The 57,671-nt window shown below is 32.2% G+C and carries 55 protein-coding genes, 1 tRNA gene and 2 pseudogenes; 29 read left to right on the forward strand and 29 right to left on the reverse strand.

Features of this window, described 5'->3' with window-relative positions; translation table 11 throughout:
• The 3 genes and pseudogenes from AD60_RS00670 to AD60_RS00680 form a co-directional block, all read left to right on the forward strand.
• Positions 1–295: pseudogene (locus AD60_RS00670) on the forward strand (methyl-accepting chemotaxis protein); the annotation flags it as partial.
• Between the two features lie 132 nt (positions 296–427).
• Complete coding sequence (locus tag AD60_RS00675; protein ID WP_103875954.1) at positions 428–1,663, forward strand: ABC transporter substrate-binding protein; 1,236 nt, start codon at positions 428–430, stop codon at positions 1,661–1,663.
• 45 nt (positions 1,664–1,708) lie between these two features.
• The gene (locus AD60_RS00680) at positions 1,709–2,920 is read left to right on the forward strand and encodes a 2,3-bisphosphoglycerate-independent phosphoglycerate mutase (protein WP_103875955.1); all 1,212 of its coding nucleotides are present in this window, start codon (positions 1,709–1,711) and stop codon (positions 2,918–2,920) included.
• A 26-nt stretch (positions 2,921–2,946) separates the two neighbouring features.
• Here AD60_RS00680 and AD60_RS00685 read toward each other — a convergent pair whose 3' ends face one another.
• The 6 genes from AD60_RS00685 to AD60_RS00710 all read right to left on the reverse strand — a co-directional run bounded on the left by AD60_RS00685 (position 2,947) and on the right by AD60_RS00710 (position 10,370).
• Positions 2,947–5,238: a glycoside hydrolase family 65 protein gene (locus AD60_RS00685; RefSeq protein WP_103875956.1), complete on the reverse strand. Its 2,292-nt coding sequence runs from the start codon at positions 5,236–5,238 to the stop codon at positions 2,947–2,949.
• 29 nt (positions 5,239–5,267) lie between these two features.
• Positions 5,268–5,912, reverse strand: coding sequence for a beta-phosphoglucomutase (pgmB, locus tag AD60_RS00690; protein WP_103875957.1), 645 nt, complete (start codon positions 5,910–5,912; stop codon positions 5,268–5,270).
• Positions 5,913–5,971: 59 nt separating this feature from the next.
• Positions 5,972–6,865: a carbohydrate ABC transporter permease gene (locus AD60_RS00695; RefSeq protein ID WP_103875958.1), complete on the reverse strand. Its 894-nt coding sequence runs from the start codon at positions 6,863–6,865 to the stop codon at positions 5,972–5,974.
• 10 nt (positions 6,866–6,875) lie between these two features.
• On the reverse strand, positions 6,876–8,039 hold the full coding sequence (locus tag AD60_RS00700) for a carbohydrate ABC transporter permease (RefSeq protein ID WP_233186764.1): 1,164 nt from the start codon (positions 8,037–8,039) through the stop codon (positions 6,876–6,878).
• 90 nt (positions 8,040–8,129) lie between these two features.
• The gene (locus AD60_RS00705) at positions 8,130–9,341 is read right to left on the reverse strand and encodes an ABC transporter substrate-binding protein (RefSeq protein WP_103875960.1); all 1,212 of its coding nucleotides are present in this window, start codon (positions 9,339–9,341) and stop codon (positions 8,130–8,132) included.
• A 36-nt stretch (positions 9,342–9,377) separates the two neighbouring features.
• Complete coding sequence (locus AD60_RS00710) at positions 9,378–10,370, reverse strand: LacI family DNA-binding transcriptional regulator (RefSeq protein WP_103875961.1); 993 nt, start codon at positions 10,368–10,370, stop codon at positions 9,378–9,380.
• A 327-nt stretch (positions 10,371–10,697) separates the two neighbouring features.
• Between AD60_RS00710 and AD60_RS00715 the strand changes: the two genes are divergently transcribed.
• Positions 10,698–11,216, forward strand: a complete 519-nt coding sequence (locus AD60_RS00715) for a biotin transporter BioY (RefSeq protein ID WP_103875962.1) — start codon at positions 10,698–10,700, stop codon at positions 11,214–11,216.
• 12 nt (positions 11,217–11,228) lie between these two features.
• Here the strand turns inward: AD60_RS00715 and AD60_RS00720 are convergent, their stop codons facing one another.
• From AD60_RS00720 to AD60_RS00735, 4 genes are all read right to left on the reverse strand, one after another.
• A complete protein-coding gene (locus tag AD60_RS00720; protein ID WP_103875963.1) occupies positions 11,229–12,293 on the reverse strand; it encodes a YqeG family HAD IIIA-type phosphatase in 1,065 nt (354 codons plus the stop codon).
• The gene (locus tag AD60_RS00725) at positions 12,268–12,522 is read right to left on the reverse strand and encodes a DUF4911 domain-containing protein (RefSeq protein ID WP_103875964.1); all 255 of its coding nucleotides are present in this window, start codon (positions 12,520–12,522) and stop codon (positions 12,268–12,270) included. The genes AD60_RS00720 and AD60_RS00725 overlap by 26 nt, the downstream gene beginning before the upstream one ends.
• A gap of 79 nt (positions 12,523–12,601) precedes the next feature.
• Entirely contained in the window at positions 12,602–13,888 is a 1,287-nt protein-coding gene (locus AD60_RS00730; RefSeq protein ID WP_103875965.1) for a PhoH family protein, read from the reverse strand.
• Between the two features lie 2 nt (positions 13,889–13,890).
• Positions 13,891–14,457: a PolC-type DNA polymerase III gene (locus AD60_RS00735; protein WP_233186765.1), complete on the reverse strand. Its 567-nt coding sequence runs from the start codon at positions 14,455–14,457 to the stop codon at positions 13,891–13,893.
• A 96-nt stretch (positions 14,458–14,553) separates the two neighbouring features.
• On the opposite strand from AD60_RS00735, the gene AD60_RS00740 reads away from it, so the two are divergent.
• From AD60_RS00740 to ispE, 12 genes are all read left to right on the forward strand, one after another.
• Positions 14,554–14,630, forward strand: a tRNA-Arg gene (locus tag AD60_RS00740).
• Positions 14,631–14,693: 63 nt separating this feature from the next.
• Positions 14,694–14,957, forward strand: a complete 264-nt coding sequence (locus tag AD60_RS00745) for a stage V sporulation protein S (protein WP_103875998.1) — start codon at positions 14,694–14,696, stop codon at positions 14,955–14,957.
• 137 nt (positions 14,958–15,094) lie between these two features.
• Complete coding sequence (locus AD60_RS00750; protein WP_103875966.1) at positions 15,095–15,415, forward strand: hypothetical protein; 321 nt, start codon at positions 15,095–15,097, stop codon at positions 15,413–15,415.
• A gap of 34 nt (positions 15,416–15,449) precedes the next feature.
• The gene (zapA, locus tag AD60_RS00755) at positions 15,450–15,764 is read left to right on the forward strand and encodes a cell division protein ZapA (protein WP_103875967.1); all 315 of its coding nucleotides are present in this window, start codon (positions 15,450–15,452) and stop codon (positions 15,762–15,764) included.
• 14 nt (positions 15,765–15,778) lie between these two features.
• Positions 15,779–16,546 carry a glutamate racemase gene (murI, locus tag AD60_RS00760; protein ID WP_233186766.1) on the forward strand — a complete coding sequence of 256 codons (768 nt, stop codon included), beginning with the start codon at positions 15,779–15,781 and terminating at the stop codon, positions 16,544–16,546.
• A 24-nt stretch (positions 16,547–16,570) separates the two neighbouring features.
• The gene (gene rapZ, locus AD60_RS00765) at positions 16,571–17,425 is read left to right on the forward strand and encodes an RNase adapter RapZ (RefSeq protein ID WP_158248341.1); all 855 of its coding nucleotides are present in this window, start codon (positions 16,571–16,573) and stop codon (positions 17,423–17,425) included.
• Positions 17,426–17,492: 67 nt separating this feature from the next.
• Positions 17,493–18,428, forward strand: a complete 936-nt coding sequence (gene yvcK / locus AD60_RS00770) for a gluconeogenesis factor YvcK family protein (protein ID WP_103875970.1) — start codon at positions 17,493–17,495, stop codon at positions 18,426–18,428.
• Complete coding sequence (whiA, locus tag AD60_RS00775) at positions 18,416–19,336, forward strand: DNA-binding protein WhiA (protein WP_103875971.1); 921 nt, start codon at positions 18,416–18,418, stop codon at positions 19,334–19,336. Before yvcK ends, whiA begins: the two co-directional genes overlap by 13 nt.
• A 26-nt stretch (positions 19,337–19,362) precedes the next feature.
• A complete protein-coding gene (nrdR, locus tag AD60_RS00780; RefSeq protein ID WP_103875972.1) occupies positions 19,363–19,815 on the forward strand; it encodes a transcriptional regulator NrdR in 453 nt (150 codons plus the stop codon).
• A 35-nt stretch (positions 19,816–19,850) separates the two neighbouring features.
• Positions 19,851–20,330, forward strand: a complete 480-nt coding sequence (greA, locus tag AD60_RS00785) for a transcription elongation factor GreA (RefSeq protein ID WP_103875973.1) — start codon at positions 19,851–19,853, stop codon at positions 20,328–20,330.
• Between the two features lie 45 nt (positions 20,331–20,375).
• Entirely contained in the window at positions 20,376–21,884 is a 1,509-nt protein-coding gene (gene lysS / locus AD60_RS00790) for a lysine--tRNA ligase (RefSeq protein ID WP_103875974.1), read from the forward strand.
• A gap of 12 nt (positions 21,885–21,896) precedes the next feature.
• A complete protein-coding gene (gene ispE, locus AD60_RS00795; RefSeq protein ID WP_103875975.1) occupies positions 21,897–22,670 on the forward strand; it encodes a 4-(cytidine 5'-diphospho)-2-C-methyl-D-erythritol kinase in 774 nt (257 codons plus the stop codon).
• Here the strand turns inward: ispE and AD60_RS00800 are convergent.
• Genes AD60_RS00800 through AD60_RS00810 form a run of 3 tightly spaced genes read right to left on the reverse strand, consistent with a single transcriptional unit; the run spans position 22,663 to position 24,835 of the window.
• Positions 22,663–22,926, reverse strand: coding sequence for an EscU/YscU/HrcU family type III secretion system export apparatus switch protein (locus AD60_RS00800; protein ID WP_103875976.1), 264 nt, complete (start codon positions 22,924–22,926; stop codon positions 22,663–22,665). The genes ispE and AD60_RS00800 overlap by 8 nt on opposite strands.
• Positions 22,927–22,933: 7 nt before the next feature.
• Positions 22,934–23,965, reverse strand: a complete 1,032-nt coding sequence (gene ltaE, locus AD60_RS00805) for a low-specificity L-threonine aldolase (protein WP_103875977.1) — start codon at positions 23,963–23,965, stop codon at positions 22,934–22,936.
• An 18-nt stretch (positions 23,966–23,983) separates the two neighbouring features.
• Entirely contained in the window at positions 23,984–24,835 is an 852-nt protein-coding gene (locus AD60_RS00810; protein ID WP_233186767.1) for a DMT family transporter, read from the reverse strand.
• Between the two features lie 205 nt (positions 24,836–25,040).
• Between AD60_RS00810 and AD60_RS00815 the strand changes: the two genes are divergently transcribed.
• A complete protein-coding gene (locus AD60_RS00815) occupies positions 25,041–25,445 on the forward strand; it encodes a ribonuclease H-like YkuK family protein (RefSeq protein ID WP_233186768.1) in 405 nt (134 codons plus the stop codon).
• On the opposite strand, the gene AD60_RS00820 is transcribed toward AD60_RS00815, so the two are convergent.
• The gene (locus tag AD60_RS00820; RefSeq protein WP_103875980.1) at positions 25,431–26,549 is read right to left on the reverse strand and encodes an anaerobic sulfatase maturase; all 1,119 of its coding nucleotides are present in this window, start codon (positions 26,547–26,549) and stop codon (positions 25,431–25,433) included. The genes AD60_RS00815 and AD60_RS00820 overlap by 15 nt on opposite strands.
• 290 nt (positions 26,550–26,839) lie before the next feature.
• Between AD60_RS00820 and AD60_RS00825 the strand changes: the two genes are divergently transcribed.
• The 8 genes from AD60_RS00825 to AD60_RS00860 all read left to right on the forward strand — a co-directional run bounded on the left by AD60_RS00825 (position 26,840) and on the right by AD60_RS00860 (position 38,558).
• Positions 26,840–28,747, forward strand: a complete 1,908-nt coding sequence (locus AD60_RS00825) for a DUF3604 domain-containing protein (protein ID WP_103875981.1) — start codon at positions 26,840–26,842, stop codon at positions 28,745–28,747.
• Between the two features lie 202 nt (positions 28,748–28,949).
• Positions 28,950–30,299: an ABC transporter substrate-binding protein gene (locus AD60_RS00830; protein WP_103875982.1), complete on the forward strand. Its 1,350-nt coding sequence runs from the start codon at positions 28,950–28,952 to the stop codon at positions 30,297–30,299.
• A 200-nt stretch (positions 30,300–30,499) separates the two neighbouring features.
• On the forward strand, positions 30,500–31,336 hold the full coding sequence (locus tag AD60_RS00835) for a carbohydrate ABC transporter permease (RefSeq protein WP_103875983.1): 837 nt from the start codon (positions 30,500–30,502) through the stop codon (positions 31,334–31,336).
• Between the two features lie 17 nt (positions 31,337–31,353).
• A complete protein-coding gene (locus AD60_RS00840) occupies positions 31,354–32,181 on the forward strand; it encodes a carbohydrate ABC transporter permease (protein ID WP_103875984.1) in 828 nt (275 codons plus the stop codon).
• Positions 32,182–32,590: 409 nt separating this feature from the next.
• Positions 32,591–34,366 carry a CehA/McbA family metallohydrolase gene (locus tag AD60_RS00845; protein ID WP_103875985.1) on the forward strand — a complete coding sequence of 592 codons (1,776 nt, stop codon included), beginning with the start codon at positions 32,591–32,593 and terminating at the stop codon, positions 34,364–34,366.
• A gap of 271 nt (positions 34,367–34,637) precedes the next feature.
• A complete protein-coding gene (locus AD60_RS00850; protein WP_158248342.1) occupies positions 34,638–36,080 on the forward strand; it encodes a sulfatase in 1,443 nt (480 codons plus the stop codon).
• Positions 36,081–36,114: 34 nt separating this feature from the next.
• On the forward strand, positions 36,115–37,227 hold the full coding sequence (locus AD60_RS00855; RefSeq protein WP_103875987.1) for an ROK family transcriptional regulator: 1,113 nt from the start codon (positions 36,115–36,117) through the stop codon (positions 37,225–37,227).
• A gap of 32 nt (positions 37,228–37,259) precedes the next feature.
• The gene (locus AD60_RS00860) at positions 37,260–38,558 is read left to right on the forward strand and encodes a sulfatase (protein ID WP_103875988.1); all 1,299 of its coding nucleotides are present in this window, start codon (positions 37,260–37,262) and stop codon (positions 38,556–38,558) included.
• 109 nt (positions 38,559–38,667) lie between these two features.
• Here the strand turns inward: AD60_RS00860 and AD60_RS00865 are convergent.
• Positions 38,668–40,167: pseudogene (locus tag AD60_RS00865) on the reverse strand (sulfatase).
• A gap of 267 nt (positions 40,168–40,434) precedes the next feature.
• Here AD60_RS00865 and AD60_RS00870 point away from each other — a divergent pair.
• Genes AD60_RS00870 through AD60_RS00880 form a run of 3 tightly spaced genes read left to right on the forward strand, consistent with a single transcriptional unit; the run spans position 40,435 to position 42,229 of the window.
• Positions 40,435–41,139, forward strand: coding sequence for a GntR family transcriptional regulator (locus tag AD60_RS00870; RefSeq protein ID WP_103875989.1), 705 nt, complete (start codon positions 40,435–40,437; stop codon positions 41,137–41,139).
• 14 nt (positions 41,140–41,153) lie between these two features.
• A complete protein-coding gene (locus AD60_RS00875; protein ID WP_103875990.1) occupies positions 41,154–41,717 on the forward strand; it encodes a chromate transporter in 564 nt (187 codons plus the stop codon).
• Complete coding sequence (locus AD60_RS00880; protein WP_103875991.1) at positions 41,714–42,229, forward strand: chromate transporter; 516 nt, start codon at positions 41,714–41,716, stop codon at positions 42,227–42,229. The genes AD60_RS00875 and AD60_RS00880 overlap by 4 nt, the downstream gene beginning before the upstream one ends.
• On the opposite strand, the gene AD60_RS00885 is transcribed toward AD60_RS00880, so the two are convergent.
• Positions 42,216–43,175 carry a P1 family peptidase gene (locus AD60_RS00885; RefSeq protein WP_103875992.1) on the reverse strand — a complete coding sequence of 320 codons (960 nt, stop codon included), beginning with the start codon at positions 43,173–43,175 and terminating at the stop codon, positions 42,216–42,218. The genes AD60_RS00880 and AD60_RS00885 overlap by 14 nt on opposite strands.
• A 74-nt stretch (positions 43,176–43,249) precedes the next feature.
• Positions 43,250–44,362, reverse strand: a complete 1,113-nt coding sequence (locus tag AD60_RS00890; protein ID WP_103875993.1) for a KamA family radical SAM protein — start codon at positions 44,360–44,362, stop codon at positions 43,250–43,252.
• A 247-nt stretch (positions 44,363–44,609) separates the two neighbouring features.
• Between AD60_RS00890 and AD60_RS10075 the strand changes: the two genes are divergently transcribed.
• The gene (locus tag AD60_RS10075; protein WP_134080027.1) at positions 44,610–44,843 is read left to right on the forward strand and encodes a hypothetical protein; all 234 of its coding nucleotides are present in this window, start codon (positions 44,610–44,612) and stop codon (positions 44,841–44,843) included.
• Positions 44,844–45,065: 222 nt separating this feature from the next.
• Here AD60_RS10075 and AD60_RS00905 read toward each other — a convergent pair whose 3' ends face one another.
• From AD60_RS00905 to AD60_RS00960, 12 genes are all read right to left on the reverse strand, one after another.
• Positions 45,066–45,956, reverse strand: coding sequence for a DUF5685 family protein (locus AD60_RS00905; RefSeq protein ID WP_103875996.1), 891 nt, complete (start codon positions 45,954–45,956; stop codon positions 45,066–45,068).
• Between the two features lie 104 nt (positions 45,957–46,060).
• Complete coding sequence (locus AD60_RS00910; protein WP_103875999.1) at positions 46,061–47,272, reverse strand: hypothetical protein; 1,212 nt, start codon at positions 47,270–47,272, stop codon at positions 46,061–46,063.
• 329 nt (positions 47,273–47,601) lie between these two features.
• On the reverse strand, positions 47,602–48,708 hold the full coding sequence (locus tag AD60_RS00915; RefSeq protein WP_103876000.1) for an ATPase, T2SS/T4P/T4SS family: 1,107 nt from the start codon (positions 48,706–48,708) through the stop codon (positions 47,602–47,604).
• A 2-nt stretch (positions 48,709–48,710) separates the two neighbouring features.
• A complete protein-coding gene (ftsZ, locus tag AD60_RS00920; protein ID WP_103876001.1) occupies positions 48,711–49,835 on the reverse strand; it encodes a cell division protein FtsZ in 1,125 nt (374 codons plus the stop codon).
• Positions 49,825–51,135 carry a cell division protein FtsA gene (locus tag AD60_RS00925; RefSeq protein ID WP_158248343.1) on the reverse strand — a complete coding sequence of 437 codons (1,311 nt, stop codon included), beginning with the start codon at positions 51,133–51,135 and terminating at the stop codon, positions 49,825–49,827. Before AD60_RS00925 ends, ftsZ begins: the two co-directional genes overlap by 11 nt.
• 1 nt (position 51,136) lies before the next feature.
• Positions 51,137–51,625 (reverse strand): hypothetical protein, encoded by a 489-nt coding sequence (locus AD60_RS00930; protein ID WP_103876003.1) that lies wholly within the window; start codon positions 51,623–51,625, stop codon positions 51,137–51,139.
• On the reverse strand, positions 51,625–53,550 hold the full coding sequence (locus AD60_RS00935) for a type IIA DNA topoisomerase subunit B (protein ID WP_103876004.1): 1,926 nt from the start codon (positions 53,548–53,550) through the stop codon (positions 51,625–51,627). Before AD60_RS00935 ends, AD60_RS00930 begins: the two co-directional genes overlap by 1 nt.
• A gap of 23 nt (positions 53,551–53,573) precedes the next feature.
• On the reverse strand, positions 53,574–53,864 hold the full coding sequence (locus AD60_RS00940; RefSeq protein ID WP_103876005.1) for a DciA family protein: 291 nt from the start codon (positions 53,862–53,864) through the stop codon (positions 53,574–53,576).
• Positions 53,865–53,894: 30 nt separating this feature from the next.
• Positions 53,895–54,710, reverse strand: a complete 816-nt coding sequence (locus AD60_RS00945; RefSeq protein ID WP_103876006.1) for an aminotransferase class IV — start codon at positions 54,708–54,710, stop codon at positions 53,895–53,897.
• The gene (gene mtaB / locus AD60_RS00950) at positions 54,700–56,004 is read right to left on the reverse strand and encodes a tRNA (N(6)-L-threonylcarbamoyladenosine(37)-C(2))-methylthiotransferase MtaB (protein ID WP_103876007.1); all 1,305 of its coding nucleotides are present in this window, start codon (positions 56,002–56,004) and stop codon (positions 54,700–54,702) included. Before mtaB ends, AD60_RS00945 begins: the two co-directional genes overlap by 11 nt.
• Positions 55,994–56,443, reverse strand: a complete 450-nt coding sequence (locus AD60_RS00955; RefSeq protein WP_233186776.1) for an HPP family protein — start codon at positions 56,441–56,443, stop codon at positions 55,994–55,996. Before AD60_RS00955 ends, mtaB begins: the two co-directional genes overlap by 11 nt.
• Positions 56,444–56,468: 25 nt before the next feature.
• Positions 56,469–57,431, reverse strand: a complete 963-nt coding sequence (locus tag AD60_RS00960; protein WP_103876009.1) for a 1-phosphofructokinase family hexose kinase — start codon at positions 57,429–57,431, stop codon at positions 56,469–56,471.
• Between the last annotated feature and the right edge of the window lie 240 nt (positions 57,432–57,671).

The raw sequence follows: 57,671 nt of genomic DNA on the forward strand, positions 1-57,671 counted from the left end.
GATGGAGGATGTACAGAAAAGTTTCAACCGGATAAAAGAAAGGATAGAAAGGATGGACCAAGGGATAGAAAACATGACTGCAAGTGCGCAAGAACAAAGTGCAAGTGCGCAAGAGATGAGCACAGCAATGGACAGGGTAGCGAAAGCGGCAACACAGATAAGTGAACAACTAGAAAGGTCAAGAAGTTTAATAGACGAACAAGTAAAACAAGGGGTAGGGATAAACGAAGAAGCGAAAGAGTTGAGTGAATTAGCCACAGAATTAAAAGGATTAGTTGAAAGTTTTAAGATATAAAAAAGTTTTTAAAACATGGCAGACCAAGTAGTCTGCCTTTTTATAATTGACAAATGAACTTTACCTTAAAAAACATTTGATATTTTTATGATATAATTTAATTAATACAGAAATACGAGGGGGGTGTGTATAATGAAGAAATTATTTGTTTTCATTGTCACATCTTTATTTATTAACTTGTTTGCTGTTCAAATAACTATAGCAGTTGAATCAATTGAAGATCAAATCCAATTGCTAAACTCCCAAATAGAGAATTTTGAAAAACAAAATCCTGATATTGACGTAGAAATTTATTTGATTCCTAGCTACCCAGGTTCAACTTACAAATTTTACGGGACATTTGTAGTCACCAACGCAAAAGAACCCACGATCTTATCTCTCGATATGGAATGGATAAATGAATTTTCTCCATTTCTTGTAAACTTAAATCAAGATGCCGAATATTTTGACGTAAACAATCTTGTTCCACAAACCGTAGAAATGGTAACAATTAACGGCGAAATAAAAGCAATTCCTTATTATGTTGAAAACGGTTTTTTATATTATAGAAAAGATTTATTAGAAAAATATGGATACGAAGTACCGAAAACTTGGGATGAATTGATTACAATCGCAAAGGATATTTCTCAAAAAGAGGGAATAGAAGGTTTTGTTTGGCCAGGTGCTAGATACGAAGAACTCACAACTTTTTTCCTTGAAATTTTATATTCTAATGGAGGCAAGATATTCGAAGGTGATAACTTTGTTCTAGAACAGCCAGAAAATAAAGAAAAGGCTTTAGAAAGCTTAAAAATCTTAAATAACATTATATCTGAAGAAATTAGTCCAAAAGGTATAACAACGTATAGAGAAGAAGAATGTAGAAATATATTCCAAAATGGCGATGCCGTTTTCATGAGGAATCTGAGCTATGCTTGGCGTTTATTAAATAGCGAAGGTTCTGGTGCTAATGGAAAGGTGGGAATTGCCCCTATCCCAAAAACTGATTTTTCAAATCAACATGTATTTGTGCTTAAAGGAAAAGCTTTGGCAATTAACCCTAATGCTTCTGATGAAGAAAGAGAAGCCGCAAAAAAATTTATAAAATATTTGACCTCCAAAGAAAATCAAATCCAAAGATTGACACAATTAAACTTTTTACCAATTAATTTAGAAGTATTTAACGAACCAACTATCTCTGAAGTTGATCCTAATTTATTGAATTTTAAATATTCCTTAGAAAATTTAGTGTTGAAACCAAAATCGCCCATATACACAGAAATTTCGTTCCCTATACAAAATAATGTTTACGATGTCTTAACAGGAAGAATTACCGTTGAAAGAGCTTTAAACAACATTATATCTGAAATAAAATTTTTACTACGTTAAAGGATTAAATAAGTTAAAAAAATTAATATCGGAGGTGTAATATTAGTGAATAGTCTTGATAGACAACAAATTATAAAAGATTTAGTAGTTAAGACAGATTCTAAAATTGTGTTACTTGTTATGGATGGATTAGGAGATCTTCCAAAAGACGGTAAAACACCACTTCAAGCTGCATACAAACCCAACATGGATGCATTAGCCAAAGAAAGTGATTTAGGTCAGAGTGTACCTGTTCTACAAGGAGTCACTCCTGGCAGCGGTCCAGGGCATCTTTCACTTTTCGGCTATGATTCCCTAAAGTATGATATAGGAAGAGGCATATTAGAAGCCCTTGGATTAGGAATAAGAGTAGATAAAAAGGACGTTGTTGCAAGAGGTAATTTTGCAACAATAAAAGATGGAATAATAGTTGATAGAAGGGCGGGGAGACCCTCTAGTGAAGAATCAAAGAAAATCGTAGAAATTCTCTCTCAAAATATTAAAAAAATTGAAGATGTTGATATAACTTTCTATCCAGGGAAAGAACATAGATTTGTCGTCAAATTTACAGGGGAAAGCTTATTTGATGAGGTAACCGATGCTGATCCACAAAGAGAAGGTCAGCCAATGGAATGGGCCAAGGCAACGAATCCTGATTCTGAAAAAATGGCTAATATAGTCAACAAATTGATAAAAGAGATAGGGGAAGTGTTGAAAGATCAACCAAAAATGAATTTTGCACTATTACGAGGATTTTCCAAGCATCCTCTATTGCCATCTTTTGAAGAGAATTATAAATTAAAAGCCGCTGCCATTGCTACCTATCCTATGTACAAAGGACTTGCAAAATTAGTTGGAATGGACGTGTTAGAAGCAGGACAAACAACAGAAGATGAGGTTAAAACATTGAAAAAAGTATGGAATGAATATGATTTCTTCTACTTTCATGTGAAAAAAACTGACTCTTATGGTGAAGATGGAAATTTCGAGGAAAAAGTGAAGGTAATAGAGAACACCGATAAAGCTGTAAAAGAAATTTTAAGCCTCAATCCAGATGTTTTAATTATAACTGGAGATCATTCCACCCCTGCTTTACTAAAAGCACACAGTTGGCATCCTGTTCCTGTTTTAATTCATTCAAAATATGTTAGAAAAGGACTGTCTGTTTCTTTTGATGAATATGAATGTGCAAAGGGTACCCTTGGAACGATATCAGCACTGGATATTATGCCGTTAGCTTTGGCAAATGCTTTAAAACTAGAAAAGTACGGAGCTTAATCAAGGCGGGCCCTATGGCCCGCTTCTTAAATTGTATTTGAAGTATCAAAAACAAAGGGAGTGAACCCTTTCAAAGAGCACTCTTGAGAAAAAACCTTTATTGTTAGATCATGTGTTGATTCTAAAATGATTTTATCTTGAAAGATACTAATTGCTATCCTTGCCCCTTTCCAATAAATTTTGAAAGATAATTTTTCCCATTTTTCCGGTATCCAAGGATTAAGATTCAATGCTCCATTCTCATCTATACTTAATCCCCCAAAACCATAGACAACACTTTGCCATGACCCTCCTGCAGATGCAGCGTGTAAACCATACTCCGTGTTTCCTTGATTATCTTCCAAATCAGTCATTACCGTTTTCATAAAATATTCATAGGCATTGTGAGTATCTCCTACTTTCAAACCCATTATTGAATACATAGATGGACTCAGCGAAGATTTATGCATAGTTCTTTTCTCATAATAATCATAATTTAACTTCTTTGTATTACTATCAAATTCATCTTCTAACAACAATAAAAGCATTATCACATCAGCTTGTTTCACAAGCTGTGTTTTATTTAATTTGTTGATCTCGACACCTTTAGGCCACAGCGGCATTTTGTTTTTGTCCCACTCGTCGATTAAATAGTCATTCAGTTTAAAGTAACCCTCAAATTGTTCTATAAGTTCTGTATCATCAAACTTTGGAATAAATATTTTTTCTGAAATTTCTTTCCAATTAGTGAAATCTTGTTCTGATAAGCCCAAATTATTACAGAGCCTGTCGTATTTTATGAAATCTTTTTGTTTAAGTAAATTAGAAATCTCATGAGCTTTTTGCAAATTCCACCTAGCTAAATAATTAGTATAGGCATTGTTGTTTACATGCTCATGAAACTCATCGGGACCTATAACATTATTAATTTCATATCTATCTTTTTGTTCATTATATTCTAATCTAGATTCCCAAAATTTTGCAGTTTCAACAAATATTTCAGCTCCATAATCAAACATAAAGTCCTCATCGTTAGTAGCTCGAAAATATTCCCAATAAGCAAAAGGAACGTCTGCAATAATATGGATTTCTTCATCGCCCGTCCATATTCTTACAGGATTACCCTCATAGTCTTTTCCCCACTTAGGGGTAGTTTCTAAACCAGTATCTGTCGACTCCCATGGGAATTGAGCACCTTTGTATCCATTCAAAAGGGCATTTTCCCTAGCCCCATTTAACGTATTATATCTATATATTAGAAGAGATTTTGCCGTTTCTGGTTGAGTATATACAAAAAAAGGTACCATGAATACTTCTGTGTCCCAAAATATATGTCCTAAATATCCTTCTCCGTGTAATCCTTTAGCAGCGATACTAATATTAGTATCATTTTTATTGGCACATGAGGTTAACTGAAAGACACTGAATCTAATGCCTAACTGAGCCTTTTTATCACCTTTTATTTCTATATCAATATCTTCCCAAATCTTCTCCCATTCTTCACAGTGTTTTTTTAATTCTTTTTCATAACCTTCAAAGGCAAATTCTACTAAAGCTTCTTCTGAAACTTTTTCAATATCAATTATGTTATCTCTCGTTGTATAAGTTACTCCATATTTATATATACTATAAGTTTTATCTTTCTCAAGAAAAATTTCATAAAGTTCTTTTGCTTTATCACCTAAAATTTTAAAAGAACGATTTCGTAAAAGGTTATTGTTATTTCTGTAGCAACGCAACGTTGTTGCTTCTATTACATCAATTGCTTTATCCTTTGTAGAAGATTTTAAAAATATACCGGGCTTCAAATCTTTCATTTCTAGAACATTATAATGTTTTACTTCTTTATAAGGGTCAAATATAGAATTTGTAATTGAACCATCTATTGTGTTTTCGATGATAAGTTTTCCTGAAAAATTCTTCGGTATTATTTCATATTTAGCTGCCCATCTGTGGACATCATTCTTACTAACAAATCTTTCGGCATTGATCATTAATATTTTCCCTGAACCTAATTCAATTTCCAAATTTGTTTTTAAAAGTGCTTTCCTCATATCCAGAAATCTTTTGAAACTTCTAATTTTGTGTTTATCTAAATTAATTGCCTCTCCATCGATATAAAATTTTATTGTTAGAGGGTCCGGATTATTCACAATCTCCTGGACTTCTGCGTCTGATTTGTCATATATGCCAGCAATAAAGTTACCCTTCCAACCTTCACTGGAAAATTCATTGAACCCTCTAAACCCACGATAACCATTCGCTAATGTGAAAATAGTCTCGTATTTTTTGTTTTTTTCTGTATTGTATTCATCTTGTACAATTTCCCAAAGGTTCAAAATTTCCTCACTCCCATAAAATCAATTTTTTAAATACCTTCAATTAAAGTTAAATCAACGTTTTCAAAATTCTTAATTACTTTATCCGCACCTTTCAATACTTCTTCTTCTCCCACACCAACAACTTTCATTCCAGCTTTTTTTGCAGCTTGAACACCTGCAACAGCGTCTTCAAAAACGACACATTCTTCAGGTTTTAAATTTAAATAATCAGAAGCTCTTAAAAAGATTTCAGGATTAGGTTTTGCGTTACTTATCATTGTTCCATCTATAACCGCATCGAAGGTATCTTCTAAATTTAATCTTTTTAAAATTAATTTTGTGTTTTTGCTAGCTGATGCGATTGCAACCTTAATCCCCTTTCTTTTCAAATTTTTTATAAATTCTTCTACACCAGGAAGTAATTCACTTTTGTCCATTTTACTTATGTACTGAATGTACCAATTATTTTTCTTTTTTGCCAGTTCTTCTTTTTCTTCTTGATTAAGATTTAAACTTCCCAAATCTAATATAATCTCCAAACTTTTCATCCTGCTAACACCTTTTAACCTTTCGTTATCTTTTTCATTAAAAGGTATATTCAACTGGTCTGCAAGTCTCTTCCATGCCATATAATGATATTTCGCAGTGTCGACTATCACTCCATCTAAATCGAAAATACAAGCTTTTATCAAAGATTAATCCTCCTTTGTAGTTCTAAACTCCATCTCCTCATCATCAAATTTTTGATCCTTTAACCTTTAACTGCAGCAGTTCTGCCTGTTTCAACAAACTGTTTTTGAAATGAAAGAAAAATAATTATCATTGGAATTGTCATTATAATAGTTGCCGCCATCATATACTGCCAGAAAGTATAATAAGATGTTTTAAAGAAGTTTAATCCCAACGTTAAGGTGTACATCTCTTTACGGGAAGTAATTATTAAAGGCCATTGAAAATCGTTCCAAGCCCCTAAAAAAGTGTATATTGCTAACGCTCCAACAGCAGGTCTAGCATTGGGTAATACTATTCGGAAAAAAGTTCCTCCTATCCCCGCACCATCTATTCGTGCAGCTTCTTCGATCTCTTTTGGAAAATTCATAAAGAACTGCCTCATCAAAAAGAGTCCAAAAATATTTGCCAATTTTGGGAACACCATTCCATAATAAGTATTAACTAAATCCCAATTTACCATAAGTGTGTATTGGGGGATCATGGTAACTTGAGCTGGAACCATCATGGTTCCTAAAAAAAGGGCGAACCACACTTCTTTTAAGGGAAATCTTATCCTCGCAAAAGCATAACCACCCAGGGTACCTATTAAAATGTTCCCTAAGGTGATAAACCCTGCATATAAAACTGTGTTTAAAAACCATCTCGAATACAGTGGAACTACTTCAAAAACTTTTGCATAGTTTTCAAATGTCAAAGGAGCACCGAAGGCCTTAGGTGGCCATTCAAAAATTCGTATCTTGGGTGGCCAACTCATTACATCTGTACCTCTAGTAATACCGCTTTCGTCAACATAATTCATAGGTACGAATGAAACGACTGCTGCCCACAAAAAAGGAAAAAGAGAAATTAAAGTGTAGGCGATTAAAACAATATATGATATTATCCTTGCAACTTTCCATTTTTTCTCTGTCATCTATTTCACCTCAATATTCTTCAGGGATATATCTTCGCTGCAAAAAAGTAATAAACATAATGATTCCGAAAAGTATTAACGCAAGCGATGAGGCATACCCCATATTTCCATATTCAAAGGCATTTTTATATATGTAAAATGAAATCGTGATATTTCTCATATTTTCGATTAAAAAATAAATCTGATCAAATACTTGCATACAGCCGATAGTTCCCATGACTATAACAAACAATATCTGCGGTCTTAAAAGAGGTAGAGTAATTCTCCAAAATTTCTGCCGTCCAGTAGCCCCGTCTATATCTGCCGCTTCATATAATGAATTGGGGATATCTTGCAGTCCTGCTAAAAAAGTGATCATGAAATATCCAGCGGTAGCCCATACGTTCATGAGCATTATTGAGAATAACGCTGTGTTTGGATTATTAAGCCAATCTATCGGTTGATATCCAAAATTACCGAAAAGTGTTACAAGAATTCGATTTAAAATTCCGGGCTTAGAATAAATCAACCAAAAGATCATAGAAATTGCTGCGGACGATGTTATTGCTGGAAGGAAAAATACAACCTTGTAAAATTTAACACCTTTAACTTTTGAATTTGCTGCAACTCCTAACAAAACAGCTAAAAAAGTTTGTATAGGGACAACGATCAATGTATACAGTAAGGTGTTGAAAAGAGAAATTCTAACGTAATCATCATTAAACAATCTTCGAAAATTTTCTAATCCAACGATTTGGGGGCTATATTTTTTGAATAGACCTTTTTCTTCTTTCATATAAGTTGTCATAAATTCAGAATTTGTCATAATTGTATTTAATTTACCTTCGATAAAATTCTCCAAAAGTTTCTCCGTATCAAAATATTCAAATACCGCATCTTTTTGTTCATCAGTCAAATTTATACCAACATCGTATTGAATGAAAGTTAGCAAATCAAACCATTCTTCTATTTCCTCAACTGATTTCACATCTGTCTGAAACATCCCGATGTGAAGCTCAATAGTTTCCTGTGGGTTAAGAGGTACTTTAAATTTCTGTGTTTCTAAAGGATTAAAGTTGGTAAAGCTATAATAAAATATCATAATAATTGGGTATATAACAAATAATAAAACTATAATTATAACAGGGGAAGCAAACATATACCCAGATAGTGCTTCTCTTGTTTTAGGTTTCATAAAATCACCTCTTTTCTTAAAAAATGATGAGGGATAAACCCTCATCATTTAATTCACTTGAATAAAAGCATTCAGAACGCCTAATATGATCTACTGAGTCACCCAAGATTTGTAATTTTTTTCGATAGAATTTACAGCTTCTTCTATTGTAATTCTTCCTGCAAAAAGATCATTTAGTATCGAGTTCAAGTAATCATTTGCCTTGGCAAATATACCGGTAGGAGTAGGAACTCTCCATGGGTAACCAAATTCAACTGAATCATAGAATACCTTCTTCATAGGATCTGTATCTTCAGCGGCCACACTTTGCCTTGAACCAAGAACTCCTGCCTTTTCCACAAAAATTTCTTGTCCTTCGGTTACTAAAAATTTTAAAACTTCCCATGCTTCATCCTTATGTGCAGATTGTCTATTCATACTCCAAGCAACCGTATATATCATAGAGGATTTCTCAACAATACTTGGTAATTCAACTATACCTGTCTTTTTTTCAACATTTGGAAAAGATTCTCTTATAAATCCCAAAGTCCAGGGGCCTGACATAACCATAGCCGTCATCTCTTTAGCAAATGCATCTCCAAGCCATCCTGCACCCAACGTGGAGGGTAGATAAGCCAATTCGTGTTTTGTAACTAGTTCAGTATAAAGCTTTAAGGCAGCTACCGCTTCTTTCTCGGTTAATGCGGTTGATAAATCTTCTTTTACCAATCTCCCACCAAAGCTGTGAATTAAAGGAATTAACCTGTTGAAATCTGCTGCCAAAGATAATGGTGCTTCATATCCTCTTTCTTTAAGTAAGGTCGCTTTGTACAACAAATCAAACCATGTATCATCAGTAGTAGGATAAGGAACTCCGTATTGATCAAAAATCTCCTTGTTGTAAAAAAGAGCAAGAGTTGAAAAATCTTTAGCTATTCCATATATTCTATTGTTAAATATGAACGCATCCACCAAGTTGGGATAGAAGTCATCAATATCAAACCCATCTCTTTGAATGTAAAGATTTAAAGGTTGCAAAACATTTGCCCTTGCTAGCTCTTCGAAAACATACACATCTACATAGAACAGATCCGGTCCTTGACCACCAGATAACCTAGTCATCAGTGTTTGTTTGTAATCTCCGGCTATAGGATCCCATCTGACTTGGATATCTTGGTGAGAAGAGTTGAATTTCTGAACGATCTCTTTTATACCTGATTCTTCAGCAGGATTCCCAGGCCATCCGGTGATGGTAATAGTAACAGCAGAAAAAGATGAACCTACCAACAAAACCATTAAAACAAATAAAGCTAACTTTCTCATACAACACTACCTCCTTTAAAGTGATTTTTTATGATACTAAATGTGTTTCTGAATAAAACTCAATGTGCTTTGTCTCTTAATTAATTTTGAAGGAACAACCATAGAAATTGTTTCTTTCCCATTTGCTATGTTATCCACTGCCTGTGCTGCGCTGTAACCAATTCTTATAATGTTCTGGTCAATAGTACTCAAGCCCACAAATTCGGAAAGGGGGATATTATCGTATCCAACAATCGGTACTTCTATATTCAAACCCTTCAAAAATTTCATCGCAGCATAAGCCATGTTATCTGAGGCACAAAATATTCCGTCATATTCGAATCCTTTTTTTAGAAGAGATTTTAATATTTCAACTGTTTTTTCTTCATCAAAATCCCCAAATTCTACGTCTACTTCAACTCCCAAGTCTTTCTGAGCACTTTTGACCCCTGTTAATCTCTGTTCTGAGACGGGAATCCCCATATCACCACTAATATAAAGAATCTTTTTACTTTTTATCTGTTTTAAATGTTTGATGGCCATATAGGCCCCAGCTACGTTATCACTATCAATGTATACAAAATTGTTTTCATCATTTCTACCTATAACAACATACGGAAAATTTTCTTTATTTAAAAGATTCACCCTTTCATCATTTTTTCTGATGTCTAATAGAATAAAACCATCAACAATCTTACTTTTTATCATATTACTGTAATATTCAGCTACGTTGCCATTTTCATGGATATCTACGATAAGTTTAAGCCCTTTTGAAGAAAAGTAATTTAAAACACCTTTTAAAAATTTTGTGGAGTAAGTATCTTCTAAAACTTTCCCTCCTTTCACAGAGAAAATAACAGCGTAAATCCCCGTCTTTTTTCTTCTTAAAGAAGTTGCTATTCTGTCCGGTTTATAATCGTATTTCTGAATTATTTTCATAATCTTATTTTTTGTTTCAAGGCTTACTTTATCGGAATCATTCAATACGCGGGAAACTGTCGCTACGGATACATTTGCCATTTTAGCAATATCTTTTATTTTTAAAGCCATGATAATTACCCCTTAAAACAATTTTTGTAATCGTTTACACCGACCTAGATTGAATTTAATTTTTTTAATATCTTTAAATAGTGAACTTGAAGTTTATTTTTTATGATATTTTTGCAGAAATCAGGTTTATCAATGTAATCGGTTACATTAATTATACACCAAAAGTTAAGGATCAGCAAGTTCAATTACAGACGTTTAAAGATGATTAAAGGCATTTAAAGCCAATTATCTTGAAAATATTTTATTTTTCTCAATATTTGTATTTTTATCTGATATAATTTATGAAAATTAGAGAAAAAATTTAATGAGAGGAGAGCTGAAATAACAGTGAGAACTAGGGAACTTTCTTTAATAGCCATATTTGTTTCTTTAATGTGTATAGGCTCACAAATTACTATTCCACTAGGCCCTATACCTTTTACCCTTCAACTACTTTTTGTATTTTTGACGGGATTCCTTTTCCCTCCAAGAACGGCTTTTGCTATTCAAGTGATCTACTTGTTATTAGGTGTAATAGGCTTACCAGTATTTGCAGGCTTCTCAGGAGGGATTGTTCACATTTTAGGACCGTCCGGGGGGTTCTTGGTTTCTTTTCCATTAGCTGCTGTTTGTATTAGTTTTCTTGAATTCAAAAAAGGTTTTTCAGACTTATTATCTGGTTTTTTGGGACTATGTATAGTATACTCTACAGGTTGGATATGGTTAGGAATATATATGGAAAGTCTTCTTCTATCTTTCAAAGTTGGAATATTACCTTTTATATTATTTGATCTCATCAAATTAATTATTTCAATTTATCTGAAAAAATTGATAGAGTCAAGATTAAAGCTGATTCCACCTTTTTGATACTTTCAAAAATTATTCGTTCTTTATCAAGGTCGGCTTTTTTCTTATCCATTTCAAAGCTATTTTTTCAAAAAATCTCATAAATCGAGTCCATAACCCTTCTTTTTTAGATAGAGGTTTAACTTTTATCGTGTAAAAACCTAAAGCATTCCCTAAAGCAACATCCGTGAAAAGTTGATCCCCAATCACTACACCTTCCCCAGGTTTGTAACCATGAAACTTTATTTTTTTTCTGATTTTAAACCTTAATGGTTTCATTGCAGAAGCCAATAAATCTACCCCCAACTCACTTAATTTTATATCTAAATTCTTAAAGCGTTTTTTTGAACTATTACTTGCTATTAATATATAGAATCCGAAGTCTTTTAATTTTAAAAAGAGGTCGGTGACTTCTGGTTGTAAATAATCACTATGCCACTCGTTGAGGGTATTGTCGAAATCAAAAACTAAAATTTTATACCCCTTCTCTTTTAGATGCTGGTAATCAATATCAAATACACTTTTTTCAAATTCATTTGGACCCGCTAAATCAATAGCTCTAAAAAACCAACCTATAGTATAAAAAAATACATTGTAAGCAAATTTTGTGAATCCAGCCATAAATTGTTTAAACTTATTTTCGAGCCCATAGGTATAAGGATTTATCAAAATTGTATACAATCCCAGACGATTTCCTACGCTAATATCCGTGATAAAAAGATCACCTATAATAACAGTTTCTGACTCTTTGGAACCGAGTTCTTCTAAAACAGATTTTAATTTTTTAGTATTAGGTTTTTTCATACTTGTATATACTTTTACTTTACCCATAGTCAGTTTTTCAATAATTTTTACTTTTTCTCTTTTGGAATTTGTAACTATTGCCACTTTAAAACCAGCGTTTATTAATTTGTTTAAAAGGTTCACTGTTTTGTCGGAAATATTGTCATCTCTCCAGACAGTAATAGTAAAATCATAATCCATAAGAATAGTGTTAAAACCAAGCTTTCTTAATTTTTCATAATCAATAGAGTATATATCAGGACTATATTCTCTAGGTATTGGAATGTATTTAAACAATCCCGTTATGTGGTTCAATACTTACAACCTCCACTTTTATGTCAGAATTTTTTAAAGAGTTGAGTAAAGTTAATGCTTCATCAACTAAACCTGCTGGTACTATTATTTTAAAATGCCCATTCTCTTGTTTTTTCCTAACATTCATTATGTGAGCTTCAGCTTCAACAAGATAAATTAAAAGGTGAATGTCTTCCTTTGCAATGTCTATGTAGATATCGTATTCAGGATGCAATTTTTCTTTCTTCATTAATTTATTTTTCCTCCTAGTAACTAGTTTTAGCGCTCCTTCAACCCTTACCCAACCTAAGTATCTTTTTGAACATATTCTACAAAATTTCAGAAGATACAGTCGCTAATTCTGACCTTTCACCTTTTTTCATTGTAATATTCGCAGATAAAGGATTATCTTTAAATTTTGACGCAGTGTAGACTAAACCGTTAGATGAACTGTCCAAATAGGGGTTATCTATTTGATATGGGTCTCCTGTTAATACAATTTTTGTGCCTTCTCCAACTCGTGTCAATATAGTTTTTACTTCTGCAGGTGTTAAATTTTGTGCTTCGTCAACTATCATGTATTGGTTTGGAATCGTTCTTCCTCTTATGTAGGAAAGTACTTCTATCTCCAATAAATCTTTCTTAGTTAAATATTCTTCTGGTTTCTTACCGCTACCTTTAAATAACAAATCTAAATTATCATATATAGGTTGTAACCATGGCCGCATCTTCTCTTCTATATCTCCAGGTATATACCCGATATCCTTCCCCATCGGTATAACAGGCTTTGAAATCAAGAGTTTATTGTACAACTTTTCAACTTGCACACAATATAACCCTGCTGCTAACGCTAGTAACGTTTTACCCGTGCCAGCCTTGCCAACCAGCGTCACAAAAGGTATGTCAGGGTTTATAAGTGCATCCAAAGAAAAGACTTGTTCTGCGTTTCTAGGTTTTATTCCAAAAATCTCACTTTCAAAATCCATCAAAATTGTTTGGAACTTTTTTGACTTAGAATCATATCTTAAAAATAAATTTCCATAATTAAGATATGTGTTTGGGAAAGGTTCTTCTTTGAACCCTAATTCTGAAAAATCGTATTCATCCTTTTCTTCAACCTCTTTACTTGGATTTTCTGTTATATAATAACCATCAGGCAGAAGTTTTATGTCTATTTTATCGGTCAAATAATCTTGACTTTCTAATCCTAATGCATCAGCTTTGATCCTTAGATTTAAATCTTTACTAACTATTATTGTTGGTAAGATGTCTGTTCTTTTTAAGAACATGGCGTAATATAATATGAAATCATCTTTTGATTCCCCAAGATAAGTAGGTATTTTATGTTTATCATCATTTTTTTCCAGTGCTAAGATTTTCAATGTGCCTCCTTCAGGCAATTTTATTCCCTTATGTAACGGTGTTCCGTTTCTAAAGCTATCTAAAATTCTGTTTACCTCTCTGGCGGATTTAGCCACTTTATCGCTTCTCGTTTTTAACTTGTCTATTTCTTCTAATACTGGAAATGGTATCAAAACATTGTTATCTTGAAAACTGAGAATACTGTTAGGATCATGAATCAAAACATTTGTATCGATAATAAAATTCTTAACCAAAATCAATCACCCCATTTTTTAATAAAATTGGTTATTGCTTCGAAAGAAAAAAGTTTTATGTATTTTTGGAAAAGTTTAGCTGTAGATAAAGCATCATCCCAAGCTCTATGAAATTGTTTAATCCCTAAATTGAATTTTTTTGAAAGAAATTCAAGATTGTAGGGACCTTTATCAAAATAGTACCTAGAAATCTCAAGAGTATCAATATAGTAATTGTCAATTGAAAACATTCCACTTTCTTTTGCGGCAATATCTAAAAACCTTAGATCCATTTTTACGTTATGTGATACAATTATAGAATCACCGACATACTCTTTAAATCTTGGAAAAACTTCCAATAAGGATGGAGCGTTAGAAATATCTTGATTATTTAATTTATGAAATTTTGAGACCTCTGCAGGTATAAATATCCTTGGATTTACCAAGGTATGAAAAGCATATTTGAAATTAATTTTTGTATTGTATATAGGGATTGCGGCAATTTCTATAATTCTATCTCCAAACTCAGGATTCAAACCAGTTGTTTCAAAATCTAAGGCTAAAAAAACTTTATCTTTAACTTTCATCATAATCTTACCCCCATGAATAAATTATATCATATGATTTAAAAAATTTTGGTCTTGATTTAAAGAGTCAATTTAAGGTATAATTATTAATAATGAAGAGCGTCTGTAGCTCAACTGGAAAGAGCGTCGGACTTCGGATCCGAAGGTTGTGGGTTCAAATCCCACCAGATGCGCCATTTCTTCTATATAAGTCGAAGATATAAACAAAACATTACAGGGAGGTATCATTCATGGCAGAAATGGAAGTACTAAAAGTAGCTGCTAACTCAAATCCTGTTGCTGTTGCTGGTGCTTTGGCTGCTATCATTAGAGATAAAGGAAACGTTGAGTTACAGGCTATAGGAGCCGGTGCAGTTAATCAAGCTGTTAAAGCTATAGCAATAGCCAGAGGATACGTAGCACCTAGCGGAATCGATTTGGTTTGTGTTCCAGCCTTTTCGGATGTTGAAATTGAAGGAGAAGAGAGAACTGCAATTAAATTTTTTGTTAAAGCAAGAGACTAAAAGAGGCATAGCCTCTTTTAGTTTTTTTAGCTTTAAAATTAAAAAATATTAGTATTTTTAGTTTTTTTTTCATCTAGCTGTGTTATAATTATTCTAGTTTCAACTTTAACAAATTATTAAAAAGGGGGAAAGTACAAATGGACGTTCTAAAAGAACTGGAAAATATGTTAGAAACTTTGGCCGACAAATACAACGAATTAAAAAAAGAAAAAAACGATCTTCAAACTCAGTACGATGAATTGTTCGGTGAGTATGAAGAAGTAAACAACGAAAAAGAAGAGATGAAACGAGAATTAGAAGAATTAAAAAGAAAAAATGATGAAATTGAAAACCATCTAAATCAGTTAAAAAGTTCCCTTATATCAAGATTAGGAGATGAGTTCAGAACTGGAGAATTTGATAATCCAGCATCTTCAAATGCCCCATTCCAAGATGAACCGGATCAAAATCAGTATTAATGGATTCATAAAAAACATTTAAGGATGAAAAATCATGAAGAATTATCGTTCAATTGAAGTAAAAATCTTAGGAAAAGATTATAAATATAAAGTAGACGAACCTGAGGATGTTATAAACGAAATTTTAGAAAACATAAAATCCGAAGTTGAAACCTATGCAAAAAAAACCGGTGGAGAAGAAGTGGATTATATCTTTCTCCTATTGCTTCTAAACGAAAGATTAAACAGTATAAAAACGAAACAAGAAATTAGACATATGGTTGATAAATTCAGTGATATGTTAAATACCGCACTTAGAAGTAACGAAGAAGACAGCGATGAACAAAGTAAAAGTATTCAATGGGGGTAAGATATTTTCCGATTATGAAAATAGGTCTTTTTGATTCAGGAATAGGTGGCTTAACGGTTTTAAAAAAAGTGATAGAAAATTTTGGTAATCATGAGTATTTTTATATAGCTGATAATTTAAATGTACCTTATGGTTCAAAGCCTATTTCTTTTTTAAGAGAAAATTTAAAAAACATACTATCTTTTTTTCACACAATGAAAGTAGAGCTTTTAATTTCTGCTTGTAATACAACAGATTCCATTGTAAAAAAAACAATTTTCGACACGAAAAATTATAGGTTTACATATGTGAGTATAATAGAAAACGCCGTAAAAACAATAGAAAAGAACGATTCTGTTCTTTTATTAGCCACCGAAAATACTATTAATTTGGGTGCTTATAAGGAAGCTCTTACAAATAAAAAAATATCCATACTAGAAGAAAAAGCTTGCCCTTTGTTCGTTCCACTCATAGAAGAAGGTTATTGGGATGGACAAATGGCTGAGTCTGTTCTAAGATTTTATTTACAAGATTCCAAATCCAAGTACCAAAAGGTAATATTAGGGTGCACTCATTATCCAATTCTAGAAAACCAAATTAGAAAATACACGAATTCATCCATCGTTGACCCCGCAGATGGAATTGTTGATTTTTTAAAAAATGAGGTAAATTTAGACAGCCTAGATGGAAAAATTAAAGTGAATTATTTAGTTACAGGAAACATAAAAAAATTCAAATTTCTTTCCAAAATTTTTATGAAAGACGTAAAGTATCATCCTATTTTTAAAAAAATTGAATTATAAAGTATTTAAGGGCGATTGATAACGTTGCAAATAAAACCAACTGTTTTTTTAATAACTGGTTTATCCGGTGCAGGTAAAACTTTATTGTTACAATCTCTAGAAGACGAAGGGTATTATACAGTTGACAACATACCACCCCATTTAATAGAGCCTTTTTTAAACATTTTATGTACCAGTAACGTTAAAAAACTAGCTATAGTGAGCGATATTAGATGGAAAAATCCCGATAAATTGGCCGAACTATTTCAGAATGTTGAAAGTTTGGCCAAATGTAATATGGAAATTCGTAAAGTTTTTTTAAAGGCGGATAAAACCGAGCTAATTAACAGATACAAAAAAAGCAGAAGAACTCATCCGTTAGGGCTTTCCTTAGAAAACGCCATAGATGAAGAAATGAAAGTTATGTCAGAAATAGAAAGTTATTGTGACATAGTTATCGATACTTCATCAACCGAGCCAACCGAATTTAAAAAAAGATTCTTCCAGATGATAAAAGAAGATATGAAAAAATTAAAACTGAATTTTATCAGTTTTGGATTTAAAAACGGTATTCCACAAATTTCTGATTATGTTTTTGATGTGAGATATCTTCCAAATCCCTTTTATTTTCCCCAGATGTACGAACTAACTGGTTTAGATATGAAAGTAATGGAATTCCTTGAAAAATTTAAAGAAACTCATGAAACTGTTGAGAGGATTGCTAATTTAGCAAAGTTTATCCAAGATAAATATACTGAAAGTGGTCGTTTAGAAGCTTATTTTTGCATAGGTTGCACAGGGGGGCAACATAGATCAGTTTACGTTGCCCAAAAGGTTTATGAAATTTTAAAAAATGAAGGTAGAGATGTAAGCATAAATCATAGAGATATAGAAAGATAGGTTAGTTAATGATTTCATTTGGAAATATTTTTAACTTACGAAAGTATTCTCTGGGTAGGTTGACGCTATGAAAAATATTGTAACTATTGGTGGTGGAACGGGAACAAGTCAAATATTAAGAGGATTGAAATGGTATCAAGATCTAGATATTGTTTCCATCGTTACCGTTACTGATGATGGAGGAAGTTCTGGAATATTGCGTGAAGATTTTAATATACTGCCACCAGGAGATATCAGAAACAATATATTAGCCTTGGCTGAACAAGAAACCTTTCTGACTAAATTACTTAAATATCGTTTTAATGAAGGCTTCTTAAAAAATCATAATCTTGGTAACATAATTTTGCTAGCATTAACTCGAATTAACGGTAACAATTTTCCTTTAGCAATAAAAACTTTGTCCGAAGCGCTGAAAATAAAAGGAAGGGTCTTTCCGGCTTCTTTGGATTCCCTAAAACTTGTAGCAGAACTTGATGATGGTGAGATCATTTTTGGTGAAACATCAATTGTGTCAAAAAATAAAAATATAAAAAGAATCTGGTTGGATGGAAATACCGAAGCATTTGGTGAAAGTGTTATGGCTATTCAAAAAGCCGATATAATAATTTTTGGACCTGGCAGTTTATATACGAGTATTATTACAAATATATTGGTTGATGGAATAAGAAACGCAATTAATCTGTGCAAAGCTAAGAAAGTATATATTGCAAATATTATGACACAACCTGGGGAAACGACCAATTATTCTTTAAATGATCATGTTAAAGAATTAGAAAATTATTTAGGTGAAAAATTAGATTATATTATAGCCAATGAATCAAAGTTACCATATGAAATAATTCAGAGATACCAAAAAATGGGGGCTATTCCTGTAAAATTAGATATGGAAGAAGATAGAAGAGTAGTGAAATCAGATTTGGTTTATATTATAAACGACGAAGATCCAAAAATTAGACACGACCCAAAAAAAACCTCAGAGTTGATTTTAAAATGCGTTCAATGAATTCCTTTTCAGAAACTTTAAAATTAAGTCTCGTGAATACAGATTACATTTTTCCTGAAGCAGAGTTTTATGGTTTTTTCATAGGGAAAGGAGAAATTATAGAAAAAGAATCAGAAAAGTTAATAAAAATATCCATTACATCTTTGAATAGTTTTAAAAGACTGTACAAAATTTGCAAAAATTGTCTCACTGATACATTCAATGTACAATTCAACAACGAAAAAAGACTAAATCTTGGCGGAACAGGTTCCATATTTATAAATTATCAAACAATAGATGAAATATTAAAGAAAAATAAACTTTATTTAAATGAAAATAAATTATCTCCGTTCTTAAAAAAAGATCCCATAATTTTTGGATCTTTTATTAAAGGTTTATTTTTATCTTGCGGATCTATATCAGTAAAAGAATCTTATCATTTAGAATTCAATTTGAAAACAAAGAATCTATTTAAAGAAGATTTAGTTAAAACATTTAAGAGTCTTTTGGGTGTGAATGCCAGATTTATTAATAGAAGCAAAGGTTCTAAAGTATACATTAAGTCTCGTGATGACATATTGAATATACTCGAACTTCTCAACGCTAAGGAAAAAGTCCAAGAACTAAGCGAATTGATGGATATAAGGGATTTACGCAGCAACGTAACAAGGACTATTAATTTAATATCTGCTAATTCATCAAAAACAGCTCATAGCTCAATAAAGCAAATTAACGATATACAAATTATTCAAGAAAGTATAGGTTTAGATAGTTTACCAAACGACCTAAAACTAATAGCCGCTTTCAGATTAGAAAATGAAGACGCAAGCTTGAGCGTCATGGCAGAATCATTATCAATGAAAAAATCTACATTGTACAATAAACTGAAAAAAATCTCAAAAATTGCTGAATCTCTAAAAAATACCTGATTTAACAAAACGGTGGTGTCATAATTATGAAATGTCCTTTCTGTGGTTATGATGAAACGAAAGTTCTAGACTCAAGACCAGCTAGTAATGGCACTTCTATAAGAAGGCGAAGAGAATGTTTGCAATGCCAAGCCCGTTTTACAACTTATGAAAGATATGATCAAACAAGGATAAGAATAATAAAAAAAGACGGCAGAAGAGAACTTTACGATAGAAAAAAACTCATGAATGGAATCATAAAAGCATGTGAAAAAAGGCCTGTTAGCACTGATCAAATCGAAGAAATCGTTGATAACATAGAAGAGCAATTAAGAAGAAGCGGCTATTCAGAAATTTACTCTTCGCAAATTGGTGATAAGGTTATGGAACAATTGAAGTTAATTGATCAGGTGGCTTATGTAAGATTTGCTTCGGTGTATAAAGAATTTAGGGATTTAGAAAGTTTTTTACAAGCCATAAAAGAATTAAAAAATAGTTAATCACCATTATTAGAAATGGGAGGAGAGATGCAAAAGTGGCTGAACAAGTATACAAACTAACCAGAGAAGGATACGAAAAATTAAAAAAGGAACGAGAAGAGCTTAAAAAAAGACTTATGGGGGAAATTGCTGAAAGAATTAAAGAAGCCAGAGAATTGGGAGATCTATCAGAGAACAGTGAATACGAAGAGGCAAAAAATGAACAAGGAATGATAGATTCCAGAATCAAAGAGATAGATTATATATTAGATAACGCAGAAATAATTGAAAATGGAGGCAATCACGATAATTCTACAGTAAGTTTGGGAAAAAAGGTGAAGATAAAAGATTATAGATTGAATAGAGAGCAAGAGTTTCTGCTAGTTACACCTCAAGAGGCAAATATCGAAGAAAGTAAGATCAGTATCGAATCCCCTATTGGAAGATCGTTACTAGGAAGAAGAAAAGGGGAAGTTATCAACATTAAAACAGCCAGAGGAAGCTCAAAAAAAATAGAGATCAAAGAAATAAGTTAAAATTTCACAAATCACACACTAACATTACCAAGCAGGAGGCAAAGCATGGACCTTAGAAATATACGAATACATCAAATTAAAGAAATGAGAGAAAAAGGATATAATCCTTATAAGTACAATTTTCAAAAAAATTATACTTCCCAACAAATCAAAGAGCTTTTCGATAGTAAAATAGAGGCGGGGCAACAATTGCCAGACCAAGTTTTTAATTTCGCCGGAAGGTTGATGAATCTAAGAAAACATGGCAAATCCGCTTTCACTGATTTAAAGGATGAATTCGGACGTATTCAAATATATATCAGGTTAGATCTAGTAGGGCAAGAAAGTTACGATTTTTTTAAAGAATATATTGATATCGGAGACTGGGTGGGAATAAAAGGTTATCCCTTCAAAACGAGAACAGGAGAACTAACCCTTTTAGCTTTAGAAATAAAATTACTCTCAAAGGCTCTTCGCCCCCTTCCTGAAAAATGGCATGGGCTCAAAGATAAAGAAGTTCGATATAGACAAAGATATGTGGATATGATCGCAAACGATGATACCATTAAAACCCTTAGAACACGTTTTTTAGTCATCAAATACATTAGAGAATACTTAAACGACAAAGGCTTTTTAGAAGTCGAAACTCCTGTTCTTCAAAGTATAATGGGGGGAGCAAATGCAAGACCATTTATTACTCACCTAAACGTTTATGATATAGATATGTACTTACGCATAGCCACGGAACTACATCTAAAAAGATTGGTCGTCGGTGGGATGGAAAAAGTTTATGAAATAGGAAAAATATTCAGAAACGAAGGTGTTTCCAACAAGCATAATCCAGAATTCACAACTATTGAATTGTATCAAGCTTTTGCTGATTATAATAATATGATGGAACTAACCGAAGATCTTTTGTACAACATTGCCAAAAAAGTTCACAACAAAGCAAAAGTTATATATCAAGGAGAAGAAATAGATTTTACACCTCCTTTCAAAAGAATAAAGATGAGAGAATTCATACAAGAAAATCTTGGAATAGATATAGTAGAAGCTAGCGATCAAGAACTGAAAGATTTTTTGAAAGATAAGGGTGAAGAGGTAGAAATAGAAGACAGATACCATTATCTCGACAAAGTATGGGATTTAGTCGAGGATAAGATCGTTCAACCTACTTTCGTTATGGATTACCCAATAGAATTATCCCCACTTGCAAAAAGAAAAAAAGATGACCCAAGGTTAACCGAAAGGTTTGAATTAATAATAAAAGGCAACGAAATAGCTAATGCTTTTTCTGAATTGAACGATCCTCAAGATCAATTTGAAAGGTTTAAAAAGCAAATGGAACTGAAAGAGTTAGGCGACGAAGAAGCTCAAATGATGGATCTTGATTTCATAAGGGCTTTAGAATATGGTTTGCCTCCCACCGGAGGGTTAGGAATAGGTATTGACAGAGTTTGTATGCTACTTACCGATACTCCAACTATTCGTGACATAATACCTTTTCCAATTGTAAAACCTGTGTCTTTCGAAGATGAAGAAGCTATGTTAAAAGAAGAAGAAACTAACGAATAAAAGAGGAGTTCAATGCATTTAAAAGCTTTTGGAAAAGTTAACCTTTACTTAGATGTTATCAGTAGGCGAAAAGATAATTATCATAATATTTTAACCCTTTTCCAATCGATTAACGAACACGACGATATATTTATTGAATTTTCTAAAAGTGAAATATTCGAATCAGAACCTCCCTTAACCATTTCATGGGATAAAAATATAATAAAAAAGTCCATAGAAATCTTTAAAAAAGAAACAGGCTTTTACAATTTTAACTTAAAAATTAAGCTTATTAAAAATTTACCTGTCGGTGGCGGAGTAGGGGGAGGAAGTGCTGACGCTGCAGCTGTTTTAGGCTTCCTCTCAAATAATTTTAACATACCAGAAAAAGACATATTCGAAATAAGTTCCAAAATTGGAAGCGATGTTCGTTTTTTGTTAAAAGGTGGAACAGCTATTGGTAGAGGTAAAGGAGAAATTTTGGAATTTCTAGAGCCGTTAAAATTAAATATTCAAATTTACAACATGAACTATAAAATTGATACAAAAAAAATGTATGAAAAAATCGACCAAAATTGGGAAAGTATCAATCATTTTGGTGATCCATACAAACTGTACGAAGCCTTAAAAAATAACGATATTATAACAGCTAAACAAAATGCGTTTAACGTATTCGAACAAGTGGTATTCAAAGAATATCCTAAATTGAAACAAAAAAAGGAAGACATAGAAAAGGATGAAGGGATTATATTTGCTTTGATGACTGGTTCAGGTAGTACCATATACAAAGTGATTGCAACTAACTGAACTCTTTATCCATCTTATAGACAAAAGCTATTATTTCAGCAGCTAATTCATACATTTCAGGAGGAATTTCTTCATCCAAATCCAAACCATAAAACTCTTCGACAGCTTTTTCGCTTTTGACTATTGGTATGTTTTCCTCTTCAGCTATTTCTATAATTCTTCTGGCTATTGAATCAACACCTTTAGCAACGACTTTAGGTGCTTGATCTGTTCCTTGTTTATACCGTAAAGCTACCGCTTTTTTTGAATTAGACATTTTTTCATCACTTCTTTAAATATTCTTTCATTGTTTCAACAATGTAATCCACATCTTTTTTACTTACCCAATAATTAGTAACAAATCTGAATTCACCATTTTCTGGTGGATTTATTTTGATACCTTTTTCTAAAAAAAACGATACCATTTCTACAAAATTTATATTTTTATTTATTATGAAAAAAACCATATTTATGTGAATATCGTCTAAGTTCACGGAAATTTCAGGGATTTCGCTCAGTTTTTCTCCAAGATATCTTGCGTTTTCATGATCCTCTTTCAATCTGAATCTCATCTTCTCAAGGGCAATTAACCCTGCTGCAGCTAAAAATCCTGCTTGCCTTAAACCTCCACCCATCAATTTGCGTTTCTTTTTGGCCTTTTGGATGAAATCTTTACTTCCAGCCACGAGAGAACCTACAGGGGCACATAAACCCTTTGAAAGGCAAAACATGACTGAATCACAATATTGAGTTATCTCCTTGGGATCCACATTCAAGTAGGTTGCAGCGTTGAACACTCTAGCTCCATCTAAATGAACTGGAATTCCATTCTCGCGCGCTATCTCAGATATTTCTTTCATATTTTCAAGCGGCACAACCCTTCCATTGGAATGAGCATTCTCTAGGCATATCAACCCAGTAGAAGGAAAATGAAGATCATCTTCTCCCTTTCTTATTCTTTTTTTAATATCTTGAGGTGACATAACTCCCTTATCACTATTTATAGTCCTCAATTGTACGCCACCGATTACTGAAGCCGCACCAACTTCGTGAACAACTATGTGTGAACTATCATCAAGGATAACTTCATTTCCTCTTTCACAATGTGTAAAGATGGAAAGTTGGTTACCAAAAGTTCCACTAGGAACAAAAAGTGCATCTTCTTTTCCTACTACTTCTGCCGCATATTTTTCTAATTTTTTCATCGTTGGATCTTCATCGTAAACATCATCCCCAACTTCTGCCTTAAACATCGCTTCTCTCATCTCTTGAGTAGGTTGCGTAACGGTATCACTTCTGATATCTATGTATCTCACTAAAACTCCTCCTCTTTCTTAAAGCTCTTTCAAATCTAATTTCTTCTTCAAATATTTATTAACTCTGTATGAAAAAGTAGTCAAAATTATTACTCCAACCATAATTGAAGCCCCAATCATCTGCAATCCAGAAAATCTCTCTCCCAAAAAAATAAATGAAAATAACGAAGCAAATATTGGTTCTCCAATGAATATAAGAACAGTTGAATTTGAACCAATTACCTTTTGATATCTAGCTTGCAGAAAATTTACAACTATGGTCGCAGCTATCGCAGTGTATATAGCGGTTACCCAAATTGGAACGCCTAACTTCCAACTAGAATTGAATGAAATTGACACATTAATTATAGCAGCAAATAAAAACTGATAAGCTAAAAGCGAAGTTTCTTCAACAACTTTTGAAAATTTCGTTATTAAAACAATATGAACTGCAAACAAAACGGCACCCAAAAACGTTAAGAAATCTCCAAAATTAAACCCTGAAATACCTCCAAAAAGCATGTAAGAACCTAACAAAGACAAAGGAAAACATAACCACTGAATGAAGTTAGGTTTTTCTTTTTCAATTAAATAAGAAATTATAGGGGTAAAAGGAATATATAAAGAGGTAATAAATCCACTTTTTGAAGCATCTGTAAAATTGATCCCATAAGTTTGCAAGGCATGTGCTAGTCCTAAAATTATACCTAAGGTTGCTCCGTACTTGAAAGAATGTTTTTTCCAAATAAGAAAAGACAAGACTGCAGCAATACCAAACCTGATAAACAAATAAGGCAAAGTTTGAAGATCCGTCAGCACCAACTTGTGAAGCGGAAAAGTAGTACCCCATATTAAAGTGGCTAACAAAAGCCATAAAAATGCTCTAATCAAACTATAATCCCTCATCTTATTCACATATTTTAGTGTATTATATCAAAATTTTACTTGGAATTTAAGAAGTATTCTTAATTAATCTTAAGAATTTTTAATAAAAATCGGTATGTTTTGGTGTATAATTGACAAAAACTTATTAAAAAAGGGGGGTAATGTTTTCAAGTTAAGAAATCCAACTATAGGCACTGTAGAATATAAAGAGTTGACTAAATTCATTAAATTATTTTTAGAAGACAAAAGTTACAAAGTGTGGGTAGGAACCGATAGCCATGCAAGAGATGGACACGTAACTTTTGTAACAGCTATAGTAATTTACAAAGTAGGCAATGGGGCTACTTATTTTTATTATGTCACTCACGAACGTAGATCATACGATATGTACTCAAGATTAATAAAAGAGGCAGAATTTAGTTTAAATACAGCTGAATTTATCGAAAATAACTTAAATTTAGTAAAGCCAGAAATACACCTTGATATAGGATTAAACGGTAGATCAAAAGAAGTTCTTAACGTTATTACAGGGTACGTAAAAGGTTTAGGATATAATTATAAAATAAAACCAGAATCATTTGCAGCTACTAATATTGCGCATTTATATACCAAGTGAAAATATTTCTGTGTTTTCTGAAATCTTTTTCAATCTCTCATAGGAATATTCAAAAAACTCTTTGTAGACATCACAAAAGTAGTACTTTTTACCATCATACCTATATCTTTTGCAACCATTTCTACATAAAGAGAACCATTCACAATTTTTACATTCATCTGGAAGTTCTAGGGAAGACGCAATGAATTTTTTGGCAGTCTCATTTTTTAAGATTCCTTCCATGCTTTTCATCTGATTTATATTTCCAAGTTTATACTTTTCAAATACGTAAAAATCACATGGGTAAACACTTCCATCTGCTTCAATAACATTTTGTATACTACACATTCCATTCATTTCGCACGCTTGAGGAGGATAACCTCCAATCATTCTTACCAGGTTATCAAATAGTCGAATGCTTATATATTTTCCTTTTATTAAATCTCTTTCCCAGCTATCAAAAAGTACTTTCAGAAAATAGGCATATGTCTTTGGATTTAAAGAATAGGGATTGGATATATTATACTCTTCATACGGCTCTATAGCGGGTATGAATTGAACAAAACCAAAGTTTTTCCTTTTATAGAAGTTGTAAACTCTTTGAGGATGCTTAGCAAGCTGAGATGTAACAACAGTTAAAATATTGTAATCTACATGGTATTTATCAAAAAGATTCACCGTTTGCATTACCTTATTATGTGTTCCTTTACCTTCCTTGTCTATTCTGAATAGATCATGAGTTTTTTTATCTCCATCCAAGGAAAGTCCCACCAAAAAATTATTCTTCTTAAAAAATCCCGCCCATTTTTCATCGATTAAAAGACCGTTTGTTTGAATAGAAAAATATGTTTTAATATTATTTTCATTGTATTTATTAACAAATTCCAAAAATTTCTCATAAAATCCCAACCCAGCTAGAGTAGGTTCCCCTCCTTGAAAAGCAAAAGAGCAACTTAATTCTGAAGAAGCTATTGCTTTTTTCACAAGGTTTTCTAAAGTTTCTTCATTCATCTTACCATAAGAAACTTTTTTTCTTTTATTTGCAATATCGTTGTAAAAGCAATAAGAACATTTCATATTACAATTACTGGATACAGGTTTTATAAGCAGACTAACAGAGCGCAAGTGTTTTTCCCTCTTTTCAAAATCTCACTTTTTAGATTATAGCAAAAAAATATTGGATTTTAAAAAATTCTATAAATTAACAAAAATTAAGAATTATACTTCTAATTAAATTTAATTGTCCCTGAAGAGATATAAACAATTTTAATCGCCTTTTTTCGGAGTTGCTTTATAAATCTTATTATATTATAATAATTGTGAGCTGCTTGCAATAAATTATTTTCATGAAAAATAAGTTCCACCAGTGAAATATGAGTTTCTCTATTTTGAATTTTTTTGAAAGGAGTATATTTATGCAAGAAAAAAACAAAAAATATGGAAATTTGGAAGTTAATGTTAGCGATAAAATACAGGTAGATGGAGAAATAGAATTTACTCTAACTTATACAGTAGGTTCTTTAGGTCTTGCAAAAGGTGGCAGTTTAAAAATAATTTTCCCCCCCTATAGACACCAAGAAACCCGAGAATATGTACAAGTTATTGATTATTGGAGACCAGGTTTCGCATGGGCAGTATGTAGTGAAGAAGATATTAAACTCAATTTAGAAGTAAAAAAAGTTCAAACGGCCTTTTCTCATATCAAAAACTGGCCAGACAGTAGCAGAATACTCAAAATATCTACTTCCAAACCCTTGAAAGAAGGACAAAAGATTATCGTTAGTTATGGTGGTGTTGATAAACCATGGGTAAATGGGGCATCGCCTTCAACACGAGTAGGAATTTTATCCACTAAAAGAAGGAACACTTATCTAAAATATTACGTCTATGTTGACATAGAAGGGAATAAGAACTACATACCATTAGAAGGATTTCCCCCCATTCAAATTCTTCCAAAATCAGCAAAAAAAGTAATCATTAATGCCCCTAGCATCGTAAAATCTAATGAGGAGTTTGAAATAAAAATAAGTTTTAGAGATCGTTATAATAATCCCATATTTGACAAACAATTAGATAATAAATCTTTGTTAATTAAGAACTTGCACGACGGTTCAATTATATCTGCAGTTGAAAAAAGTTCTCCCTTTTCCTTCAAAGCTAATATAAAAAAAGAAGGCCCATACGAAATTTTTAGCCAAGATAATGATCTAAAGGTAGAAAAAGCTGTCCTCTTTTGTTCGAACAGTTTGCCTAAGATTTTCTGGGGAGATCCTCATGCTCATTCTAACCTTACTCCGAATATTAGAGATAACGATCCAGGTGTTGAACCTTCAGATTGTTATGACTATGCAAAAAATGTGGAATATTTAGATTTCATAGCCCTGATAGAGCAAACTTTTGAGTTTGACGAAAATGACTTAGTTAATATCACCTCAGAAACTTGGAGAAAAATGGGAGAACTTGCCGATCATTATTATGATTCAGAAGTTTTTGCTACTTTTACAGGATTTGAGCTTCACGATCGAAGAGGAGATACTGTTGTTCTTTTCAAGGATTCATTAAAAAATATTCCTTATCCTTTAAATAAAATTAAGAGAATTCAAGATGTCTGGGAGACATTTAAAAATAGAAACTTTCTTACAATTCCACATCTTCATAGGTATTCTGGAGGAACTATAGAAAAAGATGATCAAGATACCAAATATGGGGGATTTAATTTCGATAATTGGAAACAAGATAATCCAGAAGTAGAAAGATTAGTAGAGGTGTTTTCCAGTGGATGGGGAAGATTTGAGCATAATTCCCACTCTATGCTTCTAAAAGCTAGGTCAAACGTTGAAGGAAACACTGTTGTTGATTTTTTAAACAAACGTAAAATATGGGGTTTCACCGCAAGTAGTGATGATCATGATGGACGACCGGGGTATGGAGGAGTTACTGGTGTATTCGCAAGAAAATGCACTCGAGAGGAGATATTTAGTGGATTGCATGAGCGTAAAAGTATTGCCACCACTCATCCCAGAATAATTCTCTTATTCAAAATAAATAGTTACTTTTTAGGTAATGTTGTTTATTTCTCTAAAAGTTTTGAAGAAAAAAGAGAAATCGAAATAACAGCATTAGCACCCAAAACTATTAAACAAGTAGAAATTATAAAAAATGGAGAAATTATTTCTTCAAAAAATTATTCTACTAGCCAATATTTAGAAGCAAAATACGAAGATTCAGAACCCATAAAAGAAAATACTTATTATTATGTTCGTTTGCTACAAGATGATGGACACATCGCCTGGGCAAGCCCAATTTGGTTCTTAAAAAAATAAGTATTTTTGATTACAATATCAAACATTAAGATTTATATTTCTAATTAAATTTAATTGTTCCTGAAGAGCTGTAAACAGAATTAATCACCGTTTTTTGGAGTTGCTTTATAAATCTTATTATATTATAATAATTGTGAGCAGCTCGCAATAATTTAAATCCTTAGGATGCGGTGCTGCAAATCTAAAAGAGGAGGTATTTTCTATGAAGAAAGGAAGAAGAGCATTTTTAAGCGTTGTTGTTTTGATGATAGTTTTATCAACTTTTGTTTTCGGTAAGGAAAAGATCACATTAACTTATTGGGAACACCAATTTCCAGGGTACGTTGATTGGACCCAGCGAATGATTAAGGAATATGAAAAGATTAATCCAAACGTTGAAATCGAGTTTTCAGTTGATTATGCACACGAACGATTGCTACCATCGATGTATGCAGGAACGGGCCCTGATATTTCTGTTCCTCATGACGCAAAAGTTGTTAAACTCATGATGGAAGGATATTTAGCACCTGTAAGATTAGAAGCCTTCCCGGAATTCAATTCATATGAAGATCTTGAAAAGGTTTACTTCCCTGGTGTGCTTGATTTATTCAAGAAAGACGGCAAAATTTATGGATTGCCTATTAATTTGTCACCCCACATGTTGTATGTTAATGAAAAACTTTTCAGGATGGCTGGAATTGAACCGTCACCAGAAAATATTCCTGAACATTGGGATGAAGTTTGTAAAATTGGAGGAGATATTTTTGAAGCCATTGGAAAAAATGAAAAGGGAGTAACTGTTTATGAAGCTTTTGATTGGGAATATGCGTATAGGGCAACGTGGAGAAGGGATGATTTAAGAACAATATTTGCCCAATATGGTGCTAAGTTCGTAGATGAGAATGGAAATGTTGTTGTCGATAGCCCACAAGCTGTAGAAGCGGTTAAAATGATGAGAGACATGATTAATAAGTGTAAAACTGGAGATCCTAATGCCAGACCAGGTGGAGAAGATAGAAGTTGGCAATTATTCAACGGAACGCTTGCTATGGGTGTTTTCCCCGGAGGAGAAATTTATAAAGGGAATGCAGCAGAAGATGTAGTAGATTATTTAAAGGTTTATCAATTCCCATATCCCAGGGGTTATGAGCAAGTTATACCAGTAAGATCCCATGTTTTTATGGTTAATGGCAGTATAAGCCAGGAAAAACAAATAGAGGCCTGGAAATTTATAAATTACCTAACGCAACAATGGCAAGAACTGGCTGTATTAGGACAGATGCCACCTAGGATGCTCCTAGCCAATGGCACTCCATGGTATGAAACAGATTGGTTTAAAGAACAGGCCGATAAATATCAGTCGTTACGGAATTTGCCTTTAAATGAATTGGCTGAAGGTAGAGCCGTGTGGCAGCTTGGATATGAACTGTACGGTACTGATGAAGCTAGATTGCATGCAGATGAAATTACAGATATAGTGGGAGATGCTGTAGATAGAATAATTTTTATGAATTTAGATGTAGAACCTCAATTAAAGGAAGCTAAAAAAGAAATAGAGATATTATTAAAATGAAACCAACCTTGAAAAATCCTCAAAAAGTAAACTCAATTTTACACTAGCTAATTTGATAAAATTAGCAAAAAGTAGATTTCAAAAGGTTATAGTTTTTGTTGGGGAAGGATCTTTCCCCCTTCCCCTTTTCTTGGTGCATACTCAATTAGTAGTACGTAAAATAGGTATTAAACTATTAAATCTCATCAGGAGGGTTGAAGATGAAGAAAAAATATTGGGGATATATATTTTATGCTCCGGCATTATTACATATTTTAATTTTTAGAATTTATCCTACTATTAATACTGCTATATTATCTTTTTATGATTCCCAACAATTAGCAATGGGAAATTTTACTTTGTCCAACTATCAACGACTTTTAAGCCCAAGATTTTTACAAGTTATCTGGAATACCTTTTACTATGTACTGGGGGGAGTAATAATCATAGTACCTATTTCTTTGATAATAGCCCTTTTAATTAAGAATTCCAAATTTTCAGGTCTTTTTAAAACTTCTTTTTTTTATCCATATACGATGGCAATGGTTGCTGTCGCTATTATATGGGGATTCGGTTTTAGACAAGACGGCTTTGTTAACGAATTTTTGTCTTTTTTTGGAATAGCTCCTAAAAACTGGTTAGGTGGGGCGGGACATTTGGCGATGCCGGTGTTAATTTTTGCCACCGCTTGGAGGTATTGGGGGTATTTTACTTTAATTTATCTTTCCGGATTAGAGGCAATTCCTGCAGAATTATATGAAGCCGCTAAAATTGATGGAGCTAATTCTTTGCAATCCTTTATTAACATTACCTTACCTCAACTGAGGCCTATTTTTTCTTTTGTTTTAGTTATGAGTTCTGTAGAATTGTTAAGACAATTCGCTATACCCAACGTGTTAACAGGTGGAGGGCCATATAATCAAACAATGATATTATCTTTGGATGTCTATAGACAAGGTTTTTATTATTTTAATGTGAATGTGGCTTCTGCGGAAGCAGTCGTTCTAATATCATTCGCTATAATAATAAGTATTTTTCAATATAGAATAACTAGATAAATGCAGAGGTGATTGAAATGAAAATGAGAAAAAAACAAAATCTAAAGAAATGGCTTGCAACAGTCATATTGTTAATAATCGCTGTATTTCTTTTATTCTTCCCTTTATATTGGTCTATAATTGGTTCTTTTAAAACACCAAATGAGATATTTTCTTTAAAATTACCATCAGAATGGAAACTTTCTAACTACCCTGAAGCCTGGCGAACAGGAAACTGGAGTAGATACTTTTTTAACAGCTTTTTTACCTCTGGAATTATTGCTCTAGGTCAAACTTTTTTTGGTGCTTTGGCTGGATATAGTTTAGCTAAATTTCGTTATCCTGGCAAGAATGTTTTCTTTGCAACTACTATAGCGACTCTACCGTTATCGCAACAAGTAATTTTTCTTCCTCTTTTTTTAATTGTATCAAACCTTGGTTGGATCGATTCTTACATAGGATTAATCGTACCAATTTTAGTGACTCCTTTTAGTATTTTCTTAATGAGACAATATATGTTAGGAATATCTGATTCATTAATCGAAGCCGCAAGGTTGGACGGCGCTAGTGAACCTCGTATCTTTTTCAGGATAATCTTACCACTAAGTAAACCTGTTCTTATTGTTGTTTTTATTCTTGGATTTTCAGGTTTTTATAATAATCTTCTGTGGCCGTTAGTTATCATTAGATCTGATAAGTTACAAACTATTTCTTTAGCTCTTCAACAATTTAAAGGTACAAACTTTTATCGTCCAGATTTGATATTAGCAGCCACAATAATGTCATTAATTCCTATTAGCGTTTTGTTTTTCTTTTTACAACGATTTTTCATGCAAGGGGTTTCAATTTCAGTAGAAAAAGAATAAACAAATGTATGTTTACTTATAACTTATACCCTCTTCAGGAATATGAAAAGCAGTGATTAACGAATGGTAAAGTAAGTTAAAGGAAGAAGAAAAAGGACCTAAATAAAGAAGTAGCACCATTATTGCTTTCTACCCTGAAAAGAATGGATTCAATAGGTATATGTTTCTTGAAAGTTTCTTTAAAAAGGATTCGACTAACCCTTTTTCAGAAGAACTCCCAAAAGGTATGAAAGCGGTTGAACTAATTTCCAAATGGACGTAATCGTAAACATTAGTTGAATCATATGCGAGATCTGCTAAATTATATATGCAGGGAGTTAAATATTGAAGGTATTAAAAAATGGTTAAAATGTGTGTTTTAGAGATTGTAAAAAACAGTAAATATATATAAAGATTGGAGGAAGACTTTATGAGTGAAAAAAAAGTTCAGCAGGAGTTTTTGATAAAACATCAGAACAGGCAAAAATACTTACGGGACAATTATGGTGTTCAGACTTTTGTTCATCAAAAAAATATGAGTAATGACGAAAAGGGACTCTTGGACACTGTTAGTAATTTTTTCTATTCTACTGTAAATATAGTAGCTACAAATACTGTGATTAGTAATGGTAAAGGAAAAGCTAGTGTTGATTTTGAAGTAGATTACAATTATGATATACCAGCAGTGATTGTCTTCCCTTTTTCAATGGGTATTAACAGTGTTAACCCTGTAGAGACGGGGTACTTCAATTTGAAAATTAACGAAGAAATTGATATACCTTTTTCTCTAACTAAACATAATAAAAGGTGGGAGGCAAATGGATGTAAATTTTTATTTCATGTTGAAAAAGTTCTTACATCATATTTAGGACAGACTATCAAACTTGATCCAGCCATGCTGGAATCTTCCATTGTTTCCCTCGGATTGGCTGCTGTTTTAGTTCCCAAGAATATCTTTGCAAGAGATAAAATTTTAAAAATTTCTATTAAGGGTATTTCCAGCATTAAGTCAAAAACCTGGTGTAGAATTGGAAAACCGAAAGATGGATTGGCGTTTATGAATGTGGAAGAAATTATTAAAGAAATTGTTGCTAATAATATGATTAGAACAATAGGAAATAAGAAATATCTATTTGGAGATATTCATGTACATAGTGGAGAAAGTGATTTTCTGGGTTGGGGATGCGGTGAGAAAAAACGAGTTGAAAATTTCGATTTTGCCCGTAATATAGCAGGGCTTGATTTCTTTTGCCTTTCTGAACACGATTGGCAGATGGATAATAATGACTGGGAACATCTGCAGTCTTTGACTGAATCCTACAATGAAAGGGATAAATTTGTAACACTTCATGGCTATGAGTGGACTTCTCCTAATTATGGACATAGAAATGTTTACTTTCTTGATAAAGGCGGAATATTGTTTCGATCAAGCAGAAAAATGGTTGGTTATGGTGAATGGCAAAAAGATAATCCTACGCCAGATGAGTTATGGCAGACTTTAAAAAATGAAGATGTAGACTTTTTTACGGTACCTCACCATCCTTCAACCAGCCAATTTCCTGTTTCTACTGAAAATTATTATAACGAAAATTTTGATCGATTAATAGAAATATACTCATGCTGGGGATTTTCAGAATCATCCTATGATTTACAGGAAAAATTTAATACCGGAGTTTCTAGAACTGAATATAATACAGTTCGTGATCATTTGAATAATGGCAGGAAATATGGAATAATTTGTTCAAGTGATGCCCACGATGGTCATCCCGGATTATCTCAGGGGACTGAAAAAAGGTCGCAGTTATACCATTATTTAGGTAGTGGAAGAGTCGCAGTTGTGGTAGATAAATTTGATCGCAATTCTATCTTTTATGCCCTGAAAAATCGAAAAGCCTATGGCACTACTGGAGAACCTATTTTGCTAGAGTATCGATTAGGAGATGCTGAAATGGGCGAAACTATTGAAGAATTACAATACAGCAAACTACCTGTAAATCTGAATATTGTAGGCACCACACCGCTTAGAAATATTGAGGTTGTATCAAATGAGGGTGTTGTATTTAAAGCAAATTTAGATGGTATTAATAGAGATAGAAACTTTAAATTGGTAAAAGATATCGTAGTAAAAAATAAGAGTTACTACTACATACGAGTAGAGCAAGATGATGGAGAAAGAGCGTGGTCCAGTCCTATATGGATTGATTAATTTTTATGAAGTACGATAACAGTTGCAAAGAAATGAAAAACATAACATATTTATTAAGTCATACAAATCAACACTTTGTCTTCTTAGGTAAATGGCATAAAAAGGGATAAAAATCTCATCGGTTGTCGTCTAAGAAATATTTCAAATTCAACTGAATCTTTGAACCTTTTTTTATTTTTTACTATAACGAACTCTGTTAAATCGTCAAAGCAAGAAAAGAACGGACATATTGAGGAAATATCCCAAAATGTTCTTTGAAAGGAGAAGTAAAATGGCAACGAAAAATATCAACGTAATTTTAATATTATCTGACGAGCACAGGTTTGATTGTATAGGTGCATACGGAAATAATGAAGTAAATACTCCATATATTGATCAACTAGCCCAAGAAGGTACAATTTTCGACAATGCTTTTTGTACCTATCCTTTGTGTACTCCTTCCCGTTATTCATTTCTTACGGGGCTATATGCTCATCAACATATGGGCATTAGTAATCATTCCACCATTCCAAAAAATCTGGATACTTTACCTGGCATACTTAGAGAGAATGGTTATTATACAATCGCTATAGGAAAAATGCATTTCACACCAACTTACCTAGATATAGGCTTTCAAGCTATGTATTTGGCTGAACAAAACGGTCCCGGAAGATATGTTGACGATTATCATAATTATTTAAAAGATAAAGGACTTTTAGATGAGATTGATGTAATTGATCAGGTAGACGAATATAGAAATATGGCGGGAAATGAATATTGGGAAAATTTTGGAGCATTAAAAAGTAATTTAAACGAAGAAGATTATTCAACATCCTGGATAGCTAAAAAGGCAATCGAAAAAATAGATTCTTGGAGTGCTCATAATAATTATTTTATGATGATTGGATTCATAAAACCTCATCATCCTTTTGATCCTCCTGAACCTTGGGATAAAATGTACAATCCCGTTGATTTAAATCTTTTAGAGGGTTGGACAGATAAATGCCTGGAACTTGATTTAAAAAAATATAAAGGTTATTTCCCAAATCAGAAACTAGATAAATCTCTAATGAAAGAAATTTTAGCTTACTACTATGCAACTATCTCTCATATGGATTTCTGGATTGGAAAGATCATAGATAAGTTAAAAGAAAAAAAACTATATGATAAAACATTAATAATATACACAAGCGATCATGGGGACTACATGGGTTATCATCATATGGTATTAAAAGGTGGCTATATGTATGAACCTTTAATTAGAATACCATTAATAATAAAATATCCTTATTCTTCAAATAATAAAACATCTTCTAACTTAGTAAACTCTCTTGATATTTCTAAGACTATTTTAAGTCAATGCAACATATATAAGGATCAATTTTCTCAAGGAACAGATTTAAAAAACGGTAAAATACAAAGAGATGCTATTTTTGCAGAAGATATTAATTCTTATATGGTTCGAACTCAGAGTTACAAATTAATCCTCAATAAAAACGGGGAAAATTTATTATTTGATTTAGACAAAGATCCCGTTGAACTATTTAATGTTTATGATCATAAAAGCTATTCGGAAATAAGAGAAAATTTGAAAAATAGGATAATGGATTGGATATTGTTTGAATCGGCACCACATTCTTATATTGATGAAAAAGCAAATTTAGTATACAATTTAGAAGATAAAGGTAATGAGATGAGAAAATACATAAAAAAGAATTTAAATAATTTTTATTAAAAAAATATTGAAATGGAGGAGAATTTGAAATAGTATGGCACAAATAATAAGCAATTTCACACAACTACAAATATTTAAAAATCTATGGTTTAATTCTTATTCAACTATACCTAAATTAAGCGAAGAACTATCTATAGATCGATCAAATATCTCAAGAAATCTTCGTCGCTTGTTAAAACACCATTTAATTAAGACGGGTACTGAAAAAGAAAAAACCGAAAAAGTTGGAAGAAAAGCCTCTATCATACAAATAAATGAAGATAAGGGTTATTTTATAGGTGTCACAATAACAGAAAATTCTAGTACTGCTTTTCTTACAAATTTTAGATTGAAAATCATCCAAGAAAATGTTGTTGAAGAAAATATCACCGTTGATAATTTAGCTAATATTTTAATAAAAACTATTCGTCCTTTTCAGTCATATTTTGAAAAAGTTATTTGCATGGCTATAGCATTTCCAGGAGAAGTTGATATAGAAGGAAAAACCCCATTTTTCTCGAAACCGCTTGGTTTGAATGAATCTAAAAAACTCAATAGAATTTTCCAAGGGAAATTTCAATTTCCTGTTTATTTGGAAAACGATGCTAATGCGGGAGCGATGTATCATTTTTTCTTAAATAGGAATGATCATCCTTCTAATCTAGTGTACTCTTTGCTTGCAATACATTTTAATAGTGACAAGATAATGGGATATTTAGGGAACGGAATAATAATAAACAAACAATTATATGAAGGTTCTAATTTATTCGCAGGTGTTTCTGGGGAAATGTTTAAAATACTAAGTGCTTCAAATAAAATCTACGATTTGGATAGTTTGAAAAAACAACTTAAAAAAATAACAAGCATTGAAAATGAATTAAATAATTTTATTAATGAATCATCTAATGTTATATCAAACATTATAAATTTATATGACCCTTCAGTTTACATTTTAGGAGGATACATAGAAATTTTTCCTGAAAAAATCCAAAAAAAGCTTATAGAAGAAGTTAAAGAAAAAATAGTTAATTTTCAAGCAAGGAAGCATGAAATTTATGTTGACAAATCATTGATGAGAAGCGCAGCCTTAGGTTCTTGCTTTTCTTTGATAAACAAATTTTTTAATAACCTAGATGTTGCTAATAAATATCTCTCAAAAGTTGTGTAATAAAATCAAATAAAAAATGGAGGTAAGTAATAGTGAATATACTTTATATGCATACTCATGACACTGGTAAATATATCTCACCTTATGGTTTTGATGCTCCTACACCAAATTTGATGGAATTAGCAAAAGAAGGAACTCTTTTTAGGCATGCTTTTAGTGCTGCTCCTACGTGCTCACCAAGTAGAGCAGCTTTATTGACCGGGGCTTCTCCGCACAAAGTTGGAATGCTTGGTTTAGCTCATAGAGGATTTAAACTAAATGATTACGATAAACACATTGTAAATTTATTGAATAAAGTGGGGTATGACACAGTATTATGTGGAGTTCAACACGTTGCACCAAAAGCTGAAATGATAGGATATAAAAAAATTCTTTGTGAGGCAGAGCATTACCCGAACGATTGGAAGGAAGATATAAAAAATGCCGAACTAGTTTCAGATTATTTGTCCAATAACCCTAAAAAGCCTTTTTTCATTTCATTCGGGATGCAAAATACTCACATCCCATTTCCTGAAGCTAAAATTAATCCAAATTATGTAAAGCCACCATCTCCCCTTTACGACAATGCTATGACTCGAGAAGACATGGCACAATTTTTTACTTCTGTTCATATAGTTGACCAATGTGTGGGCAAAATAATGAGATCACTAAAAGAAAATCATTTAGAAGAAGAAACTCTTGTCATTTTCACTACAGATCATGGGATACCTTTACCAAACATGAAGTGTACTTTGTACGATACAGGGATAGGGATCTCCCTTATTTTAAAATTTCCTAATAATAAAAAATCAGGAGAAGCTACAGATATTTTAGTTTCACATTTAGATATTTTTCCTACTATTTGCGATTTTTTAGGAATAGAAAAACCTGCATGGTTGGAGGGGTTTTCCCTAAAACCTTATTTAGATGGCAAAGTAGATAAAATAAGAGAAGAACTGTTCGCAGAAATTACTTTTCATGCGGCGTATGAACCAACCAGATGCATTAGAACGGAAAGATATAAATATATTAAATTCTTTGATAATTACGACAAAATTATACCAGCTAACATTGATGACACTAAAAGCAAAGAATTTCTTTTAAGCCATGGTTTATTACAAGTTAAACGGCAAAAAGAAATGCTCTTTGATTTGTATTTTGATCCCATGGAAAGAAATAATCTAATTAAAGAAGACAATTATAAGAATATTCTAAGGGAATTGCAGTCAAAATTATATGATTGGATGAAAAAGACTAATGATCCACTTTTGAAAGGAAAAGTAGAAAAACCAAAAGGTGCAATTGTGAATACTAGAGATTGTATGAGTGCAATGGAAGAAAGATATGAATAAAATTGAATTTTCAAAAACCGGCCTTGAGGATTTGAAGGCCGGTCTTTCTGCTACGAATTTCCAATTATCTTTACACACATGGGAAAATCATTTTTATTTTTAAAAAATGCTAAAATTCCTCAGGATATTTCCTCTTCAGTTCTTCGGCTGTTTTTGCTCTACCTGTTTCTATTAATCTTTCGTAGTAAGTTTTCAACTGACCTCTGGTATGAAAAGGTCCACCTTCTTTTAAAACCGTTTGCAATGGATCTACTTGGTATCCTTCGGGTAATTCTTTCATCATCTCGTCATGTCACTCATTTAAATAAGACAGTGCTTCCCTACAAATTTCTGGGCTTTCTTTGGCTATGTCATTTTGTTCGTGAGGATCCTCTTTTAAATTGAATAACATCTCTTTAGGGAAAAGATGGTATCCATCGTGATAAGTTCTCATATAAATCCAATCTTCGAATCTAACACTTCTTTGGCATACGTGTGCCATTTGGCTTAAGATCAAATACTTTCTAGATATGTTTTCACCTTTAAATATTACATCTGCAAAACTTATTCCGTCCATTTCTTTTTTGAACATTTGAATATATTCTTCAGAAAACTTACTTTTTATTTCTGATTCAAATATTTCGTACAATGTTGATATTAGATCCAAATTGTATAAAAAGCCTTGATGTACATGGCTTTTTAATCCACCTGGCCATTTTATTATCAAGGGAATTCTAGAGGTTATGTTGTCAGCTGTCGCATGTTCTGCATATATACCCAACTCCCCTATGTTTTCTCCATGATCGGCAGATATTATCACAGCTGTATTTTCATATACTCTTTTTTCTTTCAACACATCTATTATCTTTCCAATCCAAAAGTCAGCATATCTAATACCTGTATCATAGCCATCTATTAATTGTTTCAAATCGTTCATGTTTTTTATTTCACCAGGTTGCCTTGGAAATCTTGGATCTTCACGATTGTCATACATATTTAAGTCTTGAGCAGTATGTGGACCAGCTAACTTTCTATGTCTTTTTATTAATTCTTCGTTATACCAACTTGGTATAGATGAATTTTCAAAAGGGTCACCAAAGTCAGAGGGTGTTCTGTATGGCGTATGTGGATCCCAAACGTTTACATGTAAAAACCAATTGTCTGACTCAGCATTTTTGTTTAACCACTCTAGAGCTGAAGGAACGATCTCATCCGCTCTTTCAAGGCCACATTTTCCAGGGTTATAAACCTCATTGAATCCAGCATAAAACCACCAAGCAGAATGCCTTTCTCCAAAAGGACTTACCGTAACTGTATGAAATCCAATGTTTTTCAACAAAGCAGGTAAACTCATATATGCTAGTTTATCTTGAAAATCTCTATTCTTACCTTCTATTCGCATGTCAGCAGTTGTTCCACCGTGACCAACTAAACCTGTTTTTATACCAAATTTACCTGTAGATAGAGCTCCACGAGAAGGTAAACACGGGGCATCAGAACAATAGTAGTTATCAAATCTAATACCTTCTTTAGCCACATCATCAATATTTGGTGAGGTTTCTCGTAAGTATCCATAACTCCCAAGATGATCTGCCCTTAAAGTGTCAATATCGATAAATAATATTCTCATCTTTACTCGTTCCCCTCTAATTTTTAATATTTTGTTGCTTTGGTGCACTTATGCTAATTATAATATATTTTTTAAATATATGGATTAGTAACATTATTGGGATCCTTGCTAATATTATTTTACTACTAATCAATTTGCACAGAAAATCATCCGGTTTTTCATAGTACCCTGAGAACTCTTGACATAATTCCTTTTATTTGATATAATTTGTGTATACAAGTAGGAGTAGACATATTTGTGTATCTTTCTTGAAGGAAGGTATCGTAAATGGCCGATTATAAGACGCCAATCTATCAAAGGATTGCTGACAAAATAATTTCAAGAATATATGAAGGAGAATATCCAATGAACTCATTTCTTCCATCAGAAAATGAGCTAGCCGAAGAATTCCATGTAACAAGAACTACGATAAGAAAAGTTTTAAGTTTATTGAAACAACAAGGGACAATTAAAAGTTACCAAGGAAGAGGATATAAAGTTCAATCTCTTTTTTGGGAACAAAGTCTTTTAAAGTTTTACAGTTTTGGAAAAAGTATAGCCAGCAAGCTTGAGAATTCTAATACTAAACTTATATCGGTAAAAAACGTCTCTGGACTGGAAGATGTTGATGAATTTAAAAACGTCGAATTATGGGAAATTACAAGGTTGAGATTAGTTGGAGAAATTCCTTTAATATTGGAAAGCTCTTACATCCCTATTGATTTTCTAAAAAAAACAGATAATAAAAATCTAGAAACAAAACCTTTGTATGATTTACTTGCCAGAGAAGGAATAAGATGTGTCAATGCCAAAGAATATCTCGAACCTATCCTACCTTCGATAGAAGCCCAAGAATTGCTAGAAATTGATGAAAATATTCCTCTTTTTCAAACTACAAGATATACATATGATTCGGAAAATAGGTTGGTAGAATTCAGAGAAAGCCTGATAAGGGCTGATCATTTTAGATTCTTTACTGAATTAAAATTGTAGGGAGAATAATATAAATGAGTGAAGAAGGCAAATCAAAAATAGTGTTAAAAATGTTCATTACGTTTTTTAAAATAGGGCTCTTCACTTTTGGCGGGGGGTACGCTATGATTCCTTTAATGGAGAAAGAAGTCGTAGAAAAGAAAAATTGGGTAGAAAAGGATAAGTTCACAGACACGGTATCTTTAACTCAAACTATACCAGGAGCTGTGGCTATTAATCTTTCTATTTTAGTAGGATACAATATAAAGGGGGTTTTAGGAGCGGTTATATCAGCAATAGGGGTTTCTTTACCTTCTTCTATAATAATATTGGTGATAGCTTTTACCCTTACGAAAACAGCAGGACTTAGCGTTTTACAAAGTGCCTTTGAAGGTATAAGACCTGCTATAGCAGCACTTATTGTATACGCCGCAATAAGTTTATCAAAATCAGTTAAATGGTCCATCGTTTTAGTTTTATTAGCTGCAGGGGCTTTTGTTGCAATTGGAGTATTTAACATTAATCCTATTTATATAATTGTTATCGCTTTCATTATGGGTACTCTTTACTCTATGTCCCAAGGGAGAAAAAAGCCATGAAAACCTTATTTGGCTTGTTTTTTTCTTTTTTTGAAATTGGCTTATTTGGATTTGGCGGTGGCTACGCTATGATTCCACTCGTCCAAACACAATTGGAAAGAAGAGGATGGATGCCGCTTCAAGAGTTTCTCGATTTAATTGCTATATCAGAAGTTACTCCGGGACCAATAGCAGTAAATAGTGCTACCTTTGTTGGATATAAGGTTTCTGGGGTAGTTGGTTCTTTGGTCGCGACAACTGCAGTCATACTGCCTTCGTTAATTATAGGATTACTGGTAGGCAGATATTTTAAAAACGGAAATGGCGATACTCAACAAAATATTCTTAAATTTCTAAAACCTGCTGTTATCGGGTTGATATTTGGTTCTGCATACACAATAGGAGTCGCTAATATCTTAAATTTGGCGAGTTTTCTGATATTTATTGGGGTTTTGGTACTTTTGTTTTTCACAAAATTAAATCCGATTTTTATAATAGTTATGACAGGAGTAGTGGGAATTATCTTTTACTAGGATTCAAATCTTTGTAACTGAGAATATTGCCAACTTTTCTCGCCGATTTGATAGCTTTTATAATTGATTTTTCTACTACTTCTGCTGCCACTTCACCAATTAAAGTAACGTCGCTTGGTAAATCACCCGTAGACAAGCAAAAAATAGTATCTCCATCGTACATAGTATGAACAGGTCTTATTGCTCTTGCCATTCCGTCGTGGCTCATTTGAGCCACTTTGTTTGCTTCTTCTTTAGACAATCTTGCATTTGTAGCTACGACGGATAGAGTTGTATTTTCACCCGGATTAGCATTAAAAGTCGATTTTTTCATATATTCAGATATATTCAAAAATTTCTTGTTTTTACCTATTGCCCCAGCTATTATTTCCCCTTTTTCATAAGCATCTCCTGTAGCGTTCACAACCGTTATAGCTCCGACAATTATTCCGTTACCTAATTCAATGGAGTAAGTTCCTACCCCTCCTTTCATAGCATTGTTAACACCTGCCGCCTTACCAACAAGTGCCCCGGTTCCTACACCCACACATCCTTCTTCAATACAATCTGATGTTGCTAAATTTGCTGCGACATAACCAGATCTTTTATCTGGTCTAACGTTTGGATCTCCTATATCCAAATCATAAATCACTGCAGCAGCTACTATTGGGACTTTAACGGTACTTGTTTGAAAGCCGATACTATTTTCTTCTAAAAATTGCATAACTCCACTTGCTGCATCTAAGCCGAAAGCACTTCCACCGGTTAATAAAATAGCGTGCACCATTTGAACAAGATTCCCCGGTTTTAGTAAATCTGTTTCTCTTGTACCTGGGGCTGAGCCTTTAACATCTACTCCACCTACCGCCCCATTTTCGGTTAGAATAACCGTACAACCTGTCAATGCTTTATAATCAGTGTAGTGTCCTACTTTTATTCCTGGAACATCCGTTATACTATTGAACATATCTAATCTTCTCCTTTTTAAATGACTAACTAAAAATTTTTATCCTTTAAGTAATGGAACCTTATCTATATATTTTAAAAGCTTTTGTAATTATATATTTCTACTAATTCTTTGTAATCATCAAACCAATAGGCTTGTGGATTTCTTTTGAAGATAAAAAATTTACCATAGTTATCAAGATTGTGCGATCTATGATAACGAAAGATAATATTTTTGCTAGTCAATGCGGCAACTTCTATTTTTCCAGATTCATGAGACATTACAAATCTAGGTCTTTTGGCTAAACCTGAGATATCTTCTAAAGATTCTAGGAATATTGAATAAGCTTTTTCTAAAGGAATAGTAAAACCTTTATTTCCCATGACAGGTCTATTTTGAAATACATAATAGGGAGGAATACCATTAAAGGATAGCTTTTTAAACAATGTTGATAATGTTTTAGGATTATCATTAATACCATGCAAAAGAGGAGTTTGATTCGCTATTATGGCTCCGGAATTTTGGAGTATATTTATTCCTTGTATAGAAAAAGTGGTTAATTCCTTGGGATGATTAAAGTGAACGATAAAATATAATTTTTTACCACTATTGGAAATTTCTTTAATTAAACTCGGTAGAGTATCATCCGATATTATTCTAAAAGGGTTAAAGGCTGGGGTCTTGGTACCTATGCGAATGATTTTTACATGATCTATTTCACAAATAGATTCTATAATTGATTTAAGTTTATTTGTTGAAAGAAGTAAAGGATCTCCACCAGTCAGGAGAACATTTGTGATTTCTTCGTGTTTTCGAATATAATCAAGATCTTGATCAATCTCACGGGTTCTAACAACTTCTTTACCTATGTTCTTGAACAATCTTTTTCTAAAACAAAATCTACAGAAACTTCCACATACATCATTTACTAATAGTAAAGCGGTATCCCTATACTTGTGTTGCAGACCTTTACTTATTGTATATGAATGTTCTTTTGAGGCGTCTTCTAATCCCCAATCTTCCAATTCTTCAACACTGGGAATAATGATCTTTCTTATAGGATCATTTTTGTCTTTCCAATCGATCAGGTCCAAGTAATATTCATTAGCTCTGAATTTATACTTTTCTTCAACAGGTTGAAGTTCTTTTAGCTCTTCTTGTGAAATTCCTTTTACTTTTTCTAACTTAGTTATGTATTCTGGATACATAGAAACAACTCCTTTCATATTTTTTAATGTACTCTATTAATAATTTTCTTTTTGAAAAAAATTATCCAGTAAAGAAGAAATCTCATATTTCAATCTTTTTAATAAGTATCCATAAACATTAGTAAAAAATAAATAAAGAAGTATTATTAAGAATAAACCTTTTCCCCTAGTTACAGAATCCGGAAGGAGCTCCCCAAAGAAAGTATACATAAGATAAAAAGCAAGGATTGAAAGAGAGGTAATGAATATGTGTTTTAACAACCATTTTTCTATAACAATAAAAGATAGAATTGGAAGAAAAAAGAGCAAAAATATACCATTTGCTTCTACAACAAAGCCACTGATAAATATTAAAAAGAAAATTGAAATACTGAAAATAAATGCATATCTTTTTTCTAAAAAGAAAGCTCCTAAAGGGAGAATTAAACTAACAACGGTGGGAGCGATTCTCAAATACCTTGAAATAAGGAAAAGCAAGTAAAAAAAGATTACCAAAAAAGCAGTTTTAATTAGGGGATTTTTTATGTTTAAATTCATAAACTTTTAAAACCAATTACAAAGATCTCCGCCAAAACATTCACAAAGGGTATCTAAACATACCGTGGCCCCTAAACATTGTAAACAGCTACCACATCCACTTCTTCCATAACTATAGTAACCCGCTCTAAAAGTATTTATTTTTTCTCTAAATTTTTCATCTTCCTTATATTTTAAAAACAGGTTTCTGAACTCTCCCTTTTTTATTTGTTCTGGAATGGTTTGTTGCTCTTTCATCTTTTTTTCCTCCATCTAAAATCTTTGTGACAGAATTTCTATGATATATCAAAGAAAAAGTGGCTAACTTTTTTACTAAAAAACTGTTGAAATTAGCAATTTCTTCTATATTTTCTGCAAATTCTTTTGAACATAAATCGTAAGTGAACAAAATTCTCTCCTTTTGATCCTGGGTTAATTCTTCTAATTTTGTGACTCCAAAAGAACTTGCTATGGCATTAAAGTTTCCCTTCTTTATATCTTTATGGAAATCGTATACACTGTCTACCAAATATATCAAATAAGCGGTCACAATAGGCATGGTTGCGGGAAATCCTTGAGGGAAAAATTTTTCGAATAACATTTCCATAATTTCTTGAGATGGCTTAGCATAATCATCCAAATCCAAATTTTGTTCTTCAACCTTTTGTTGCTTCATTAATAGATGATTGTATTCTTTGATAATCTTGGAGTCAAAGTATTCAAATAGTTTTGATTCCAATTTTTTTAAAACTTTTTTGGGTACTAACTTTCCCTCTAAGTTGTAATCTAAAAGTTTTCCATAGATTATGAGTAAGTTGAGATAAGCATAAGGTGTCATGAAAGAATTACTCGCAGGTTTAACTCTTTTTTTAAATCCTACATATGGGCACCTGAATTCGTTTATGCTCTCAACAGGGTTATTAAGCATTGAAAAGAAAACCACTTCTTTTATCGTCGTGAGTCTATAACACTCTCCTAAATTTTCTTTCAAAGAATGACATAATCCACAATAGTAATATAGGTAATTTTTTCTTTCTTCTTCGGTAGGGGTAAAATAGATAGATAGATATCCGTACATTATTTTATCCTCATTTGTATTAATTTTACTCTCTTTGGAAACTTCATTTTAGCGCCCCTTCACCCCGCAGCCCACCCCCATCAGGATAAAGGAGTTAGGTGAACTTAATAAACCTCAAATCTGTGTTTCTTTGAAAATGTCTTATTCCCTATATTCACACTGAATTGAATTTCATGCTTTCCTGATCTATCCAAAGTAATAGTTTTAACTTTTGATAAATCAAATACCTTTGCTGTTCCCAATTCGGATATATATACCCTAGATAAATTGTTATTCTCATAGTTATAAATTATCTGTCCTTCGTAGAATAACTTAAAGAGTACTTGTGAAATTTCAAATGCCCTAACTTCTCTATTAGAATTCCTTATTAAGCCCTCAAAATCAAGTTGATCTCCTCTTGACGCAACTGAAACAACATAAACTAAAAGAGAAATATCATTATAATTTTGATCTATTTGATCGACTATATTCAAAGTGGTTACATAAGTTTGCTCAAGGAAATTAAAGTCAAATAAGACAAAATAATTTCCTGGATCAAACTTTTTGTTAATTTCAAAATCCAAAGATATTGAAGACAATGGATTTAAATTTAATGTCCCAAAGGAAAATCTTTGTGAGTGTATTACCTTTTCTCTTTGCTTTATTATTAGCGTTCCAAAAAATTCTTTATTAAATGGTTCGTTAGTTCGGTTTACTGCTAATATGTTAAAAGAAGGGAATTCTGTAGTTAGGTAGAACATCTCTTTAGCAAAAACATCTATAATCAATCCTTTATCATATTTAAATGTTTTTACAAGATTTACGTTTTGATCATTTAAGATAAAGGCCACTCTGGCTTCATAAGTTCCTTTATCTAGATTTGAGATTTCCTTTTCTCTTAAGAGATCAAAAACTAAAATTGTTCGATATTGGGAAATATCAGTTTCTACGGGTTGAGGGAATACATAACTGTATACAACCTCCGAACTTTCTTGGTTTACTATCAAAAATGAAAAATTTTTTATTGTTATATGAGAATCTTTGTTGTTGGTGTTTTGTATAGTAACTTTTATATCTAAGTTATCTGGATAGTAATATTCTTCTTTTGATTCTAAATTAATATGAAAACCTTTTATAATCATACTGTAAGGTAGATCAAATCTTGAACTTCCACGTCCCATAAAAATAAATACCAATGTTAATATGGACAAAAAAATAACAATGTAAAATGTCCATCTGATTATTCTTTTTTTAGGTTGTTCTTTTCTTTCCTTTTCTTTTTTCCTTTCTTCATCGTACTTTCGCCATTCTTCCGGGCTTTTTGAAAAGTATTGCATGATTTCATCTCACTATTATTTAGAATGAGTGTCTTTTGAAACTCTGAAACCTGCTTTAAACCATACTTCAAGAATCTAAAAATTTTTAAAATACCCCCATCATTCTAAGTTACATACAGTTTGCTTTAGCTCCCCTTCACCCAAACATTAAGGGGTAAAACCCCTTAAGATCCCCGAACACATTTGCTTCGCAAATGAAAATATGGAAATTGTTTCTAAAGCATTATAAAGAACTATTTTGCACAAAGCTGCAAAAAGTCTCTGCTCTGTAACCCTTTTAAAATCAAAATCTTATTTTTTAAAATCTTATTATTTCTAAAGTGTCTAATTTAGAATGAGGATAAATTATTTAAATACTCATCTTCATTGATTAACCCTTCATTAAAAAATTTACCAAGTGTGGCTAATGGATCTATATAGCAGTCAGAATCTTTGTATTTATCAATTATAAAATTGATACTTTTACCTTGTGAAATGTCTTTTTTCAAATTTTTTGAAATTATTAAACCTTCAAAAATAGTTATAAAACCTTTTTTCCCCGTATTATAACAGTGCTGACACCCGTTTCCTTGACAGAAAGAACAATTTTTAGGTATTAATCTTTGATTAAGAATTAGATCTAAACTTTCAGATAGATTTTTTACTTCTATTCCAAACATCTTCAACCTTTGAAGTACTAAAAAAACATTCTTAGCGTGTAAAGTAGAAAACACCAAATGACCCGTTATCGAAGATTCAAATAACAATTTTGCAAAATTTCTCTCCCTAATTTCACCCACAACTATTAAATCAGGATCTTGCCTTAATATATATTTTAAAATATCTGCTTTCTCTTCCTCGCTTTTTGATACTATTTGAATTATACCAGGATTAATATACTCTACTGGATTTTCTATGCTATGTACTTTTCTTCTTCTTTTGAACTTATTCACTATATATTGCATTGTTGTAGTTTTTCCAGACCCTGTAGGACCTGAAAAAACAAGCATTTTTGATTTTTGATCAATTAATTTTTCTACGTTAGAAAGAATCGAAGGTTCCAAAACAACTTTAATATCATCTATGTTTCTTAATTTTCTTAAAACACAACTTATTCCTCCTGAAGACCTAACAAAGGAAGCCCTATAATTAATCTCTTGAAAACTAAAAGAACCGTCGATATTTTCAAAATCTTTTACTATATCATATCCACAATTGATTAGTAATTTGTTTAACGTTACTTCATATTCATAAATACTCATTATCTCTAAAGGTATTAGATCCCCACAGTATCTAGCCTTAACTTCTACCTTTTCATCGTGAGGTTCAAAATGAAAATCTGTAATATTTTCATCCTCATACTTTTTTAAAAACTTATCTAAAATATTTTCTTCAACTTCATAGTGTTTTAGGCTTTTATCGTATAACAGATAGAAATTAGAAGGTTTTCTTTTCATTATTATTGTTGGACTTCTTCACCTTGAATTTCTTCTACATGATCTTGCAAATATTTGTTCAATTTGGATATCTCTTCAGCAACTATACCTTTCCCAAATTGTCTGTATAAAGCTGGCTGCTCATAAAGATCTAGATAGTTTTCTTCTCCAGGTAATTTGTCGTAACCAGATGCTATAACTGTAACTTTAATAACTTCTGGAGGCAAATCTATAAGTGTGATTCCCATTTTTAACTTTGCGTCATCAATGGCGTATGAACGTAAAATTTCGTTGATAATTTTTACATCTTGTGTGGTAGGGGTTTTACCGGCAATGTTTACCAAAGCAGCGGTCGCATTCCTCACAGGATCTTCCAAGATCTTACTGTTCAGGGCATTCTTTATAGCTTCTTCGGCTCTTTTTTCTCCTTTTGCAAGACCAATACCAAGCATAGCTGACCCTTTTATGCGTAATACCGAAGCTACGTCTGCGAAATCTAAATTAATCATACCTGGCTTGGTTATCAAATCAGAAATACCTGTTATTGCTTGAATTAGTATTTCATCAGCTTTCTCAAAGGCTTTATCTATGGGAATATCATCATCGTTATCTATAAGTTTATCGTTTGATATTTTAATTAAACTGTCAACATACTTTTTAGTTTCTTGAAAACCCTTCAAAGCTATTCTTTCCTTTGTCGATCCTTCAAAGTGAAAAGGTAAGGTAACTATGGCCACAGTCAAAATACCCATTTGTGTGGCTAAATCAGCTATAATAGGTACAGCCCCGGTCCCAGTACCTCCTCCTAAACCTGCAGTTATAAATAAAAGGTCTGTTTCTTTTAAAGTTTCTTTTAAATCATCTTGACTTTCTAAAGCCGATCTTTTACCAATTTCTGGATCTCCGCCGGCACCTAATCCTTTTGTCAACTCTTTTCCCAATTGAATTTTTCTAGGTGCGTCATTATTTTCTAAAACCTGAACATCCGTGTTTGCAGCAATCAGTTCTACATCATCAATACCTTTTTTTATCATCCTTTGAATAGCATTATTGCCCGCTCCTCCGACACCTATAACTTTTATCTTGTAACTCGTTTTCCTACTAAACAACTTATTTTTTTTGTTGATTTCTTCCATTTCAAAGGGCATCTTCTTCACCTCCCGTTATCTTTTTAAAAAAAGTTTTGAAGGCGGTTGTTGTTTTTTTCGGAGACTTATTTCTTATGGGAGATTCAGATGGTGTTTCTTTACTTTTTTCATAAAGATTTTCTTCCAACAAATCAATTCTGTATCTTTCTATCAAACCAAAAACAGTTTGAAACTCCGGATCTTTTATTAACTCTTCTGGAATATTCTTGAACGAGTCGAAAGATACTATAGAACTCTTTCTGAAATTTTCGCCCATCAATTCTTTAATAGTGGTTTCAATATTCCTTATCATTGAACCTCCCCCAGTCAATACTATTCCTCCTTGTAAAGCCCCTACTTCGAAAGTTCTTTCATAACCAATTTTTGAAAGTTCTCCATTTAATCTGCTTATGATTTCTCTTACTCTAGCAAAAATTATTTTATTTAAAAGACTTACAGGAACGTAAGAATAACCGCTACCTGTCAATAATTGAAAATTTACCTTTTTCATTGCTTTGGTTTCTCTCGAACATGATCCTTCTTCTTCCAATAATCTATGAGCTTCTCTTTCAGAAACCTTAAGTATATTGGAAATATCTTTTAATACATATTTCATTCCATAAGGGAAAGTGTAGAATAATTTTGGAATACCGTCCTTAAAGATGATTATCCTACAAGAATTGTAACCAAAATCTATAACGGTAATTCCAACATTTCTATCGTTAGGAGTGGTAATAATATAACTATTTGATAAAGTTGAATCGTATATAGGAATTTCAGAAGTATAGACAATGTCTTTTAAAACGTTAATTAACAGCGAAAAGGCATTCTCATCTACCCAAACCACATTTAGCGTTGTAGTTAGAGATTTTTCGGCAAAAAAAGAAACTGGATTTTTCACCCTTTTTTCGTCAATATGAAACTTTACAAAGTTAGAATCCAAAATTATTTTTCCTTCATCAGTGTATTTTTTGATAACGTTTTTTCTGATATTTCTTAGTTCATTTTCTCTAATTTCTGTTCTTTTACTAAACTCAACGGTAAAATTTTCTTCCGTGATATTCAAAGCGTTAGAAGAATATCCTACGATAATTTCGGGATTTTTTAGTTTTTTTTGAGACTCCTGTTTCAAATTTTCTATAAGTGTTTCAATTGATCTACGCAACGATTCCATATCTTGAATTTCACCGTTAATAATGCCATCAACTGGAAGTTTGCTTAATGAAATGGGTACTATATGCCCGGCTTCATCTGTTTCAAAAAGTACTCCCTTTAGAAAAAAACTACCTATATCTATTCCAATCAAATAATCTTTAGCCATATTATAACCCCCGATCATCGATTTTAAAAAAACTTTGGTTACTGATAAAATAATTCCCAGCTCCTAAGAATTCTATATTACTAAGTGTTGCTAAAAAATTATTAATTTCTGGTAATTTAAGGTATTCAATTCTTATGTTATTATAACAAAGTATTTCTTTATTTTGAAAATTTATTTCTCTAATCGAAGTATTGTAATAAATACCCTTGATAAAATTGAGCTCTTCCTCTTTTTTAATTTTGTCTTTCGAAAAAATTACTTTAATAAATTTTGGTTGTGGATAATCGCTCACAAAAGTTATATTATCATAAATATCGAAATAAAAATATCTGTTATTTATTTCTATGTAATAAATACTTTTCCCAGTTTCTACTTTATCTTTATAAGCAAACAGCTCTTCTTGAGTTCCAAAAAAAGGATGGAGATTGTAAAAACAAATTGTTAAAAGCAGAAGGTAAAAAAAAGTTAAAGTTAATTTTTTCCCTTGCACTAGATATCGAGCTCTTTCACCTTATTAGCATTAGATTCAATAAACTCTCTTCTAACAGATGGATCGTATCCCATGAGTATTTCTAACATCTCCTCTGCCATTTCTAAATCTTCAATCTTTATTTTCACAAGTTTTCGACTTTCTCTATCCATCGTGGTCTCTCTCAATTGATCAGGATTCATTTCTCCTAACCCCTTATATCTTTGTAACCTCCACTTTTTATCGCCGTACTTTTTCTTTAATTCTTCAAGTTCTTCGTCGGAATAAAGATAAAAATGTTGCTTTTCCACCTCAAATCTATATAATGGCGGTTGAGCGATGTACACATATCCTTCTTCTATCAAAGAACGCATGTATTTATGAAAAAGTGTCAATACTAAAGTTCTAATATGGGCACCATCAACATCGGCATCGGTCATGATAATGATTTTACCATATCTCAATTTGGATAAATCAAACTCTTCTCCTATACCAGTTCCCAATGCCGTAAAAATATTCGAAACTTGTTCATTTTTTAAAAGTTTCAGAAAATCTGTTTTCTCTGCATTTAAAATTTTCCCTCTTAAGGGTAAAATTGCCTGGTACCTTCTATCTCTAGCTTGTTTTGCATTTCCCCCTGCAGAATCTCCTTCAACTATAAAAAGCTCAGATTCATTTAAATCCTTCGATGTACAATCTGCCAATTTTCCTGGTAAAGTTGTATTTTCGAATATCGTTTTTCTTTTAATACTGTCTCTTGCTCTTTTAGCAGCTAGCCTTTTTTTGTAGGCCAAAAACATTCTTTCAAAAATGTTTTTTGCTTCTTTAATATTTGCATCAAAATATAAGGATAATTTTTCTGTAGTTATTTGATTTACTGCTTCTCTAGCGAGTTTAGACCCCAATCTTCCCTTTGTTTGACCTTCGAAAACGGGGTTGGGCATTTTTACATGTATTATGGCTAATAATCCTTCTCTTACATCTTCTCCGCTAAAATTATCGTCTTTTTCCTTTAAAACGTTGTACTTCCTTGCATATTCGTTTGATAGTCTAGTTAGAGCTTGCTTGAATCCAGATTCATGTTCTCCACCATCAATAGTTCTAATGTTGTTCACAAAAGAAATGATATTGCTTTCTTCAGAATCAGTATAATCGAAAACTATTTCCACTTGAATCTCTGATTCCAATTTATTATATTGATATGATCCATTAAGATATATGGGGTTCGAAACAGAATTCATTTTCCGCCTTTTCAACACGTAATTTATAAATTCATTCAAACCACCTTGGAAATGAAATTCTTGGATGTAATCTCTTTTCTTATCCTCAAAAAAAACCTTCAAGTTAGGATTTAAAAAGGCTATTTCCTTCAGTCTATTTTCAATTAAACGTGATTCAACAGTTATATCTCCTTCATCGAATATTTCTTTATCAGGGAGAAATTTCACAATAGTTCCGGTCTTGTCTGTTTCTCCTATAACGATTACATCAGTTTGAGGAATACCTCTTGAATACTTTTGATAGTATATTTTCCCGTCTCTGAAGACTTTTACTTCCATATATTCCGAAAGAGCGTTAACCACAGATGCTCCTACTCCATGTAGCCCCCCACTAACCTTATAAGCTTTTTTATCGAACTTTCCACCTGCATGAAGCGAAGTCATAACTAATTCCAATGTATTTTTGTTTTCAGTTGGGTGTATATCTACAGGTATACCTCTTCCATTATCCTCAACTTCAATAGAATCATCCTCATTTAAAGTAACTCGGATGGTATCACAAAAGCCATTAACGTGCTCATCTATGGCATTATCAATTATTTCATAAACCATATGGTTTAATCCCGTTTTACCCGTTGATCCAATGTACATTCCAGGCCTTAGTCTCACCGGTTCTAAACCTTTCAAGACCTTTATATCGTTTCCAGAATATGTTTTTTCTACCATTTAAACACCTCCACAAGCATTTCTCAAGGAACAATTCTAATTCTATTTATCGCTTCATTTTCTAGAATAGAATTTAACGCGTTCAGCACCATTTTTTCCTTAAAAAGTATTTCCTGTTTAACATAATTATTAGAGCAGGCTATTTCTAGTACCTTCTCTTTTAAGAGATAATTTTTAACTGTCACATATTGTGAAAGATTCTCGGGGATATATTTAGGTATTTCTTCTCTTAATTTCTTTATTATATATATTTTTTTGTAAACCAAATTTTTTTTAGAAAGTTCTTTTAAAATACCTTCAAATTTTTCTTCCATTTAGACCATCTTAATAATAAACTTTTTCTCTCAATCTTCTATTTTTTCTGTTATAAAATCTTTCCAATTGTCAAGAATAGCTTCCGTTACTACACCAGGTACAGTAAAAGTAAAATCAGGAAAAATCCTTCTAACAGGTACTATCCCCCTTGAAGTGTGGGTGAGAAACACTTCCTCAGCAGATAAAAGTTCCCAAACTTGAACATTCGATTTCTCTTCAACTTCTAAAGATAAATCATTTGCCAATTCAAGGACATCTTCTCTAGTTATCCCCGGTAATATTCCCGATGAAATATGGGGTGTCAACAAAACACCTCCACTAACATAAAAAATATTAGTATATGTGCCTTCGGTAACATTACCGAACTCATTCAAAATGATTGAATCATAATAATAATCATATTTTTTATGCACGTATTTGATCGATCCATTTAAAGGTGTTTTTACATAATAAGGAATAATAGGAGAAGAAGTTTTTCTTTCTCTGGCTATATTCACTACCACACCTTCTTCAATCAGATCTACATCCTCTTTTAACTCTTCAACAAAGCAATAAAATGTCTTATATTTCGATGTGAATGGAGTTACATATATTTTAAATCTGAATTCCTCATAATTATGAATCTTTTTTGCTTGATTTAAAATTATTTTTATCTTTTCCAGAGGTGGTATTTCAAGTGCCATAAAATCGGCAGAACGTTGTAACCTGTCATAATGCCTTTTTAAATTGTAAGGAATACCTGAATAAGTTCTAAGTACCTCATAAATCGAATAACCATTCACGAAACCTTCATCATCTCCACTAACCAAAGGAAATTCTACCCATTCTTTACCATTATAAAACATTTGATACCACCCCTTTATTTTCTTCAGACAAAGAAGATATTTCCGCCTGTAAAAAATGCCCTTTTTCAACTTTTTTCTCATTAGAATGAATATTATGCGGAATATAATATTCATCGTATCCAAAAAAACCATCTTTTAAATGGCTTTCTGCCAATACATTTACTTTAGCCCCTATCATACCCTTCAGATAACTTTTTCTTGAGAAATCAGCAATTTCATTCAGTTGTAAAATTCTAGCCTTTTTTTCATTTGCGGGTATCTGATTTTTCATCTTAGCAGCAAAAGTTCCTTCACGTGGTGAATACCTAAAACTATGGACTTTCAAAAGCTTCAGTTCTTCAATTGAATCAAACATGATACGTAAATCTTCCTCATTTTCACCGGGAAACCCGACTATGAGATCACAGGTAATAGAAAAATTTGAATCGTATTTTCTTAAGGTTTCTATAGCTGTATAAATCATTTTTCTATTATACTTTCTATTCATTGAATCTAAAATTTTATCAGAAAAATGTTGAATTGAAAGATGTATGTGCCTTTCAAATATGGGATAAGTGTTCAATATAGCAGACAAATTATCAGTTATTATTTCGGGATATAGGGATGTTATCCTTATTCTAACTTCTTTATCGGCAAAACTCTTTCCAATTTGATTTAACAGTTCTTCTAATGTTTCTGAATTGTCCAAACCGTAGTATCCTAAATTTGTTCCGGTTAACACTATTTCTTTATATCCTTTTTCTATGAATTTTTCTATACTTTTAATAACGACTTTTTTTTGTAAACTGACTATTTTTAATCCTCTCAAAAATCTTATTTTACAGAATGAACAGGAGTTAATACATCCCTCCTCTATTGGTAAAAAGGCCCTTGTTCGGTTACTGTATGGTTCATTAGGAACTAATATGTCATATTTTTCATTATGATACCAAAAGTATTTATCTGAATATATGCCTTCCTCATCCAATAATCCGTCTATTTGCTTTTTTTCTAAATTACCTAAAACCAAATCTGCGCCTGATTTTTTTAATCCTTCGGGATCAGAAACTGAATAACAACCGATTGCTATAATCTTGGAATTTTTATTTAATTTTTTTAATCTCCTAATAGTTTGCCTTACTTTCCTCTCTGCCTCTGAAGTAACACCACAAGTATTTAAAATATAAATATCACTTTCTCCCATTTTTTCTTCAAATACAGCATCATAATAAGGAGATAATTTCTCAGCCAGTGCCTGACTTTCAGCTTGGTTCATTTTACATCCAAAAGTAATAAAAGAAATTTTACGTTTCATATTCTATTTCACCGGTTAATGTTTTGCTAAGGAGCCCTATTCTTCTAATAACCCCCACCAATCTTTCTGCATCATCAACAACTGGCAAAACCTTTAACTTATTTTTTATAATTACATCAGCTACATGTAAAACCGTATCATCAAAGTAAACCTTAAATGGCTTTTTTATCATAAAATCAGAGACCGGACGATCCAATATTTTTCGTAATCCATTAAAAAATTGATGGCTATCTGGTATAAAAGAAGTAGTTTCCATAAGTTTCAAATACCCGGGAAGCGAGGCATCAATGATGCCGCTTTCGCTTAAATATCCAACCAACCTAAAATCACTTGCAACTATAGGAAGTGCAGATAAATTATGCCGTTTACATATAGTTATAAAACGTTCTACACTCTCATCTTCCATTAAAGAAGTAAGATCTCTCTCCATTATTTCCATGGCTTTCAAGGTAAACACCTCTTTGTTATTCTAATCTTTCAATGGAAAACCTATTTAAACTTCTTTTTATATCTTCCAAAGTTCCTATCTTCTTTTCAATATAATCCGTTTTTGATATGGCACTAGCCATACCGAATTTCGCAGCTTCAAAATAATTGAAATTATAATTTATTATGTAGTACAATATTCCAGACATAAATGCATCCCCCGCTCCAAAAAGATGTGACTTCTCGATTCTTTCTTCTGGATTAAAGAGCCAAACTCCTTCATTAGTTGTTATCACATCACCGAAAATCTGATAACTCATAACAACTAATCTGGCACCATTTTCTATAATTTTCTTCGAAGCATCAATGAAATCATCTATACTTTCCAGAGTTTTTCCAAAAACTTCTGTTCTTCTTCTGAAGTCTGGTCTCACAACGGTAGGACAATTATTTAAAATAGCTTCTTCAAAATACGGCCCAATTGATTCCATGTAAGTAGTTTTTCCTCTTTTCTTAGCTTCCAACATCAGTTCGGAATAAACACTGGTTTTCAAGCCTGGCGGAACACTCCCCGATACCACAACATGTTCTACTAGTGAAAGAGAATTTTTATATCTCTTTAAAAAATGATCGTAATCTTCATCTTTAATTAAAGGACCTTTGCTGTTTATCAATGTTATTACTTCTTTTAAGGGATCTATTATTTCAATGTTTTCTCTACTTTCTTCTTGTGTATAAACGAAATTCATCGTTATATTATCAAACTCAGAAAGTTTGCTCTGAATAACGTTACCTATGTACCCGCCCAAAAAACCTGTGGCTATCGATTTTATTTGCAAATTAGATAGCATTATTGAAACGTTAATACCTTTGCCTCCAGGCTCCATTCTTGAATTTGAAGAATTTTCAACTCTATACATATTCCCTACTTCGAAATTTTCAATTATGACCTCTCTATCCAGTGAAGGGTTTAAAGTAACAGATAAAAAATCGTACTCCATTGATTTCCTCCTAATACATCTTTTTTTAACAATCTATTGAACTTTTAAAACTCCATTTAGCGCAACTTTACATATTGACTCACCGTTTTAGGGAGAACTTTGCCCTGTTAGCCTTTTAAAAGTAAAAAATTATTTTTGAAGATTTTGTTTTTTCTAAATCATCCATTTTCTTGTTAAAATGATTACTTTTATTATATTATATCATATCAAACCTAAGTATTATTAACCGAAAAATTAAAA

This window comes from Petrotoga sp. SL27 (genome assembly GCF_002924605.1).
GTDB lineage: Bacteria > Thermotogota > Thermotogae > Petrotogales > Petrotogaceae > Petrotoga > Petrotoga sibirica.

Coding starts and splice junctions, on each gene's coding strand:
- AD60_RS00675 (WP_103875954.1), top strand. CDS start 428: ATGAAGAAATTATTTGTTTTCATTGTCACATCTTTATTTATTAACTTG.
- AD60_RS00695 (WP_103875958.1), bottom strand. CDS start 6,865: ATGACAGAGAAAAAATGGAAAGTTGCAAGGATAATATCATATATTGTT.
- AD60_RS00700 (WP_233186764.1), bottom strand. CDS start 8,039: ATGAAACCTAAAACAAGAGAAGCACTATCTGGGTATATGTTTGCTTCC.
- AD60_RS00705 (WP_103875960.1), bottom strand. CDS start 9,341: ATGAGAAAGTTAGCTTTATTTGTTTTAATGGTTTTGTTGGTAGGTTCA.
- AD60_RS00710 (WP_103875961.1), bottom strand. CDS start 10,370: ATGGCTTTAAAAATAAAAGATATTGCTAAAATGGCAAATGTATCCGTA.
- AD60_RS00725 (WP_103875964.1), bottom strand. CDS start 12,522: ATGAAGAAAGAAAAATTGCATCCTGAATACGATATCTACATAGACATT.
- AD60_RS00735 (WP_233186765.1), bottom strand. CDS start 14,457: ATGATGAAAGTTAAAGATAAAGTTTTTTTAGCCTTAGATTTTGAAACA.
- AD60_RS00745 (WP_103875998.1), top strand. CDS start 14,694: ATGGAAGTACTAAAAGTAGCTGCTAACTCAAATCCTGTTGCTGTTGCT.
- AD60_RS00750 (WP_103875966.1), top strand. CDS start 15,095: ATGGACGTTCTAAAAGAACTGGAAAATATGTTAGAAACTTTGGCCGAC.
- zapA (WP_103875967.1), top strand. CDS start 15,450: ATGAAGAATTATCGTTCAATTGAAGTAAAAATCTTAGGAAAAGATTAT.
- murI (WP_233186766.1), top strand. CDS start 15,779: ATGAAAATAGGTCTTTTTGATTCAGGAATAGGTGGCTTAACGGTTTTA.
- yvcK (WP_103875970.1), top strand. CDS start 17,493: ATGAAAAATATTGTAACTATTGGTGGTGGAACGGGAACAAGTCAAATA.
- whiA (WP_103875971.1), top strand. CDS start 18,416: ATGCGTTCAATGAATTCCTTTTCAGAAACTTTAAAATTAAGTCTCGTG.
- nrdR (WP_103875972.1), top strand. CDS start 19,363: ATGAAATGTCCTTTCTGTGGTTATGATGAAACGAAAGTTCTAGACTCA.
- lysS (WP_103875974.1), top strand. CDS start 20,376: ATGGACCTTAGAAATATACGAATACATCAAATTAAAGAAATGAGAGAA.
- ispE (WP_103875975.1), top strand. CDS start 21,897: ATGCATTTAAAAGCTTTTGGAAAAGTTAACCTTTACTTAGATGTTATC.
- AD60_RS00800 (WP_103875976.1), bottom strand. CDS start 22,926: ATGTCTAATTCAAAAAAAGCGGTAGCTTTACGGTATAAACAAGGAACA.
- AD60_RS00825 (WP_103875981.1), top strand. CDS start 26,840: ATGCAAGAAAAAAACAAAAAATATGGAAATTTGGAAGTTAATGTTAGC.
- AD60_RS00830 (WP_103875982.1), top strand. CDS start 28,950: ATGAAGAAAGGAAGAAGAGCATTTTTAAGCGTTGTTGTTTTGATGATA.
- AD60_RS00835 (WP_103875983.1), top strand. CDS start 30,500: ATGAAGAAAAAATATTGGGGATATATATTTTATGCTCCGGCATTATTA.
- AD60_RS00840 (WP_103875984.1), top strand. CDS start 31,354: ATGAAAATGAGAAAAAAACAAAATCTAAAGAAATGGCTTGCAACAGTC.
- AD60_RS00845 (WP_103875985.1), top strand. CDS start 32,591: ATGAGTGAAAAAAAAGTTCAGCAGGAGTTTTTGATAAAACATCAGAAC.
- AD60_RS00850 (WP_158248342.1), top strand. CDS start 34,638: ATGGCAACGAAAAATATCAACGTAATTTTAATATTATCTGACGAGCAC.
- AD60_RS00855 (WP_103875987.1), top strand. CDS start 36,115: ATGGCACAAATAATAAGCAATTTCACACAACTACAAATATTTAAAAAT.
- AD60_RS00870 (WP_103875989.1), top strand. CDS start 40,435: ATGGCCGATTATAAGACGCCAATCTATCAAAGGATTGCTGACAAAATA.
- AD60_RS00875 (WP_103875990.1), top strand. CDS start 41,154: ATGAGTGAAGAAGGCAAATCAAAAATAGTGTTAAAAATGTTCATTACG.
- AD60_RS00880 (WP_103875991.1), top strand. CDS start 41,714: ATGAAAACCTTATTTGGCTTGTTTTTTTCTTTTTTTGAAATTGGCTTA.
- AD60_RS00885 (WP_103875992.1), bottom strand. CDS start 43,175: ATGTTCAATAGTATAACGGATGTTCCAGGAATAAAAGTAGGACACTAC.
- AD60_RS00890 (WP_103875993.1), bottom strand. CDS start 44,362: ATGTATCCAGAATACATAACTAAGTTAGAAAAAGTAAAAGGAATTTCA.
- AD60_RS10075 (WP_134080027.1), top strand. CDS start 44,610: ATGTGTTTTAACAACCATTTTTCTATAACAATAAAAGATAGAATTGGA.
- AD60_RS00905 (WP_103875996.1), bottom strand. CDS start 45,956: ATGTACGGATATCTATCTATCTATTTTACCCCTACCGAAGAAGAAAGA.
- AD60_RS00910 (WP_103875999.1), bottom strand. CDS start 47,272: ATGCAATACTTTTCAAAAAGCCCGGAAGAATGGCGAAAGTACGATGAA.
- AD60_RS00915 (WP_103876000.1), bottom strand. CDS start 48,708: ATGAAAAGAAAACCTTCTAATTTCTATCTGTTATACGATAAAAGCCTA.
- ftsZ (WP_103876001.1), bottom strand. CDS start 49,835: ATGCCCTTTGAAATGGAAGAAATCAACAAAAAAAATAAGTTGTTTAGT.
- AD60_RS00925 (WP_158248343.1), bottom strand. CDS start 51,135: ATGGCTAAAGATTATTTGATTGGAATAGATATAGGTAGTTTTTTTCTA.
- AD60_RS00935 (WP_103876004.1), bottom strand. CDS start 53,550: ATGGTAGAAAAAACATATTCTGGAAACGATATAAAGGTCTTGAAAGGT.
- AD60_RS00940 (WP_103876005.1), bottom strand. CDS start 53,864: ATGGAAGAAAAATTTGAAGGTATTTTAAAAGAACTTTCTAAAAAAAAT.
- AD60_RS00945 (WP_103876006.1), bottom strand. CDS start 54,710: ATGTTTTATAATGGTAAAGAATGGGTAGAATTTCCTTTGGTTAGTGGA.
- mtaB (WP_103876007.1), bottom strand. CDS start 56,004: ATGAAACGTAAAATTTCTTTTATTACTTTTGGATGTAAAATGAACCAA.
- AD60_RS00955 (WP_233186776.1), bottom strand. CDS start 56,443: ATGGAAATAATGGAGAGAGATCTTACTTCTTTAATGGAAGATGAGAGT.
- AD60_RS00960 (WP_103876009.1), bottom strand. CDS start 57,431: ATGGAGTACGATTTTTTATCTGTTACTTTAAACCCTTCACTGGATAGA.